Genomic DNA, 57,464 nt, shown 5'->3' on the forward strand with positions numbered 1-57,464 from the left:
CCGAACGGCTGCGCGCCGCGCCCGCCGTCGCGTGCGCCGTGCTGGCGTCGGTCGGACGGAGAAGCCCCGGACGCAGGATCGCGGTCACCGGCGAGCTGCTCCGGATCGACGGCGACGACTTCGGCGCCGCCGGCGTCGACGCGGCGCTGCGCGAGGTCTGGGGGACGCCTCCGTCCGCCGGCGAATGCGCCGATCTGCTGGACGCGCACGGGAAGGCGGTGGCGGAGCGTCCCGCGCTGGCCGGGCTGCCGTCCCGGACGTTCACGCGGCTCGCGTTCCCCGGCGGCGAGCGCCTCGCCGACCCGGCGGCGCTGCGGCTCGCGGAACGGGTCCGCGAGCTGATGCCGGACGGGCGGTCCGGGCGCGACGCGGCGCTCGTCCAGGCGTACGGGAAGGCGATCACCGCGGGCCCGTCCCGCGCCGCGCAGGCGCTGGGCGAGATCACGGCCGCGGAGGGAGCGACGTCGCAGCTCGCCGGGGAGGCGTTCGTCGGGGCCGCGCGGCGGCTGACCCGCCGCCCACCCGCGTTCCGGGCGGAGCTGCTGGCCGAGCTGCCCGACGCCGCCCGCGCCCGGCTCGGCGCGCAGTGGACCGCCGAGCTGCCCGCACGCGCCCGCGCCGGCCGCGCCCCGCTGCGCGGCGCCGAGATCGAGCAGCGCAACGAGCTGGTCGAGGTCGTGCTGCGGCTGAAGGCGCGCGGACGCGCCGAACCGGCCCTGGAGGCGTGGGCGCGGGCCGCCGCCGGACGCTGGCTCGCGGCGAAGCAGCTCGACTCGCACCTGGCGCGCAGCCCCGAGCTCCGCGCCGTCCTGCGGGACCTCCTCGCCGAGGACGAATCCGTCCGCAGAGGGAGGTGAACCCGTGCATCCCATTCTCGTGCTGCTGCTGATCGCCGTGTGGGGCGCCGCGATGTGGCTCGGGTTCATGTACGTGTTCCCCGTGCTGTTCGCCGGGACGCTCGTCGTCGCCGGGGTCGCCGCGCTGGGCCTGTACTACCTGCACGCGTGCCGGACGCTCGCGCCGTCCACCCTCGAAGGGCCGTCGCCGGTCGCCGAGCCGAAAATCTCCTACCGGCACTACCTGCTCGGCCAGGTGTGGCGCGACTGGTGGACGATCAGCCGCACCGTCGTCCCGCAGGTGTATCGGACGGCCAGGGGCGTCATCGTCCAGCTCACCCGGGTCCTGCTCGGCGGGCTCTGGGGGTTCTTCGTCTTCCCGATCTGGCTGGCGCTGTGCGCGGGCATCGTCGCCGCGGCCGTTCCGGCGTCCGGGTTCGTGCTCGCGCTGACCGTCCTGTACGGGGTCGTCGCCGCGGCCGGGCTCGCGGTGTGGCTGGTGTGCGTGCTCGTCCTCGCCGTCGTGGAGCGCGTGTTCATGACGTACGGGCGGATCCTGCAGACCTGCCCGCACCCGTTCTGCTACGAGCGGATCGGCCTGCCGGAGTACGAATGCCCGGGATGCGGCGCGCGGCACCGGCATCTCGCGCCGGGCTCGGGCGGAGCGTTCCGGCACGTGTGCCGCTGCGGGGCGCGGCTGCCCACGACCGTGCCGCTCGGACGGTTCCGCCTGGCCGCGTACTGCCCGCACTGCGGCGGACGGCTGCCCGAGCGGATCGGGCGCGTCCGCGTCGAACCGCTGCCGTTCGTCGGCGGCCCGGCCGCGGGCAAGACGACGTTCATGGTCCTCGGCATCCGGGCCCTGCACGCACGAGCGCGCGCCGTCCACGGGCGGCTCGCGTTCGTCGAGCAGAGGCACGCGCAGGCGTACGCGGGCGCGATCCACGAATTCCAGCGCGGCGGACGTCTCGCCAAGACCGGCCCGGAGCTGCCCCTGGCCACCATGGTCGACATCGAGCTGCCGGGACGCGCGCGCCGCATCCTCTACCTGTTCGACCCCGCCGGCGAGCACTACACGGGCGCCACCGAAGTCGAGTCGCTGCGCTACCTCGACCACAGCGAGGCGCTGCTGTTCGTGGTAGACCCGTTCGCCCTCCCCCAGCTCCGCAGGGCCCTGACCGGGGACGAGCGGGAGTTCGTCGACGACGCCGCCGTGTCGTCGGAGGAGGATCCCGCCGACACCCTGCAGCGGGTGCTGAACGAGCTGCGCTCGCGTCCCGACCAGGGGCGGCAGAAGCGCGTCGCCGTCATCGTCACCAAGACCGACCTGCTGGCCCGCACGGAGATCGGCCGCTGCCTCGCCGGGGACGCCGACCTGCGCGAATGGCTCGGACGCGTCGGGCTCGGCAACACCGTCCGGACGCTCGACCAGGTCGCCGGGCAGGTGCGGTACTTCGCGTCGGGCCTGGCGACCGAGCCCGCGGATGTCGCCGACCTGCTCGGCTGGGTGACCGGGCTGGCCGCCTCGCCGAACGGCGACCACCCGCCCGCCGACGCCGCACCCGGCGACCCGTCGCCGGAGCTTCCCGGGACGGCCCCGCTGCGCGCCCCGTGGCCCGTGCGCGGGCGCGGCTCGGCCCGCGTCCCCGTCGGCTACACGGTCGGACGCTGGGCGGTCCTGTGCGGCCTGTCCGTCCTCACCGCGGGCACCCTGACGGGCGCGGTCGTGGCCGCCGCCGAACGCCTCCCGTTCTAGGCCGCCTCCAGGCCGCCCCGGCCGAATGTGACATACCCCACTCCCTGACGCGGAAGATAACGGACCGTCATCTGATTTAAAGGGATCGGTACCCCCACGTACGGAGCCCCCATGACCCAGACGGCCGGATCGGCAGCCGAGACCTCGCAGGCCCGTCCGGCCGACCGGCGGCTCTGGCTGATCATGGTGCTCGGGGCGCTGACCGCCCTCGCGCCGCTGTCGATCGACATGTACCTGCCGGCCCTGCCGACGCTCGCCGAGGACCTGTCGACGGAGGCGATGCAGACGCAGCTCACGCTGACGGCCTGCATCGTCGGGCTCGCCGTGGGGCAGGCCGTCGCGGGGCCGCTCAGCGACGCGTTCGGACGCCGCCGCCCGCTCCTGATCGGGCTCGCCGCGTACGCCGTCGCGTCGCTGCTCTGCGCGGCCGCGCCGACCGTGGAGGCGCTCATCGCGCTGCGGCTGGTGCAGGGCGCCGCCGGGGCCGCCGGGATCGTGATCGCGCGCGCGATCGTCCAGGACCTGTACGACGGCGTCGCCGCCGCCAAGTTCTTCGCGCTGCTGATGCTGGTGAACGGGGCGGCGCCGATCCTCGCGCCCGTCTTCGGCGGGCAGCTGCTGCGGATCGTGCCGTGGCCGGGCGTGTTCGCCGTCCTCGCGGGGATCGGCGTGGCGCTGTTCCTCGGCTCGCTGCTCGGGCTCAAGGAGACGCTCCCGCCGGGAAGCCGCGAGACGGGCGGGCTGCGGGCCACGGCGGCGACGTTCCGCACGCTCGCGGCCGACCGGTCGTTCGTCGGATACGGGCTGGCGAGCGGCCTGGGGTTCGCCGCCCTGTTCACCTACATCTCCGGGTCGCCGTTCGTGCTGCAGGGCGTCTACGACCTGTCGCCGCAGGCGTTCAGCCTCGTGTTCGGCGTGAACTCCATCGGGATCGTGGCCGCGGGCCAGGTCAGCGGCATGCTCGCCGGACGGGTCGCGCTGCGGAGGCTGCTCGCCGCCGGGCTCGCCATCGTCGTCGCCGGCGGGATCGTGCTGGTCGTCGCGGTGCTCGCCGGCGGCGGCCTGCCCGGGGTGCTGGCGGGGCTGTTCCTGCTCGCCTGCGGGGAGGGCCTCATCGGGCCGAACGCGACCGCGCTGGCCCTGTCGGGACGCGCGCCGCACGTCGCCGGGAGCGCCTCGGCGCTGCTCGGCGTGTCGCAGTTCGCGCTGGGCGGCGCCGCCGCGCCGCTGGCCGGCATCGCCGGGACGGACACCGCCGTCCCGATGGCCGTGTCGATCGCGGCGCTGGGCCTGCTCGCCGCGGCCGTCACCGCGGCCGTCACCCGCCCGTCCCCCGCCCCTCCGACCGCCTCCGCCCCGGCCGTCCCCGACTAATCCCCAGGAATCGGGAATTATTAGGGGAAAGCTCAGGAGGGCCGAAGGCCGCAGCGAAGCGAGGATCTTCGGGCCGAGACCCGGGGGTCTGGGGGTCGCCCCCCAGGAAGGCAGGGCCGAGGTGAGCGATACCGTGCGGCGCGGCGCCCGTACCGCGATCCCGATACTCCTGGTCATGCTGCTGTCCCTGGTCCTGCCCGGCTGCCGGGCGATGGAGGGCGTGGGGTCCGGGGACGTCCCGCCGGCCGCGACCGAGACCGCCGCCACCGAGCACGCCAAGCCAAGCGGGCGGCGGCCGGGCGTCGTCAACATCGAGACCGAGCAGTCGCTGAACGGCACCCGCGCCGCCGGGACGGGCATCGTGCTCGACCCGTCCGGGCTCGTCCTGACCAACAACCACGTGATCCAGGGCGCCACCGAGATCAAGGGCACCGACACCGACAACCGCCGCGCCTACGCCGCGCGGGTCGTCGGGTACGACCGGACGGGCGACATCGCGGTGATCCGGCTGACCGGCGCGTCCCGGCTCAAGGCCGCGGTGTTCGCGTCCGCGGCGGACGTGGCGGTCGGCGACACGGTCACCGCCGTCGGGAACGCGGGCGGCAAGGGCGGCACGCCCACCGTCGTCACCGGGAAGGTCACCGCGCTGGAGCAGTCGGTCACCGCGCGTGACGACACCAACGGCACGTCCGAGCGGCTGAGCGGGCTGATCGAGACCAGCGCCCCGATCAAGCCGGGCGACTCGGGCGGGCCGCTGCTGAACACCGCCGGGAAGGTCATCGGGATCAACACCGCCGCGTCCGCCGGGTTCACGATGGACGGGTCCCAGCCGCGGAAGAACCACCGCGGGTACGCGATCCCGACCGACCGGGCCCTGGAGGTCGCCGGGCAGATCCGGCGCGGCGAGTCGTCGTCCACCGTGCACATCGGCCCGACGGCCATGCTCGGCGTGAAGGTCCGCTCCAACGGCAACTCCCCCGGCGCCCTCGTCGCGGAGGTCGTCCCGGGCGCGCCCGCCGAGGCCGCGGGGGTCCCGGTCGGCGCGGCCATCGTGCGGCTGGGCGGCCAGGCCGTCGACACGTCCACGACGCTGACGGCGCTGGTTCTCGCGCATCGTCCCGGCGACGTCGTCCGGGTGGAGTGGACCACCCCGCAGGGGGCGCTCATGGCCGCCACGATCCGGCTGGCGGAGGGCCCGCCGCAGTGACCTCCGCGCACGTGCGACAGTTGGGGGTGTCCAGCCGAGCAGGAGGATGAGTGCGATGAGCCGCAGGGCGCCCGCCGACGACTTCGACGACGCGAGTCTCGACGTTTCACAGCCGAAGGAATGGGCGGCCGGCGTGCCCGGGGTCACGGCCGCGCTGCGCCAGTCGTACGAGCAGATGGGCGTGCGGCGCACCGCGCTGACGCTGCTGCGCGTCAACCAGAAGCAGGGGTTCGACTGCCCGGGCTGCGCGTGGCCCGAGGGCGACCACCGGCACGTCGCCGAGTTCTGCGAGAACGGGGCGAAGGCCGTCGCGGAGGAGGCCACGACGCGGCGGATCACGCGGGAGTTCTTCGCCGGGCACAGCGTGTCGGAGCTGGCGGAGCGGTCCGACCACTGGCTCGGGCAGCAGGGGCGGCTGACCGAGCCGATGCTGAAGCGCGCCGGGTCCGAGCACTACGAGCCGGTGTCGTGGGACGAGGCGTTCCGGCTGCTGGCGTCCGAGCTGACCGCGCTCGACTCGCCGGACGAGGCCGTCTTCTACACCTCCGGCCGGACGAGCAACGAGGCCGCGTTCGCCTACCAGCTGTTCGTCCGCGCCTTCGGGACGAACAACCTCCCCGACTGCAGCAACATGTGCCACGAGTCGTCCGGGTCGGCGCTGAGCGAGACGATCGGCATCGGGAAGGGCTCGGTGCTGCTGGACGACCTCTACCAGGCCGATCTGATCTTCGTCGTCGGGCAGAACCCGGGCACGAACCACCCGCGGATGCTGTCCGCGCTGGAACGGGCCAAAAAGGAGGGCGCGCGGATCGTCGCGGTGAACCCGCTGCCCGAGGCGGGGCTGATGCGGTTCAAGAACCCGCAGCGCGCGTCCGGCCTCGCCGGGCGGGGCACGATGCTGGCCGACCGGTTCCTGCAGATCCGGCTGAACGGCGACCTCGCGCTGTTCCAGGCCCTGAACCGGATGCTCCTCGAATCGGACGCGCCCGACGCCGTCGACCGCGACTTCCTCGCCGCGCACTCCCACGGGTTCGAGGAGTTCGAGAAGCACGTCCTCGGCCTGGACTGGGACGACGTGCTGGAGGCCACCGGCCTGACGCGGGAGGAGATCGCGGCGGCGCTGGACGACGTGCTCGGCGCGAAGAAGATCATCGTGTGCTGGGCGATGGGCCTCACCCAGCACCGCAACTCGGTCCCGACGATCCGCGAGATCGTCAACTTCCTGCTGCTGCGCGGCAACATCGGCCGTCCGGGCGCGGGCGTCTGCCCGGTGCGCGGCCATTCCAACGTCCAGGGCGACCGGACGATGGGCATCTGGGAGAAGCCGAAGCCCGAGTTCCTGGACGCGCTCGCCACAGAATTCGGGTTCGAGCCGCCGCGCGAGCACGGCCTCGACACCGTGGACGCGATCCGCGCCATGCGCGACGGCCGCGCGAAGGTGTTCCTCGGGATGGGCGGCAACTTCGTCCGGGCGACGCCCGACTCCGCCGTCACCGAGGCGGCGCTGCGGAGCTGCCGGCTGACCGCGCAGGTGTCCACCAAGCTCAACCGCTCCCACGCGGTGGCGGGCGAGACGGCGCTGATCCTGCCGACGCTGGGCCGCACCGAACGCGACGTCCAGGAGTCGGGGCCGCAGTTCGTCTCCGTCGAGGACTCGATGGGCATGGTGCACGCGTCCCGGGGCCGGCTGGCCCCGGCGTCCCCGCACCTGCTGTCGGAGGTGTCGATCGTCTGCCGCCTCGCGCGGGCGGTGCTGCCCGGCTCGGGCATCGGCTGGGACGCGATGGAGCGCGACTACGACGTCGTCCGCGACCACGTCTCCCGGGTCGTCCCCGGCTTCGAGCGCTACAACGCCCGCGTCCGGGAGCCGGGCGGGTTCACGCTCCCGCACGCGCCGCGCGACGAGCGCAGGTTCCCGACCGCGACGGGCAAGGCCAACCTGACGGTGAACGAGCTGGACGTCCTGCGGGTCCCGGAGGGGCGGCTGCTGCTGCAGACCGTCCGGAGCCACGACCAGTACAACACCACGATCTACGGCCTGGACGACCGCTACAGGGGCATCAAGGCCGGACGCCGCGTCGTGTTCGTCAACCCGTCCGACCTGGCCGCCCTCGGCCTGGACGACGGCGCGATGGTCGACCTCGTCTCGGAATGGGCCGATCCTTCCGCGGGCACGGTGGAGCGGCGGGCGCCGTCGTTCCGCCTCGTGTCCTATCCGACCGCGCGGGGCTGCGCCGCGGCGTACTTCCCGGAGACGAACGTCCTCGTCCCGCTCGACAGCACCGCCGAGATCAGCAACACCCCGACGTCCAAGTCGATCGTCGTGCGGCTGGAGCCGGCGGACTGAGAACGCGGCCGGGCGCCCCGTCCGGCCGCCGGTCCCCGGGTATGTCTGTTGATACTGTTATGGATCACTGCCCGGTGGACCAATGGGGACGTCGATGTCACTGCGCCACGCGCTGCTCGCCACGCTGACCGCCCAGCCCATGACCGGGTACGAGCTGGTCAAGTACTTCGACGGCAGCGTCGCGTACGTGTGGAGCGCGCCGCACAGCCAGATCTATCCGGAGCTGCGCCGGATGGAGCGCGACGGCCTGGTCGGCGTCGAGGTCGTGCCGCGGGGCGAGCGCGCCGAGAAGCGGGTCTACTCGATCAACGAGGCGGGCACCGCCGAGCTGCAGCGGTGGGAGCGGGAGCCCACCCCGTACCAGTCCGAGCGCGACCCGTACCGGCTGAAGGCGGCGCACTTCGAGCAGGCCACCTACGAGGCGGCCCGCCACCAGCTCCAGGAGCACCTGCGCCACTTCACCCGCGCGCTCCGGGACTGGGAGCAGATGCTGGCCGACCTGGACGCGCGCCGGGTGTCGCTGCTGCGCCGCCGCCTGGAGCAGCGGCCCGAGGAGGAGCACGAGGCGATCGTCGCGTTCCGCAAGCTCGCCTTCCGGGGCGAGGTCCTCAAGGCCCGGGCCGAGATCGCGTGGGCGGAGGAGGGCCTCGCCCTGCTCGACGAGCTGGAGGGCAAGGGCGTTCCGCTGCGCGGCGAGCGCTGACGCGGCCGGAACGCGGACGCGCCGGGACGCCAGGGCGCCGGCGCGGTCAGCGCAGGAGTGAGCGGACGCGGTCGGGGGTGAGCGGCAGCCGGGTGACCGGCGCGTCCGGGCCGAGCGCGTCGGCGACCGCGTTGGCGATCGCGGCGGGCGTGGCGACCATCCCCGCCTCCCCCGCGCCCTTCGCGCCCAGCGGGTTGGACGCGGGCGGGCGGTGCTCGACCACCACGGTCTCGATCTCGGGCAGCTCCGCCGCGGTCGGCATCCGGTAGTCGCCGAAGGTCGTGGACAGCGGCTGCCCCTGCGCGTCGTAGAGGAGCTCCTCCAGCAGCGCGCCGCCGATCCCCTGCGAGGCGGCGCCCGCGAGCTGCCCGCGGACCAGGGCCGGGTTGATCGCCCGTCCCACGTCGTGCATGACGATGTGGCGCAGCACCCGGACGCGCCCGGTCGGACGGTCCACGCCGACGAGCGACAGCGCGCCGCCGAACGAGAACGTCGGGCTGGGCTTGTCGAACCGGCCGCGTCCCTCCCCCAGCTTGCCGACCGGCAGCAGCGCCCCGCCCGCGCGGACGGAGCCCGCCGCGAACTCGACGTCGCCGGGGTCCGCGCCGAGCGCCTCGGCGGCCCTGGCGCGCAGGTCCCGCGCGGCGAGCAGGACGGCGTTCCCCGCGACCGGCGTGGAGCGGCTCGCGAACGCGCCGAAGCCCATGGGGATCTCGTCGGTGCCGGAGACGTCGACCGTGACGTCCCGGACGGGGACGCGCAGGACGTCCGCGGCGATCTGCGCGATCACCGTCTCGACGCCCTGCCCGAGCGAGCTGGACCCGATGTGCACGGTGAACCCGCCGGCGGCGTCCGGGACGACGCGGGCCTCCTCGAACGGCCCGATCGCGCCGATCTCGATGTAGGCGGCGAGGCCGACGCCGACGCATTCGCCTCCGGCGCGGCGCCGGGCGGCCTCGCGCTTGAGGCCGTCGTATCCGGCGGCGTCCAGCAGCTCGTCCAGGGCGGACGGGTAGTCGCCGCTCTCGTAGGTGATCGCGGGGACGGCCGAGCCCTCGGCCATCGCGAACGTGAACGGCATCGCGTCGGCCGTGATCAGGTTGCGCCGCCGCAGCTCGGCCGGGTCGGCGCCGAGACGCGCGGCCAGCATGTCCAGCAAGCGCTCGCGGGCGAACGTCGCCTCGGTCATGCCCGGCCCGCGGTAGGTGCCGACCGGGGTGCGGTTGGTGATGACGCCGGCCGACTCGACGGAGAACGCCGCCCAGCGGTACGGGCCCGCGATCTGCTGCGCGGGCAGCAGCTCCGGCAGGATGCCCTGGGAGCGGACGTAGGCGCCGTGGTCGGCGACGGCCCGGTCGCGGAAGGCGAGCAGCCGCCCGCCGGCCGTGGCCGCGATCTCCAGCTCGTGCTCCTGCTCGCGGGCGTGGTTGGTGGCGACGAAGTGCTCGGCGCGGTCCTCTACCCACTTCACCGGGCGGCGCAGCCGCAGCGCGAGGAACGCGACCAGGAAGTCCTCCGGGTAGGTCTCGCCGCGCACGCCGAAGCCGCCGCCGACGTTCACCTCCGCGACCCGGATCCGGTCGGCGGGGATGCCGAGCATCCCGGCGAGCGCCTGCCGCACCGAGTGCTTGACCTTGGCGCCGCCCCACAGCGTCAGCCGCCCGGTGACCTCGTCGACCTCCGCGAGGAGGCCGCGGGTCTCCATCGGGACGGCGGTGTGCCGGTGCATGCGGAACCGCTCCCGGACGACGACGTCCGCGGCGGCGAACGCGGCGTCCACGTCGCCGTGGGTGAGCGGGACGGTGTTGACGACGTTCGTGCCCACCTCCGGGTGGACGGGCTCGGCGTCCGCCGCGTCGGCGAGGACGGTGACCGGGGGCAGCTCGTCCAGGTCGACGTCGACGAGTTCGGCCGCGTCCTCGGCGACGTAGGGGTCGGCCGCGACGACGACGGCGATCGGCTCGCCCACGTACCGGACGACGTCGCGCGCGAGCGGCGGCTGCAGGAACCGGTTCGCCTCCGGGGTCTCGAACATCGGCAGCCGGATGGGGATGCGGACGTCCGGCAGGTCGGCGGCGGTGAGCACGGCCACCACCCCCGGATGCGCCGCGGCCTCGGTCACGTCGATCGAGGCGATCCGCGCGTGCGCGATCGGGCTGCGCACGACGCGGACGTGGACCTCGCCGTCGCGGCGCAGGTCGGCCACGTAGCGCGCGGTGCCCGCGAGGAGCGCGGCGTTGGCGTCCCGCCGCACGTCGTCGCCGATGATCTGGGTCACGGCCTGCCTCCCTCGTCCGTTTCGTCGATGAGCCGGGTCAGCGCCCGTTCGACCAGCGCCGCGACGAGGTCGCGGCGGAACGCCGCCCCGGCGAAGGCGTCCTCGCCCGGCTCGGCCTCGGCGGCCGCGATCCGCGCGGCGGCAGCGGCGGCGTCCGGGGTGAGCGCGGCGCCGTCCAGCGACGCCTCCGCCTCCCGCGCCCGGACGGGGACGGGCCCGACGGACCCGAGCGCGATCCGGACGTGCCGTGCGGCGCCGTCCTCCCCCGGCGCGAGCGCGACCGCCGCCGAGACGAGCGCGAAGTCGCCGGAGCGGGCGGTGAACTCCTCGAACGCGCTGCGGAGTCCGGGCGGCGGCGCGGGGAACTCGGCCCGCACGAGCACCTCCGCCGGGTCAATGACCGTCATGAACGGGCCCGTGAAGAACTCCGCCGCCGGGACGGTCCGCATCCCGGCCGCCGACCGCAGCACGAACGCCGCGTCGAGCGCGAGGGCCACGACGGGCAGCTCGGCGGACGGGTCGGCGTGCGCGATGCTGCCGCCGAACGTCCCGCGCTCCCTGATCGGCAGGTGCCCGATCAGCGCGGCCGCCTCCCGGACCGCCCGCCACGGCCCGGCGAGCCCGGCGGAGCGTTCCACTGCGGCGTGCCGGGCGAGCCCGCCGATCGCGAGGCCGCCGCCGGACGGGTCGATGCCGTCCAGGCCGGGCAGGCGGCCGATGTCGACCAGGTGCGTCGGCCTGGCGAGCCGGTAGGACAGCAGCGGCAGGAGGCTCTGCCCGCCCGCGAGGAGCTTGGCCTCGTCCCCGGCCTCGGCGACCAGCGCGAGCGCCTCGCCGAGGGTCGCGGCCCGCGCGTAGGCGAACGGCGGCGGCTTCACCTCGGGCTCCCGGCCAGCTCCCGCTGCGCGGCGAGGACGGCGTTCAGGATCGGCACGCCCCCGGTGCAGCGGCACAGGTTGGAGCTGATCACCTCGCGGACCCGGTCAGGGGACGCGTCCGGCTCGGCGCGGAGCAGCCCGGCGGCGAGCATCAGGAACCCGGGCGTGCAGAACCCGCACTGGAGCGCGCCGCCCTCGTCGAACGCGCGCCGCAGCGCCGGCAGCTCGGGCGCGCCGCCCTCGATCGTCTCGATCCGCGAGCCCTCCGCCTGGACCGCCAGCGCCAGGCACGACCGGGCGGGACGGCCGTCCATCAGCACCGTGCAGGCCCCGCAGACCCCGTGCTCGCAGCCGAGGCGCGTCCCGGTGAGCCCGTGGTCGCGCAGCGCGTCGGCCAGGGTCCGCCGCGGCGGGACGCGGACCGTCTCCGCGCGGTCGTTGACGTCCAGCGCGCACGCCACCGTGTCGTCCTCGGCCGTCCATCGCCCCACGTCGCCCGCCTCCTCCATAGGTCTCGATATATGTATCAAATTACATAAGTGCCGGGAGCGTCGCAATCCCCTCAGGCGGACAGGCGCTCGATCGCGTCCGAGATCCGGCGGGCGTCCCAGCCCGCGGCGAGGGCGAGCGACAGCAGGACGCGCGCCTTGTACGGGTCGAGCGCGCCACCGCAGATCAGCCCCCGTCCCAGCAGGTCGCTCTCGGAGCCGGGGAACGCGTAGGTGTCGCGGAACCCCTCCCCCGCGCCCGTCCGGGACGCCAGGACGACCGGCAGCGACTCCGCGAGCCGGGCCGCCTCGTCCGCCATCCGGTGCGGCAGGTGACCCGCGCCGAACGCGGCCACCACCGCCCCCGCGTAGCCCAGTCCGGGAAGGCGGGACAGGACGCGGCCGTCGTCCCCGAGCGCGGCCGTGACGAGCGCGACCGGCGGCGGCTCCGCGCCCGGCGGCGGGGCGACCCGCACGCGCCGCGCGGGACGCAGCGGGATCCGGACGCGGTCCTCGGCGACCCAGCCGATCGGCCCGATCCCCGCGCCGCCGAACGCCGACGGCCGCGAGGTGTGGCCCTTGCGCACGAACCGCGCCGCGTGGATCTCGTCGTTCATGACCACGACGGTCCCGGCGCCGGCGGCGGCCCCGCTCGCGGCGACCCGCACGGCGGCCAGCAGGTTCGCCGCGCCGTCCGCGCCCGGCATGTCCGGGTTGCGCATGGCGCCGGTCACCACGACCGGACGGTCCGACCCGCACAGCAGGTCGAGCGCGAACGCGGTCTCTTCGAGAGTGTCGGTGCCCTGGGTGACGACCACGCCGTCCGCGCCGTCCCGGCCGCCTTCGAGCAGTTCCCCGGCCCGCGCGGCGACCGCCGTGACGTCGCCGAGCCGCAGCTCCGCCCCCGGCACGGGGCGCACGGCGTCGAAGCCGATCTCGGCGACGGACGCAAGCGCGGGCACCCCGGCCACCAGCGCGCGGGCGTCGAGCTCCGGCCGGACGCCCTGCCCCCGCCCCCGGCCGGTCATCGCGATCGTGCCCCCGAGCGCGAGCACATGGATCCTGCTTCTCGTCCTGACGGGCGTCATGGCGGGCACCTCCTGCGGGCCGCGTCCGGGCCGCCCCTTGACGGCCGCCGCGCACCTGGTTAGCTTTTAAGTATCACGATACATAAATCTGTACATGAATGGAGGCGAAGGTGGTCTGCTGGCCGTTGCCCGTGATCCACGAGATGAGCGAACGACAGGAGGACTTCGTCCCGCCGAACCTCAGCCCGCGCGGCCTCGAACTACGCCCCGAGGAGCTGGCCGACGGCGTGTACGCGCTGATGGCCAACCGGATCCCCAAGGACAACAACGGCCTGATCGTCGGCGATCGCGCCGCGATGGTGATCGACTCGGGCATCACCCCGGGCGTCGGCCGCTACCTCCAGGAGGTCGTCGCAGAGCTCACCGACAAGCCCGTCCGGTACCTGGCCAACACCACCTTCCACGGCGACCACACGTTCGGGAACTCCGCCTTCGGCGACGACGTCACGCTCGTCTCGTCCCGGCTCAACAAGGCGTCCATGGCGTCGATCTCGCTGGAGCACGAGAAGGAGCTGCGGCTCAGCAGCATGTACGGCGACGACGGCCTGGACGACGTCGTCACCTGGCGCGAGCCGGACCTCGTGTTCGACCGGTTCTGCGAGATCGACCTCGGCGGGCGCGTCGTCCACCTGTGGCACTTCGGGCCCGGCAACGGATCGGGCGACACCGTCGTGCACGTCCCGGACGCGAAGGTGGCGTGGGTCGGCAACTTCCTCCGCCACCACGGCATCCCGCCGATGCTGCTGGCGGGCGACCCGGTCGGCTACGGCCGCTCGATCCAGTCGCTGAAGGCCGCCATCAGGGTGGACACGCTCGTCCCCGGGCACGGGCCGCTCGCCGCCGCCGAGCCGGGCATCAGCTGGCACCTGCACTACCTGCAGCACGTGGCGTCCTCGGTCGCGCGGCTGTGCGACGCGGGCGCGAGCGTGGAGAAGGCGCTCGACGAGGTCGCGCTGGACGACCCGCTGCCGCTGTCGGACGTCGTCCCCGGCGCGGGCCCCGAGGAGGCGGACCGGTTCGCCGCGCTCGTCCGGTCCAACCACCGGCTGAACGTCCTGCTCACCTACCGCTGGCTCGCGGGCACGTCCGCCATAGGCCAGGGGGGCTGAGATGCGGATCGAGAACACCTTCACCGTGCCCGTCCCGGTGGACGAGGCGTGGACCGTCCTGCTCGACGTCGAGCGGGTCGCGCCCTGCATGCCCGGCGCGACGCTCGAATCGGTGGACGGCGACGTCTTCACCGGCCGGGTCAAGGCGAAGGTCGGGCCGGTCACCCTGACCTACAAGGGGCGGGCCGAGTTCACGTCCCGCGACCCCGCGACACGCACGGCGACGCTCACCGCCAGGGGCAAGGACGCCCGCGGCGCGGGCACCGCCGCCGCCACGGTCACCATGCGGCTCGCCGCCGAGGGCGGGGCGACCCGGGTCGAGGTGCTCACCGACCTCGACATCACCGGCAAGCCCGCGCAGCTGGGCCGCGGCGTCATCGCCGACGTCGGCAACAAGATCATCGGCCAGTTCGCGGACGCGCTGGCCGCACAGCTCACCGCCGAATCCCCCAAGAGCCCCGAGACCGCCGGGCCCGTGGAGAGCCCCAGGCCCGTGGAGCGGGCGCGGGCGGACGACCCGATCGACGTGCTCGGGCTCGCGGGCGGGTCGCTGCTGCGGCGCGTCCTCGCGGCGCTCGCACGCCCGTTCCGCCGCCGCCGCACCGCAGAGGAGAGGACCACACCATGACCTCCGGAACTACCGTCACCGAGGTCCGGACGGACTTCCTGTCCATCCCGCTCGACCGGCCGCTCGTCACCGCCGCCTTCCCCATCCCCGCGATCGACACGGCGCTGGTGCGGGTGCGGACGCGGGACGGGCACGAGGGCGTCGCATGGAGCTTCGCGTTCGGGCGGGGCCGCGTCGCGTCCCTCGTCCGGTTCGTCGAGGACCTCGGCGAGACGCTGGTCGGCGAGGACGCCCTCGCCCGCGAGGCGCACTGGGGGCGGATGGCGGGCGCGTCCGGGTTCATCGGCCGCCGCGGCGTCGCCGCCCTCGCGATGTCCGCGCTGGACACCGCTTGCTGGGACGTCGCGGGCCAGGCCGCCGGACTGCCCGTGCACCGGCTCCTCGGCGGGTTCCGGACCAGGATCGAGACCTACGCCAGCCAGGGCCTGTGGCTCGACCGGACGGTCGACGAGCTGGCGGCGGAGGCCCGCGACCTGGTCGACCAGGGCTTCCGCGCCGTCAAGATGCGGGCCGGGCTCCCCGACCCGGACGAGGACGTCCGGCGCGTCCGGGCCGTCCGCGAGGCCGTCGGCCCGGACGTGAAGCTGATGGTGGACGCCAACCAGGCGTGGGACCTCAAGCGGACGCTCCGCATGGCCCGGCTGTTCGCCGAGCACGACGTCTTCTGGCTGGAGGAGCCCATCCCCCACGGCCGCGTGGACGACTACGCGGCCGCCGCCGCGCGGACGCCGATGCCGCTGTGCACGGGCGAGTCCAACTACTTCAAGGACGAGCTGCTTGCGCTCGCCCGCGCCAGGGCGGCCGACTACGTCATGCCCGACCTGATGCGCATGGGCGGCGTCACCGAGTGGATGAAGGCCGCGCACGTCTGCGAGGCGTTCGGGCTGCCCGTCACGCCGCACCTGTTCATGGAGCACTCGGCGCACCTCGCCTGCGCGGCGCCGAACGCGGTGTGGCAGGAGTACCAGCCCTGGTGGCAGCCGATCATGGAGGAGCCGATCACGGTGCGCGACGGGCACATCGAGCTGCCTGACGTGCCGGGATTCGGGATCCGGCTGTCGGAGCCCGCCGTCGCGAAGTACCGGATCTGAGGGACGTCCCGTGGCCTTCCTCGACCTCGTGATCTCCGGCGGCACCGTCGTCACCGGCTCGGGACGCCGCCGCGCCGACGTCGCCGTCCGCGACGGCCGCGTCGTCGCCCTCAGCGGCGGCGGCCTGCCGGCGCGGCGGCGGGTGGACGCCGCCGGGCTGCTCGTGCTGCCCGGCGGCGTCGACACCCACGTCCACCTCATGGACCCCGGCGCCACCGACCGGGAGGACTTCCCGCACGGCACCCGCGCCGCGGCCGCCGCCGGGACGACGACGATCATCGAGCACGCGCACGGCGAGCCGGTCCGGACCGCAGGCGACCTCGCGGCGAAGACCGCCCACCTGGACGGCCGTGCCAACGTCGACTTCGCGCTCGCCGCGCACGCCTGGCCGGGCGCCGAGCGGGAGGTCCGGCCGCTGTGGGAGGCGGGCGCCGCCTTCTTCAAGGTGTTCACGTGCACCACGCACGGCGTGCCGGGGCATGACGCCGCCGCGCTGCGGCGGCACCTGCGCGCGACCGCCGAGGCGGGCGCGGTCAGCCTGCTGCACTGCGAGGACGAGTCGCTGACCGAGTCCGCGGGCGAGGTGCTGCGCGCGGAGGGCCGCGACGACGGCGGGCTCATCCCGCAGTGGCGCAGCCGCGAGGCGGAGGTCGTCGCGGCGATGGTGGCGGGCGTGCTCGTCCGCAAGGCGGGGGCGCGCGCGGCCGTCGCCCACGTCAGCCATCCCGAGGTCGCCGCGTACCTGGCGCGGGAGCGCGCGGGCGGCGCCCGCCTGTTCGCCGAGACCTGCCCCCAGTACCTGCTGCTCCGCGAGGACGAGGTCCTGGACCACGGCCCGTTCCGCAAGTTCACGCCGCCGGCCCGCGCCCGCTGCGACGCCGACGAGGAGGAGATGTGGCGGCTGCTGCGCGACGGGCCGCTCACGCACGTCTCGTCCGACCACGCGCCGTCGACGCGGGAGCAGAAGACGTCCGGCGGGATCTGGGACGTCCACTTCGGGCTGCCGGGCCTGGACACGACCATGCCCGCGCTCCTCGACGCCGCCGCCCGCCGGCTGATCTCCTACGAGGACGTGGCGCGCCTGTACGCGGAGGTCCCGGCCCGGCTGTACGGGCTCTGGCCCCGCAAGGGCCGCGTCGCGCCGGGCTCCGACGCCGACCTCGTGCTCGTGGACCCGGCGCGGGCGTGGACGGCCCGCGACGCCGCCGTCCACTCCAAGGCGGGCTGGACGCCCTACGACGGGCGCGCCTTCACCGGCCGGGTGGTGCGCACCTACCTGCGCGGCGACCTCGTCGCCGAGGACGGCGAACCCGCCGACGCGCGTACCGGGCGCTTCCTCCCCGGCCCCGGCCTGCGGCCCGGATGACGCGCGGGTCGCCGCCCGGCGCGGCCGCGGTCTAGGCTCTGGGCATGACGAACCTCCCCGAGCCCGCCGGAACCCCCGGCACGCCGGAGATGCGCGCCGGCGACGCGGACCGCGAGCGGGTCGCGCAGGTGCTGCGCGAGGCGGCCGGCGACGGGCGGCTGACCCTCGCGGAGCTCGACGAGCGGCTCGACGCGGTCTACGCGGCCAAGACCTACGGGGACCTGGAGCCGATCACCCGCGACCTGCCGTCGCCCGGGACGGCGGCGCCCCCGATGCCGGCCGGGGCGGCCGGGGCGGACTGGCGTCCGCTGGAGGGCGCGCCGACCTGGAAGACCGGGATCGGCATCATGAGCGGGTTCAACCGGACGGGCGTCTGGAACGTCCCCCGCAGGTTCCGGGCGTTCGCGTTCTGGGGCGGCGGCAAGATCGACCTGCGCGAGGCGCGGTTCGACGAGCCGGTGACGACGATCCGCGCGTTCGCGATCATGGGCGGGTTCGAGGTGATCGTCCCGGACGACATCACCGTGCACGTCAAGGGCCTCGGGATCATGGGCGGGTTCGACAACCGGGCCAGCGGACCGGGCGCGCCCGGCGCGCCGACGGTCGTCGTCAAGGGCCTGGCGTTCTGGGGCGGCGTCGGCGTGAAGCGCCGCAGGTCGAGCAGGCAGAAGCGGCGCGAGAAGGAACTGAAGCGCTCCCAGGACGACTGACGGCCGCGCTCAGCGCGCCCCCGTGAACCGCTTCCACGGACGCGCCTGCTCGTAGGCGGCGCACGCGGCCATGACCAGCGCGTCGGCGTGGCGGGCTCCGACGACCTGGAGCCCGATGGGCAGCCCGCCGGACGTGAAGCCGCACGGCACGCTCGCCGCGGGCTGCTGGGTCATGTTGAACGGGTAGGTGAACGGCGTCCAGCTCGTCCAGCGGCGGGACGCCGACCCCGGCGGCACCTCGACGCCCGCCTCGAACGCGGCGATCGGCATCGTCGGGGTGATCAGCAGGTCGTACCGCTCGTGGAACAGACCCATGAGGCGGCCCAGGTCCATGCGGCGGGCGGTGGCGGTGAGGTACTCGACGGCCGAGTACCGGGCGCCCTGCTCGCAGATCTCCCGCAGGCCGGGGTCGAGCCGCGCGCGGGCCTCCGGCGAGAGCTTCTCCACGACCTTGGCGGCGCCCGCGAACCACAGCACCTCGAACTCCTCGACCGGGTCGGCGAAGCCGGGGTCGGCCTGCTCGACCTTCGCGCCGAGCTCGGCGAACGCCTCGGCCGCGGCCGCGACGGACGCCGCGATCTCCGGATCGACCTCCGCGAACCCGAGGTCGGGGCTGAACGCGACGCGCAGGCCGGTCAGGTCGTCCGGGCCGGGCTCGCTGAACACGACGTCCGGCGGCGGCAGCGCCGACCAGTCGCGGCCGTCGGCGCCGCAGACCGCGTCGAGCAGCAGCGCCGCGTCCGCGACGGTGTTGGTCATCGGGCCGGTGTGCGCGAGCGTCCCGAACGCGCTCGCCGGGTAGTGCGGGATGCGGCCGTAAGTCGGCTTGATGGTGAAGGTCCCGGTGAACGCGGCGGGGATGCGGACCGAGCCGCCGCCGTCGGTGCCGAGCGCGAGCGGGGCCATGCCCGCCGCGACGGCCGCCGCCGCGCCGCCGGACGACCCGCCGGGCGTGCGGGACGGGTCCCACGGGTTGCGGGTGACGCCGTCGACCGGGTTGTCGGTCACGCCCTTCCACGCGAACTCCGGCGTGGTCGTCTTGCCGACGAACACCGCGCCCTGCTCGCGGAGGCGGGCGACGGCCGGGGAGTCCTCGTCCCAGGGGCCTGCCGGGTCGGCGGTCGCTGAGCCGCGCAGCGTCGGCCAACCGCGGGTGAGCAGGATGTCCTTGATCGAGACGGGCACGCCGTCCAGCGGGCCCAGCGTCGCGCCGCGCCGCCTGCGGTCGGCGGCGGATTTGGCCATGTCGAGCGTGGTCTCCGCGTCGACGAGGCAGAACGCGTTGAGCTCCGGGTCGTCCCGCTCGATCCGGGCGAGGACGGCCTCGGCCGCCTCGACCGGCGAGAGCGTCCCGGCCTCGTACGCCTCGATCAGTTCGGTCGCGGTCAGGTCGGCCGCGTCGGTCATGACTGCCCCCTCTGCTCTGACCCGGACCCGGATGAGGTTCCGACGTAGCCGAGCCGCTTGTCCACGACGTTGCGGAGCGGGCGGCCCGCCGCGTAGCGGCCGAGGTTGTCGGCGAACAGCCGGACCAGCTCGTCGCGCCAGCCGACCACGTCGCCCGACATGTGCGGCGAGACGATCACGTTCGGCATGGCCCAGAGCGGCGACGACGGCGGGAGCGGCTCGTCCTCGAACACGTCCAGCGCCGCGCCCGCGATGCGCCCGTCGCGCAGCGCCTTGACGAGGTCGGCCTCGGCCACCAGCGCGCCGCGCCCCACGTTGACCAGCCGCGCTGACGGGCGCATCCGGTCCAGCGCCGCGGCGTCGATCATGCCGCGGGTCTGCGGCGTGAGCGGCGCGGCCAGCACGACGTAGTCGGCGGCGGCGAGCGCCTCGTCCAGCCGCTCCATCGGGTGGACGGCGCCGAGGTCGGGATCGGCGTCGCGGGCGGTGCGGCCGACCCCGGAGACCGCCAGGCCCGCGGCGGACAGGCGGCGGCCGATCGCGCGGCCGATCGGCCCGGTGCCGACGACCAGCGCGCGGGCGCCGGTGATCCCCTCGGTCTCGCGGTGCCGCCAGCGCCGCTCCCCCTGCAGCCTGACGGTCGTGTGCAGGTCCTTCGCGAACGCGAGCACCAGCCCGAGGACGTACTCTGCAATCGGCTCGTCGAAAATGCCGCGCGAGTTGGTGATGACGGCGTCGCCCTCGATCAGGCCGGGGAACATCAGGCGTTCGACGCCCGCGCTGGCTATGTGCACCCAACCCGGCCCGCCGTCGGACGGCCAGGCGCCCGCGACGGCGTCCGAGAGGAAGTCCCACATGAAGAAGACGTCCGCGCCGGGAAGGGCCTCGGCCAGCTCCGGCTCGCGGACGTACCGGACGCGCGCGAGGCGCTCCACGGCGTCCATGCCGCGGGGCGGGACGTCGCCCGTCAGCACCACCACGTCGGGCGGCCCGGCGGGTGCGGGCGGAACATGCTCCATCGGCGCCACATCCAGGGAGAGCAGGGTTTACGCGAAGGCAACACGGGGAGGCATTGACACGCTAGGAACAGTTCGTAGGATTGTCAACAATCAGCGTGGTGCACCGCGGCCCCGGTCACCGCACTGAGACGTGTGCTGCAAGACCGTCGCAACCCGCTGCCCATGCAAGGCCAGGACGGATCCCAGAGCGCTCTAACAGCTCCCCCGGGAGCCAAACACGGAGAGTCCTTTCGGGTGGCGACGCCTTCGCCCACCCCTGTGCACGGGGAGGTCCAGCATGCCGAAGCTCATGACCATCACACTGGAGCGCCGCGGCGTCTCGTGCGTCGCGGAACTGCTGGAGAAGGACGCGCCGCGGACCTGCGAGGCGGTCTGGCGCGCCCTGCCCCTCGGCGGCGACGCGTACCACGCCAAGTACGCCCGCAACGAGGTGTACACGATGGTCGAGCGGTTCTCCGAGGAAGAGGTCGGCCTGGAGAACCCCACCGTCACCCCCATCCCGGGCGACGTCGTCTACTTCTCGTTCGCCGGCGGCATGCTCGACCGGCGGTTCAAGGAGGAGAAGAACATCCACGCCCTGCCCGGCGTCATCGACCTCGCGATCTTCTACGGCCGCAACAACCTGCTGCTGAACGGGGACGTCGGCTGGGTCCCCGGCAACGTGTACGCGACGATCGTCGACGGCCTGGATCGGATGGCGGAGGCGTGCAACGACGTCTGGCGATCCGGTGGAGCCGGCGAGCGCCTGGTCTACAGCCGTGCCGAAGCTTAGAGCGGTGGCCGCGCAGATGACATTCGACCCCACGCTGGTCGTCGGCCCCGAGTTGCTGGCCCAGCACGGCATCGGCGTCGTCGCGCCCTTCGACTTCGCCCTCGACCGTGAGCTGTGGCGGTGGACGCCCGACGACGTGTCGCTCTACATGACCCGGCTGCCGTACGTGCCCGTGCCGGTCACGGTCGAGATGGCGTCCGCGCTGTCAGACCAGTCGATCGTCCGGCAGGCCACGCGGGACGTGCTGGCGCCCGAGCCGCTCGCCGTCGCCTACGCCTGCGCCTCGGGCAGCTTCATCCGCGGCAAGGCGGGCGAGATCCAGCTGCACCAGTCGATGCTGTCGGCCGGGGCGCCGGTCTCGACGACGACGTCCGGCGCGCTGGTGGAGTCGCTGGCGCTGCTCAACGTCCGCCGGATCGCGGTCGTGACGCCGTACATCGACGCGGTCACCGAACGGCTGGTGTCGTTCCTCAACGAGTACGGCATCGAGGTCGTGTCGTCCGTCGGGATGGGGCTGCTCAGCCACATCTGGAAGGTCGGGTACGGCGAGATCGTGTCGGCGGTGTCGACGGTCGACGGCCCGGAGGCCGACGCCGTCTACATCAGCTGCACGAACGTGCCGACCTACGACATCATCGCGCCGCTGGAACAGATGATCGGCAAGCCGGTCCTCACGGCCAACCAGGTCACGATGTGCACCGCGCTGCGCGCGATGGGCCGCTCGGCGGCCGGTCCTGGGCAGTCGCTGGTGCAGCTGGCACCGTCCACGGCGGCGTGATCGCCATGAGCGTTAGGATTGCTGACTCCATGCACCAGAACGGGTTGAGCGCCGGATTCCTGTACCCCGGCTACAGCGCCGAGGACGACTACCCCGCCATCGAGCGCGCCCTGGGCGGCGTGCGCCTGCCGGTCGTGCACACGCTGATGCGCGAGGACGCCCACCGCGTCGACGCGCTGCTGGACATCGGCGGCGCCGACGTCCTCGGCGACGGCGCCCGCGCGCTGCGCGAGCTGGGCGTCCAGGCGGCGGTGTGGGCCTGCACCAGCGGGAGCTTCGTGTTCGGCTGGGACGGCGCCGAGCAGCAGGTCCGGGGCGTCGCCGAGGCGGCGGGGGTGCCGGCGTCCAGCACGTCGTTCGCGTTCGTGAACGCGGCGCGCGCGCTCGGCCTGACCAGGGTCGCGGTCGCCGCGACGTACCCGTCCGACGTGGCCGAGCGGTTCGTCGCGTTCCTCGGCCACGCCGGCGTCGAGGTGGTGGCGCTGTCCTGCCGGGGCATCATCACCGCCGCCGAGGTCGGCACCCTCGGCCGCGACGAGGTGCTCGCGTTCGTGGCGGCCAACGACCATCCGGACGCCGAGGCGGTGCTGGTGCCCGACACCGCGCTGCACACCGTGTCCTGGCTCGACGAGCTCGAGGCGCGGATCGGCAAGCCGGTGCTGACCGCCAACCAGGTGAGCGTGTGGGAGGGGCTGCGGCTCGCGTCCGGCCCCGGGGGGATCCCGCCGCGCACCGGGCTGGGCCGGCTGTTCGCCGCGCCCGCGGCCCTCTCCAGCGTCCCCGCCGGCGCCGCGGGCCCGGCCTCCGAGCGGGGACGAGACACCTGGCAGCTATGACGAAAGGGGCCCGCGGCATGGGCCGTTTGGGTGAGCTGGAACCTGTCCCCCGCAAATCGACCGTCGAGATCGTCTCGGACGAGCTGCGCGCGGCGATCATGTACGGGTCGCTGGAGCCCGGCGCGCAGCTCGGCGAGGCCGAGCTGGCCGGGCGGCTCGGCATCAGCCGCGGCCCGCTGCGCGAGGCGATGCAGCGGCTCGTCCAGGAGGGCCTGCTGGTCAGCGAGCCGCACCGCGGGCTGTTCGTGATCACGCTGGACGAGGGCGACGTGGAGGACGTCTACCTCGCCCGGCTCGCGATCGAGCGCGAGGCCTGCCAGCTGATCATGGAGCGGAACCGGGGGGAGGCGGTGGCCCGGCTCACCGACGCGCTGGACGCGCTGGTCGACGCGGCGAGCGAACGCGACCGGATCGCGATGAGCGACGCCGACCAGGCGTTCCACGAGGTGCTCGTCAGCTCGTCGGGCAGCCCCCGGCTGGAGCGGATGGCGCACACCCTGCTGGTGGAGACCCGGATGTGCCTGAACGCGCTGCAGGACACCTATCCGGAGCCGTCCGAGCTGGTGGAGGAGCACCGGCGGCTGGTCGACGCGATCGGCGACGGCGAGGAGGAGCGGCTGCTGACCCTCATCGAGGAGCACATGACCGACTCCATCGACCGGCTCCGCGTGTCCTAGGCGCCCGCGCTTTACATCGTGGCCGAAGGCCGCCTACATTGCAGATTGTCGACAATCTACCGGACGGACCGGAGGACGCATGGCAACGCTGTCACCCCTGCTCAAGCAGGCCACCCCCGTCCTGGCCGAGCGCGGCGAGGGCGTCTACCTCTACGACACCGAAGGCCGCCGCCATCTGGACTTCACCGCGGGCATCGGCGTCACCAACACCGGCCACTGCCACCCGCGCGTGGTCGAGGCCGCGCAGGAGCAGGTCGGGAAGCTGATCCACGGCCAGTACACGACCGTCATGCACGAGCCGCTGCTGCGGCTCACCGAGGCGCTCGGCGAGGTGCTGCCCGAGGGCCTCGACTCGCTCTTCTACCTCAACAGCGGCAGCGAGGCCGTCGAGGCGTCCATCCGGCTGGCCAGGCACGCCACCGGGCGGCAGAACATCGTCGTCTTCCACGGCTCGTTCCACGGCCGGACGATGGGCGCCGCCGCGCTCACCACGGCGGGCACCAAGTTCCGCGCCGGGATCGGCCCGCTGATGCCGGGCGCCGCGATCGCGCCGTTCCCGCAGGCCTACCGGTACGGGTGGTCCGAGGACGAGGCGACCAGGTTCGCGCTCCGCGAACTCGACTACCTGCTCGTCACCGCCAGCCCCGCCTCCGATACGGCCGCCTTCGTCGTGGAACCCGTGCTCGGCGAGGGCGGCTACATCCCGGCGCCGCCCGCGTTCCTGGAGGGCCTGCGCGAGCGCGCCGACCGGCACGGCATCCTGCTGATCATGGACGAGGTGCAGACCGGGTTCGGCCGGACGGGCCGGTTCTGGGGCCACCAGCACGCCGCCGCGGCGCGTCCCGACATCCTGGTCACGGCCAAGGGCCTGGCCAGCGGGTTCCCGCTGTCGGCCATCGCCGCGCCGACCGCGCTGATGGAGAAGGCGCGGCCCGGCTCGCAGGGCGGCACCTACGGCGGCAACGCGGTCGCCTGCGCCGCCGCGCTCGCGACGCTGCGGGTCGTCCAGGACGAGGACCTCCCCGGCAACGCGGCCCGGCAGGGCGCCCGGCTGGCCGACGGCCTGCGCAAGGTCGCCGCCGACCATCCGGCGATCGGGGACGTCCGCGGGCTCGGGCTGATGCAGGCCAGCGAGTTCACCACCCCGGACGGCGAGCCCGACGCCGGGACGGCGCAGCGGGCGCACAAGGCCGCCGCCGACCGCGGGCTGCTGCTGCTGACCTGCGGCGCGTACGGCAACGTCGTCCGGATGATCCCGGCGCTGGTCGTCACCGAGGCGCAGATCGACGACGGGCTCGCCCTCTGGTCGGCCGCGGTGGCGGACGCCGTCGGCTGACCCGCCCGCTCCTCGCCCGCGGCTGGACGGACGCCTCAGCCGCGGGTGAGGCCCAAGGCGGGCCGCCCGAGGGTGGGGTCAGGCCTGGGCGACGGCGCCTTCCTTGAGGAGGGTCTCGGCGTCGTCGAAGCCGAGGTCGTCCAGGACGGCGCGCGTCTGCCCGCCGGGCAGGACGGGAACGCCGTCGGTCCCGGGCCGGGTGCGGGAGAAGCGCGGGGCCGGTGCGGGCTGGCGCCGGCCCCCCAGGGCGGGGAACACGTCGCGGGACGTGTTCCACGGGTGCTCGGCCGCCTCGGTCATCGACAGGACGGGCGCCACGCAGGCGTCGCTCGGGACGAAGATCTCCGTCCACTCGTCGCGGGTCCTCGTCCGGAACACGGCGGCGAAGCGGTCGCGGAGGACGGGCCAGCCCGCGCGGTCGTGCTGGGCGGGGAGGTCCTCGCCGTCGAGGCCGGCGAGGCGGAGGAACTCGGCGTAGAACTGGGGCTCGATGGCGCCGACGGCCATGTGCCGCCCGTCGGACGTCTCGTACACGTCGTACCAGGGGGCGCCGGTGTCGAGCATGTTGACGCCGCGGCGGTCCTCCCAGAGGCCGCCGGCGAGGAAGCCGTGGATGAACGTGGACAGGTGCGCGGCGCCGTCCACGATGGCCGCGTCGACGACCTGCCCGCGCCCGCTGGTCTTCGACTCCAGGAGCGCCGACAGGACGCCCACGACGAGGTACATGCTGCCGCCCGCGAAGTCGCCGAGCAGGTTGATCGGGACCTGCGGCGGGCCGTCCGCGCGGCCGATGGCGTGCAGGGCGCCGGTGATGGCGATGTAGGCGACGTCGTGCCCGGCGGTCGGCGCGAGCGGGCCCTCCTGGCCCCAGCCGGTCATGCGCCCGTAGACGAGCCGCGGGTTGCGGGCGAGGCAGTCGTCCGGGCCGATGCCGAGCCGTTCGGTGACGCCGGGACGGAACCCTTCGAGCAGGACGTCGGACTTCTCGACCAGGCGGAGCACGACCTCTTGGCCGCGTTCGCTCTTGAGGTCGATCGCGATGGAGCGCTTGCCGCGGTTGGTGAAGTCGGCGCCGCCGGCGGTCTCGCCGTCCCGGACGGCGGACGCGCGGTCCACCCGGATGACGTCGGCGCCGAGGTCGGCCAGCAGCATCGCGGCGAACGGCCCGGGACCGATCCCGGCCAGCTCGATCACCCGCACTCCGGAGAGGGGCCCGTTGCCCATCAGCGACTCCCTGAATCTCGTTCGGCCTCCCAGTGTGCCCGATCCGGGTAAGTGCGTCCTGACCCGGGTCGCGGTTCAGCAGGCCGGGATCAGCGGGCCGGGATCAGCGGGCCGGGATCAGCGGGCGGTGAGGGTGACCGGGGCTGGCCGGGCGCCGGGCGCGACGAGGAGGCGGTTCTTGGTCGTCGACCGGTCGACGCCTTCGGCGTGCGGGACGAGCCCGCGCCCGGCGGCGGCCAGGTAGTACCAGCGGCCGGACGGCGACCGCCACCAGGTCCCGCTGACCGGACGGCGGGCGTCGCACGATCCCGTGGCCTTGTCCTTCTCGCCGAGCAGCGTGGCGCGGGCGGTGGCGGCGCCGCCGATGGGGGTCCAGCGGGTGCACACCCAGTCGGCGTGCTTCCCGCCGTGCGGCACGGTCCCCGACCAGAAGTTCCACGCCATCGCCTCGGAGACCGGCTGGGACGGCTCCGTCTGGCAGGCCAGGCGGTTCCAGAACTTCTGGCCTTCCGCGCCGAGCCTGGCGGGACGCTCCGTCCGGGCCGGGCGGTAGTCGGGCGAGTGGTAGCCGAGGACGGTGGCGCGCGGGCCGCCGAGGTCGCCGACCGTCCGCTCGCCGACGTGGAAGAGCGGGCCCCGGCCGCAGCCGGTGCTCGCACGGGCGGGGGCGGTCACGCCTGAGAACGTCGCGAGCCGCTCCCCCGCGAGCGTCTCGGGGCCCGGGTCCCAGGGGGCGAGGAGGTAGCGGCCGCCGCCGAGCGCGATCGGGGCGGACGGGTCGGCCCCGGCGGTCGCGACGTCGAGCCCGCCGTGCGTGTACCGGGCGATCTGGCCTCCGAGCCGCAGCACGGCGAGGGGCGCGCCGTCGACGCGGCCCGCGTAGAGCAGCTGCGCCGCGCCGCCGGGGCGGCGGGCCGCGCGCTCACCGGGCGCGGCCTCCCACGCGGCGGCGGCGCGCCCGGTGAACGCGCGGTCGCGGACGAGGTCGCCGCGGGGCGGCCAGGCGTCGAGGGTTCGGCCGCGCGTCCAGGCGTCCGGCGCGGCGGAGATCAGGCGCGGCGCGCGGGGCGCCGGCGCGTCGCCGTCGTCGGTCATCACCAGCGCGGCGACCAGCGCGGCCGTGAGGAGGGCGGCGGTGACGAGCGGCGCCGCCGAGCGGGTCCGGACGGGACGGAGCGCGGACTCGAAGCGCCCGGAGCGCCGTGCGGACGGCGGCGGGACGGCGTCCGCGGCCCGGATCACTGGCCACGGGTCGCGGACGCGCAGCTCGATCAGCTGGTCCCGGACGGCGTACCGGGGCAGCCCCTCCATGTGGCGCAGCACGTAGGCGACCCGGACGTGCGGGTCGAGCCTGGCCAGCATCGCGGTGAGCGCGGGGTCGGGCAGCTGCGCGGGCAGCGCGCGGAGCCAGGGCCCGAGGCCGATCCGGAGCCGCCGGGACGGGCGCAGCGCCCGGCGCAGCACGCGGGTGCGGCGGCGGGCCAGCCCGGCTGGCGAGCGGTCCCGGGCGCCGCGCGCGGTGCCGTCCACGATCCGGCACGCGATCGCCAGCCGGTAGACGCGCTTCCCCTTCCCCGGAAGAACGAAATACGCCATCCGGACAAGGTCGCCATATGCCGATTTAGTCGTCGGCGTTTCCGTGCGCGGATTCGCCAGCACATCTTCAGTCACGGCAGGCCGCTCCTTCTGGGCCGTTCCTTCGTAGCGGAGCTAGAGGTTAAGCCGGGCGGCAACGCGCCTGAACCGGAATTGGGAAAATGATTAATCGGCCCATTGAAATGGCGTTCGATTTTCCCGGAAGGCGCGGCGGGGGCCGCGGCGGGCGGCGGACCGTTCACGCGAGAGGCACCGCGCCCGTTTCGTCCCCGTACTACGCTGTCAGCCTCCGGGGAACCTCCCCGGGCCCCGGCACATCGAAAGATCGCGCCCCCGCCGCGCCCCGGACGAGCACAACGGAGAAGGACGTCCCGACCCATGACCCCCCACCCATGACCCCCCACCCATGAGCGAGGACGTTCCGGGCTACCGGGTGCTGGAGCAGGTCGGCGAGGGCGGCTTCAGCGTCGTGTACCGCGCGCACCAGGAGCACCTCGACCGGATGGTCGCGCTGAAGGTCCTGTCGATCGGGTCCGTCGACGACGCGGCGATGCGGCGCTTCCAGCGGGAGAGCAAGATCACCGGCCGGCTGTCCGGCCATCCCAACATCGTGACCGTGCTGGACACCGGCACCACCCGCTCCGGCCGCCCCTACATCGCGATGGAGTACTTCGAGCACGGCGCGCTCACCGACCGGCTCGCGCGGGAGGGGCCCCTGCCGGTCGCGGACGTGCTGCGCGTCGGGGTGAAGATGGCGGGCGCGCTCGCCGCCACCCACGAGACCGACGTCCTGCACCGCGACGTCAAGCCGCAGAACGTGCTGCTGTCGCGGTACGGGGAGCCGGCGCTCGCCGACTTCGGCATCGCACGACTGGTCGACAGCTTCGACGCCACCCACACGCAGGCGTTCACGCCGCACCACGCCGCGCCGGAGGTGCTGGAGGGGCGGCCGCCGGGCGTCGGCGCCGACATCTACTCGCTCGGCTCGACCCTGTACCAGCTCCTCGCCGACCGGCCCGCGTTCAAGGGCCCGCCCGGCGAGGGCATCGCGCTGCTGATGCTGCGGATCCTGAACGACGCGCCGCCGCCGATCCCGCGTCCGGACGTCCCGCCGCAGGTCGCGGACGTCATCGCCCGCGCGATGGCGAAGACGCCCGAGCAGCGGTTCGCGACCGCCGTCGAGTTCGCGCAGGCGCTCCAGCGGGTGCAGGGCGAGCTGGGGCTGCCGGTCACCGACGTCGCGCACAGCAGCGGATCGGTGCTGCCCGCGCCGCGTCCGGACGCCGGCGGCGGTACCGGGTCGCCGTCGTCGGGGTTCTCGTCGTCGGGTTCCCGGTCGGGGCCGCGGCTGTCGTTCCCGGACGCGTCCGGGCCGCCGCTCGTCCCCGAGTGGGCGCCGACCGCGCTGGGGCCGTCCACCCCGCCCACCGCGCCGCGGCGCCCGGAACCGTCCGCGCCCGCGCCGCCCTCGCCGTGGCATCCCGACGCGACCCCGCCGCACACGCCGGACGCGCTCCTCCCGCAGAACGCTCCCCCGCAGCAGGGCGGCGACCCGTGGGCGACCGGCGGCCGCACGACCCCGCACACCACGCCGCACGCGAACCCGCAGCAGCTCACCCACGACCAGCCGGGCGACGGGCCCCGCCGCGGCCTCATGGTGGCGGCGGGCGTCGCGCTCGTCGGCGGGCTCGCCCTCGGCGTCGGGGCGCTCGCCCTGACCGGCGGCGGCCCGGAGGAGCGGGACTCGGCCGCGAGCTCGCCGGAGCCGTCCGCGCCGGGCCCGCAGGGTCAGGCCACGGGCGTCCCGGCGGCGCCGATCACGCGCGCGCAGCTCGCGGCGGCCCGCCCCCGCAAGCTGATCGCCAGGCCCGTCGGGCGGACGGCCGCGCTGCTCTGGACGCTGCCCCCGGCGGCGCGGGAGCTGCCGCTGCTCGTCCAGCAGCAGCCCGCAGGCACCAGCCCGATCGTGGCGGTCAAGGCCGGGTCCCGGTCGGCGACCGTGCCTGGCCTGCGGCCGAAGACCGCCTACTGCTTCAAGGTCGGCGCGGTGCTGCGCCTCAACGACGGCAAGGCGCCGGACGTGGCCTGGTCCGCCCCCGCGTGCGTCAACAAGGCGAAGAAGCGGGCCTAGCGGCACTTCCACACGGGCAGCCCGGCGAAGCTCTTCCAGTCGCCCGGCGTGTTGACCAGGTAGCCGATGACGTACCCGGTCTTGCCCTTGTAAGTGATCTTCGCGTACATGTCCCCGGCGAGGTCGGCGTTCCGCTCGTAGTACACGCCCCTCTCCTGGCAGTTCACGGTGACCGTCTCGCCGTTGTTGTCATTCATGGTGGCGACCGTCGTGCCGCCGTTGGCGTCCGCGACATTCCTGACATAGCCGTTGGAGTTCTCGTTGCGCTCGACCGGGTACCGGGTCGTGGGGCCGGTCAGCTTCGCCGTCCGGGTCGCGCCCGGTCCCGTTCCGGCTCCGTTCACGGCGGCGACGTTGAAGGTGTAGGAGCCGTTCGTCCAGATCTCGCCGAGGGTCGCGGACGTCGCCGAGACCGTCCGGCTGCCCTTGACGGGGCCGTCCCAGGTGAGCCTGTACGTGGTGCCGGCCGCGCCGGGCGGGGCCGTCCACGAGAGCCTCGCCCCGGACGCGGTGGCCTGCGCCGCGAGGCCGGTCGGCGCGCCCGGCGTCACGCACGGCCGGACGGGATCGCTGGGCGCGGAGACCGCTTCGCGCGTCCGGCCTCGGGCGTCCTTGTAGCGGACGGCGACGCGGAACCGGTACTCGCGGCCGCATTCGCCGCCCGCCACCGTGAACGTGAACGGGCCCGCGCCCGACGTGATCGCCTCCGGGGCGGCCGACAGCCCGGACGGGACGTCCTTCAGCAGGTACCCGATGATCCCCTCGCCCTGCGAGGGCTGGAAGTCGACGCGCATCGTCCCCGAGCCGGGCGTGACCGACACGTTGGACGGCGCGCTCGGCGGCTCCCCTGGGCGCGGCGGCGGCGGTGACGTGGGCGGATTCCGGCGGGGCGGCGGGGCGTCCCCGTCGCCGGGCAGCGGGATCGTGCGGCGCTTCGGCCCGCCCGCGACCCGGTCCTTGTACTTGTCGATGCCCTTGTGCGCGCCCTGCCGGTCGATGACGACGGCGTGGGGCCCGGACGGGTCGTTCGCCCACAGCAGCCCGTCGCGGACGAACACGTCCAGCGTGGACGGACGTCCCGTCACCGGGATCGGAGGCTGGAACCGGTTGGCGGCCGAGTCGTACACGATCAGCGCCCCGGCCGTCTCGTCCGGGATGTAGACCTTCGCGCCGAGCATCTGCGGGGCCCGGTACCGGTGCTTCGGCATCGCGAGCCGCGTGCTGGAGTACCGCCCGGTGTCGGTGTCGACGGTCACCAGCGACCCGGTCCCGGGCACCAGCAGCGGGACGGTCTTGCCCTCGGTGTGCGCGGGGGCGAGCACGCCGCCGCGCCCGGCCTGCCGGACGGTCGTCGGCAGGCTCACCGTGAGCCGCGCCCCGGACGACTTCACGACGGTCGCGGTCGCGGCGGTGGAGTCGGTGACGACGGGGTCGCCGGCGGCGATGGTCAGCGCGAGGCTGTCGCCGGGCGCGCCGACCTTCACGGGCGGCTGGAGCGTTCCGTCCTTGAACGCCGACACCTCGCCCTTCTGCGACACCGGCACCCACAGCGTGCCCTGCGCGTCGATCCCGGCCTGCCCGAGGATCGGCGGCAGCGCGGCGGACGCGCCGACCGGGGCCAGCCCGACCGGGTCGATCTGCTGCACGGCACCCTTGACGGAGTCGACCGTGTACGCCCTGCCCGAGCCCGCGAGGACCTGGATGCCCCTGCCGAGCGGGCGGCTCTGGGAGATGTTCAGCTGGGACGGGTCGAGCCGGCTGACCACGCCCGTGTCCAGGTCGATGAGCAGCACGGTGGCGCCGTCCTGGACGATCTTGATGTTGTGGCCGCGCATCTGCGGGATCACGCCGGTCTTGCCGTCCACCTTGCCCGCCGGGCCGTTGACGTGGACGACGAGGCCCTTGCTCCGCGCGCTCAGCCAGGCGCCGACGTCCGCGATGCGGTATTTGGCGCTCGCGACGCCGACCCCGTACACGGCGGCGGCGATGCCGAGCACGCCGACCAGCCCTACCGCGACCTGCCCCGTCAGCCGGTCCCGCCGGAACAGCACCCCCACGCCCGCCACCCGCACGTTTCCGATCACCCTCCCCGTCGACGGGACAAGGTAGCGGATCATGAACGCGAATATCCGCGTTTCCGCAGATAAGGGGCATGTGTCAGGTGTCGCGGAGCGTGGCGGCGTAGGTCTCCACGGTGATGTTCCGCCCCGACAGGATGACCACGAGACGCCCGGTGACCTGGGCTTTTCCGGCGAGGACGGCGGCGACCCCGGCCGCGCCCCCGCCCTCGGCGACCAGGCCGTGCTCGCGGAAGAGCCAGCGCGTCGCCGTCCGGATCTGGTCATCGGTGACGGACGTCAGCTCGGCGTCCCGGCCGATGACCTGCGGCGTCACGCAGCCGGGTTCGAGGTTGCCGGGCAGGGCGTCGGCGAACGACTCGCCGACCTCCACCTCGACGACCCGTCCGGCCGCCACCGAGGCGGACACGCCGCGCGACACGGCCGACTCCACGCCGACGAGCCGCACGTCCCCGCGCTCGCGCGCCCACAGGCTGAGCCCGGCGAGGAAGCCGCCGCCGCCGACCGGCACGACGACCGTGAGCGGCCCGTCCGCCTGCCGGTCGAGCTCCCGCCCGACCGTGCCCTGCCCCGCGATGACCGCCGGATCGTTGTAGGGCGAGACGTAGTGGCCGGGCAGGGAGAGCGCGTGCGCCTCGGCCTCGTCGTACGTCGTCCCGTGCTGGACGAGCCGCACCGGATACGCGCCGATCTTGTCGACCTTCGCCTGCGACGCCCGCGTCGACACGACCACGGTGACGTCCGCGCCGGACCTGGCCGCCGCGTAGCCCATGCCGAGGCCGTGGTTGCCCGCGCTCGCCGTGACGGCCGGGACGCCGTCCGGCAGCGCCGCCAGGGCCGCGAGCGCGCCCCGGACCTTGAACGCGCCGGTCGGCTGGAACGTCTCCAGCTTCAGCGCCGCTCCGGACCCCAGGCCGGAGGACGGCACCAGCGGCGTCGGCGCGAGCTCGGCGGAGACGACACGCCAGGCGCGGTCGAGATCGTCCGGTCCGGGCGGCCGGACGGCGCGCACGCTCAAGCTCGCTCCCCCGGACGCTCCCCCGGCGGCGTCTCGCCGAGCCGCTCGTGCAGCCGCAGCCGGACCTCCTCCGGCGTGTAGCCGCGGCGTCGCCGCTCCGCCCGGACGATCACCGCCCCGGTCGCCGCGACGCCCAGAACCCCGGCCAGCCCCAGCGCCTTCCACAACCCCAGCGTTTTCACCCATCGCATCCGGCTACGGTATCGATCATGCCTGGTACGAGCATCTCCCTCGACGAGGCCGCCGACCTGACCCGCACCGGGGACGTGTGGCTGTTCCGCGGCCGGACGGTCGCCGACCGCGCCATCCAGATGACGACGAACAGCCCCGTGAACCATGTCGGGATGTCGCTGGTCATCGACGACCTGCCGCCGCTGATGTGGCACGCCGAGCTGGGCCGGTCCCTGCGGGACATGTGGACGGGCGGGCACCACCGCGGCGCGCAGCTGCACGACCTGCGCGACGCCGTCCTGGCCTGGGGGAACCGGTACGGGCAGCGGGCGTGGCTGCGGCAGCTCGACCCGCCGCCGGCACGGGAGACGGAGGACGCGGCACTGCGGGCCGTGGCGCGGCTGGACGGCACCCCGTTCCCGTCGACGTCCAGGCTCGCGACGCGGTGGCTAAGGGGGCGGGTGCCGATCCGGCGTCCGGCCGAGCGCGAGGCGAATCTGGAGACGGCGTTCTGCGCGGAGATCGTCGCGGTGACGTACCAGTCGATGGGGCTGCTGCCGAAGGGCCGCCGCCCGAACTGGTTCGATCCCGGCCGGTTCTGGAGTGGCGACGACCTGGAGCTGGAGACGGGCGCCGTCCTCAGCGGCGAGATCGCCGTCAGCGTCCCCTTGTCGTAACGTCCCGGCGGTCTTTCAGGGATCGCGGGTGGAGGCGGCGGCGGAACCGGCGGAGGCGTCCGGCCCTGGCGGTGACGAGGCGTCCGAGCTCGTCGGTGTGCCGCCAGGCCCGGTCGGCGGCGTCCGGCCCGGGGTGGGACCCGGCGAAGCGGCTGCGGTTGACGAGGTCGGCGAGCGGGCCCAGATGCCCGTGGGCGTCGTCGCCGACGCTGGACGCGCCGAACCGCGCGACCTCGTGCGCCGTGAGCGTGCGGGCCGTGGACAGGCCGACGTCCGCGAGGTGGTCGAGGGCCTGGTGCCAGGCTCCGGTGATGCGGGCGGCGGGCGCTCCCGTCCGGCGGCGCCGCTTGCGCAAGGCGGGCGCGAGCAGCACTGCCAACACGTAGCCGATGAGCAGGACGACCCCCGCGATCGACGCGAACACCCACCACGGCGTGGGCTCGCTATCGGCGGCCACCGGTTTCACAGGAGCCTTCTGCGTCGTGTTGCCCGGCCCTGGGCCGCGCTGCTGCGACGCGGCGTTCTTCTGCGCCTGCTCCAGCTTCTGCTCCGTCTCCCCCGCAGCGACCGCGTCGTTCTTGTTGGAGCGGCGCGCGTTGTCGGGGAGCGGGTTGAAGCGGATCCAGCCGAGACCGTCGAACTTGACCTCGGGCCAAGCCATCACGTCCCCGGAACGGACCTGGACGGTGTCGCCCACACGATTCCCACCGTCGAAGCCCACCACGACACGGGACGGCAGGCCGAGCGTCCTGGCGAGCAGCGCGTAGGCGGTCGCGAAATGCTCCGGCGTGCCGCGCCTGCCTTCGCCTAGGAAGTAGTCGAGCTGCCGGTAGCTGTGGCCTGGCGGCGCCGTCACGTCGTACCTGGCATACCGCTTGAGGTACTCCGCGAGCATCGCGGCCTTCTGGATCGGTGACACCGCGCCTTGCGTCGCCCCTTCCGCGAACTTGCGGAACTCGGCGATCTGGACGGGCGGCTCCTTCGCGCCGGGCCCCCACGCCAGTTCCCGCGCGGCCCTCGCCTCGGCGTCGGTGGCGACGGCGGCGTCCGCGAGGTCGTCGGCCGTCCATTCGGGCACGACCGACTCGACCCGGTACGTCTGGCCGGGGCGCAGCGGCTGCGCGGCGGCGAGCGCGCCGCTGTCCGGGTCGACGACGACCGGGAGCCCGTCCACCTGCCGGGGACGGTCCGCGGCGGGCACCCACACGCCGGGCAGGTCGCGGATCGTGATCCGCTGCGCGACCTCGTGCGTCTTGCGCGGCCGCGGCCCTTCCGGCACGCGCCGCCCGGTCGGGACGAACCGTGCGGTGGACGACCACGTCACGCCGTCGAACCTGTCCAGGACGGCCAGCCGCGCGATCTCGTTCCGCTGCGCCTGGACGGTGAACATGGCCTGGTCGGGGCTCAGCAGCCAGCCGCCGACGCGGTCGAGCGGGCTGACGCTGTCGCGCTGCTGCGGCGGCGGGGCCTGCACCTGCTCGCGCGGGTTGTACGGTTCGGCGCTCACCGGGACGACCGGCCCGGCGCCGAACGCCAGCCCGCCGAGCACGGCGGCCGCGGGAACCCCGACGACGAGCGGCCGCCAAGCGACCCGCGAACCGGCCATGTCAGCTCGTACGAGGGTAAGCACCGCGATCAGGACGACGGTCGCGGCGGCGAGCGGCGAGTTGGAGCCGGGGCCGTCCACGCCGAGCAACAGCGCGACCGCCCACACGGCGAGGGCGGGGAGGCACGGGGCGGCGCGCAGCGAGGTCCGCAGCGCGAGTTCGGCGGACGCGAACGCCGCCAGCCACACCACAACGTTCACCAGGACGAGCAGCTCAGGCTTCGCCGGGGCGGGAAGCAGCGTGGTCAGGATCGACTTCCACGAGCTGAGGACGCCTTCGCGGAGCGCTTGCGGGAGCGTCCCGCCGCTGAGCGCCGGGCGCAGGACGGTGACCGCGACCGTGCCCGCCCACGCGACCACGGTCAGCACCAGCGAGATCCACAGCGGCCAAGGGCCCTTGTCCTTGCGCGGGCCCGAGAGCAGCGCGCACAGCACAGTCGGGACGGACGCCGCGACGGCCACGACCGGCAGCACCGGACCGAACCCGAAGACCCGCTGGAACGACAGGCCCGCGACGGTGACCAGGCACGCCGTCACGACGAGCGAGACGTACCGCGTCACCGGACGCTCCCCAGCCTCCGCCACGCCTCCGCCAGCCCGTCCAGGTCACCGAAGTCGATCAGATGGACGCCGGGCGGCGCGGACGCGGGCTCCGGCGGCCTGACCCGCAGCACCACGATCCGGTCGAACCGGCTCCGGACGGCCGCGATCCGCCCCAGCTCCGCCGCCCCGGACGTGACGACGACGAGCGAGCCGCCCGCGCGCACACGGCGAACCGCGTCCACGATCGACTGCGGCCCGTCCCGCGTCGCGACGGCGGTGAGCCGGTCGAGGACGACCTCCATGTCGTCGGGTCCGCCTCGCGTGTCGGCGATCGGCCCGTTGCCGGTCAGGATGCGGACCGGGAAGTTCGCCGCCGCCGCGCCCGCCGCGACCGAGGCCGCCGCGTCCACGGCCAGCTCGAAGTCGTCGGGCTCCGGCCACGACTCCGGCCGCGCCTCCAGCACGATCGTCGTCGTGGGCAGGCTCGCGTCCACGAGCTGGCGGACCATGAGCGTGCCCGTCCGCGCCGACGACTTCCAGTGGATGTGGCGCATCTCGTCGCCGATCACGTACTCGCGCAGCGCGTGGAACGTCGCCGTCCCGGCCGGGGACCTGTCGCTCGTCGGGCCCTCCAGGTGGTACGCGCGGCCGGACGGCAGCAGCGGCAGCCGAACCGTCCTCGGCCGGACGAGCAGCACCTGCGGCGCGCCGTACTCGCGGACCCGGCGGGCCAGCCGCAGCGGATCGGCCCGCACCAGCCGCAGCGGCCCCACGGGGATCTCCCCGCGCCGCTCCGTCGGCAGCCGGTACGTCACCGACCGCGTCCCGCCGGACCGCAGGCGCGGGACGTCCACCGCGACCGACGTCGCCCCGGCCGCGTCATGCGCGCTGAGCCCTCGCGCGCCGCGCCCCTTGTTCGTCACGTGCAGGACGCCCACGGCCGGTTCGCCGCGCTCCACCTTCGTCGGCGCGATCTCCCGGCGGACGTCCAGCTTCGGCTGCGGCAGCGTCCACAGCGCCGCGGCCGCCACCGCGACGAGCCCCGCCACCGCGAGCATCGCGGGCTCCGGGTAACCGAGCCACCAGCCCGCCGCGTACAGCAGCGCCGACACGGCCGCCGTCCCCCATCCGAGCGGCGTCAGCACGTCACACCCCAGCCGCCTGCGGCGTCGGCACGTTCTGCAGCGCCTCGCCGACGATGTCGGCGCCGGTGCGGCCGCGCAGCTCCGCCTCCGGCGTCACGATCAGCCGGTGCGCGATCACCGGGACGGCGAGCGCCTTCACGTCCTCCGGGACGATGTAGGACCGGCCGGCGGCCGCCGCCCGCACCCGCGCCGCGCGCAGCAGCGCGATGCTGGCCCGCGGGCTCGCGCCGAGCCGCAGGTCGGGATGCTCGCGCGTCGTCGCGACGACCCGCACCAGGTAGTCGTAGAGCGGCGGCGCGACATGCAGCCGCTGCGCGAAGTCGATCATCCGGGCGAGGTCCTCGCGGGCCATCACCGGCGGCATCTGGTCGAGCGTCGCGCCGGTCGGCGCTCCCGCGAGCAGCGCCACCTCCGCCTGGTGGTCGGGATAGCCCATCGAGATCCGCATCAGGAACCGGTCGAGCTGCGCCTCCGGCAGCGGGTACGTGCCGTCCATGTCGACCGGGTTCTGCGTCGCGATCACCATGAACGGGCGCGGCACCGGATGCGGCGTCCCCTCCACCGTCACCCGGCGCTCCTCCATGACCTCCAGCAGCGCCGACTGCGTCTTCGGCGAGCCGCGGTTGATCTCGTCCGCGACGGCGAGGTTCGCGAAGATCGGCCCGGCGTGGAACTCGAACGCGTTCGTCCCCTGGTTGAAGATCGACACGCCGGTGATGTCGCTGGGGAGCAGGTCGGGCGTGAACTGGATCCGCGCCCACTTCGCCTCCACCGACGCCGACATCGCCCGCGCGAGCGTCGTCTTGCCGACGCCCGGGACGTCCTCGACCAGCAGGTGCCCCTCGGAGAGCAGGCAGATCAGCGCCAGCTCCACCTTCTCCCGCTTGCCGCGCACCACCCGCTCGATGTTGCCCGCCAGCCCCGCGAACATCTGCGCGAACCGCCCGGCCAGCGCATCCGCGTCCATCCCCGCGATCTCAGTCATTTCAGACGCACCCCCAGAGCGTCGAAGAGAAGGTCCCCGAGTTCGAGCCGGGGGTGGCCACGTACAGGTCGCTGACCCAGCGCACCCTGCCGTCGTACTCGATCTTGTCCCAGATGGCGCTCTTCCGGCTGGAGTCGTCCGTGTCGGTGACCCCCTCGCCCTGCTGCTGGCAGATCACCTTCACCGAACCGGTGAAGCCCTGCGGGAACGTGCCGTCCTGCGCGTACTGCGTGCCCGGGCCGGAGCGCAGCCGGGTCGTGGTGCTGTTGTTGTGGTGTCCGTTGTAGGACCGCGCGTGCGGGGCGGGGTCGAGGTTCGCGGTCCCGCTCACCGCCGTGGACGAGCCGGCGCCGTTGCGGGCGGTCACGCTGATCGTGTAGGTCCGTCCGTTGGTCAGGCCCCTGACCTGGTGCGAGGTGCTCTTGCCGGTGGCCGTCCCGGCTCCCCAGGCGATGTCGTAGGTGACGTCGTAGCCGGACGACTTTCCCCAGGTCAGGTCGGTGCCGTGGTTGACGGGCGTGGCCGTCAGCGACCGTGGCGGGCCCGGGGCGGTGCAGGCGGTGGCGCCGACTTCGCCGGACTCGCTGTAGGCGGGCCTGCCGTCCTTGCCCTTGTACTCGGCGGCCACCTTGTAGATGTGGGTCGTGGTGTCGCAGGTCAGGCCGCTGACCTTGAACGTCCCGCCGGGGCTGTTCGCCGGGAACTGGGCCGGGCCGGCGCCGGCAACGGGACGGCCCGACCGGTCGAGGAGGACGAACCTCGTCACCGGGTAGACGCCCTGCGGCTGCGCGGCCGGGGTGAAGCGGACGTTGACGGAGCCGTTGTCGCCGGACGCGGCGGGCGTCGGCGGGTCAGGCGCGCTCGGGTCCTTCTTCACCGGCGGCCGGTTCTGGGGAGGCTGGGCGTTGGAGCCGCCGCGGCCGCCGCCGGAGCCGTTGCGGTTGCCCCGGCCGTTGCCGGGGTTCTCCTGGACGGGCAGCGGCCGCCGCGCGCCGCCCGGGATCTTGTCCTCGTACTTCTTGATGCGCTTGACGCCGCCGTTGGAGTCGAACGCGAACGCGAACGCGCCGTTCGGGTCGTTCACCCAGAGCATGTGGTCGCGGACGAGCATCTCGATCGCGCCGCCGGGACGGGTCGCCGCGAGCGGCCGCTCCCAGGCGTTGCGGTCGGTGTTGAAGACCAGCAGCCGCCCGGACGTGCGGTCGGGCAGGTAGACGCGCGGGCCGAGCACGTGCGGGGGCTCGAAGGCGTGGTTCGGCATGCGCAGCGCGACCGATTCGACGCGTCCGACGCCGGTGTCCAGGAGGTACAGCGCGCCGCCCGCGCCGAGCATGGGGACGACCTGCCCGTCGGCGACGGCGGGGACCTTGACGCCGTGGCGCGCCTTCGCCACTGGCGCGGGCAGGGTGATCCGCTGCGTGCCCTCGGGCCGGACGATCAGCGCCGTCGCCGAGGTGCTGTCGACGATCACGGGCCGTCCGGCGGCGATGGTCAGCGCGAGGCGGTCGCCGGGCTTCCCGGCGGCGACGGGCGTGCCCTTGCCGCCGTTCTGGAACGGGACGACCTCGCCGGTCTGCGGGACGGGCACCCACAGCGCCCCGTCGGCGTCGATGCCCGCCTGCCCGAGCGGCGCGGTGAGGGTGGTGGCGGCGCCGACCGGGGTGAGGTGCAGCGGGTCGATCCGCTGGACGGCGCCCTTGACCGCGTCGATCGTGTACGCGGTCCCGGCGCCCGCGACGACCTGGAGGCCGGGCCCGCCGACCGGGCGGCTGCCGGTGATCTTGAGCTGGGACGGGTCGATCCGGCTGACGACGCCGGTGTCCTCGTCCACCAGCAGCACGGTCGTGCCGTCCTGGACGACCTTGATGTCGTGGCCGCGCATCTGCGGCACCACGGTCGCCTTGCCGTCGACCTTGCCCGCGAGGCCGTTGGCGTGCACGACCATGCCCTTGGCGCTCGCGCTCAGCCAGGCGCCGACGTCCGCGAGCTCGTACCGCGCGCTGGCCGTGCCCACCCCGTACACGAGCGCGCTCACGCACAGCACCCCGACGAGCCCGGCCGTGATCTGGCCGGTCAGGCGGTCTCGCTGGAAAAGTTGGATAAGTCCGCGCCGACGCGTGGCCGGTGCGGAGGATCGGTCCCCGTTCAATCCCCGTCACCCTCTCGTCGCGCCGTGCGTGTGAACCACGAACCTCGGCGCGAAGGGCACCATAACGGTAATGCGGGTCATGCCGGAGCGGGATTCACGAAGATCTCGCCTGGTGGTCGGCTGTAACACCGCGGGTTACGGGCGGATCCGCATGAGATTGATCACATTCGTCCGGGACGGCGGACTCCGCCGTATCCGGACCGCGGTGATCCGAACGCGAACGTTATCCCCGACGTCCTATGGTTGGGCATCGCGACGACGACTTCCGGGGTGGACGTGGACGACATCAGCATCGGCGACCTGTGGGACCGCGTGACGGGCACTCAGCCCGACCCCCCGTTGTGGCTGGTCGCCCTCGTCGGCCTCGTGGCGCTCGGGTCGGTCGTGCACGGGCCCACATGGCGGGTCGCGCGGAACACGGTGACGATCGCGCACGAGGGCGGGCACGCGCTCGTCGCCCTCCTCACCGGCCGGAAGCTGGACGGCATCAAGCTGCACTCCGACACCTCGGGCGTGACCGTCTCGCGCGGCAAGCCGCACGGCCCCGGGATGATCTTCACGGCGATGGCGGGGTACCTCACGCCGCCGCTGCTCGGCCTGTTCTTCGCGCTGCTCCTCGCCGACGGCCGCATCACGCTGATGCTGTGGTTCTCGCTGGCGCTGCTGGCGGGGATGCTCGTCATGATCCGCAACGCCTACGGCGTGCTGTCGGTGGTCGCCACCGGCGCGATCATCTTCGCGGTGTCGTGGCTGGGCAGCGCCGAGGTCCAGGCCGGGTTCGCGTATCTGGCGGCCTGGTTCCTGCTGCTGGCGGCGACCCGTCCGGTGATCGAGCTGCAGCGGATGCGCACCCAGCGGATGGCGCCGAGCTCGGACGCCGACCAGCTCGCGAACCTCACCGGCGTCCCGGGCCTGGCGTGGGTGAGCCTGTTCGGCGCGACCGCGCTGCTCGCGCTGCTGGCCGGAGGGGCCCTCCTCGTCCCGGACGGGCTGTCCCTGCCCGACTTCTCCCTCCCGTCCGCGCCCTGACCGGAGACCAGCGCGGTTTGCGGCGCGGAGTGTCCTAGGGCGCCGATAGTTTCGATGGTGTGAGCGATCGATGGGACCGGGAGCAGGTGCTCGGCCTCGCGCCCGACGCGCCGTCCGCGAAGGCGGCGGGCGGCGTCGCCAAGCCCGGCAAGTGGGCCGGGACGGGCTGTGACGGCGAGGCGGTGTGGGGCGAGTGCCAGGGCAGCGGCAAGTCCGCGTACCGGGCGTGCGCCGACCTGACCGAGCCCGCGTTCCGGTGCTCGTGCCCGAGCCGGAAGTTCCCGTGCAAGCACGCCCTCGGGCTGCTGCTGCTCTGGGCCGACGGGGCGGTCGGCACCGGGCCCCGTCCGGGCTGGGCGGCCGAGTGGATCGAGGAGCGGCGCGAACGCGCGGGCAGGGCGGCGCAGCGGCAGGCGACGACGGCCGCCAAGACCCGCGACCCGAAGACGGTGGAGCGGCGGGAGCGGCGCGTCGACGACGGGCTCGCCGAGCTCGACCAGTGGCTCCGCGACCAGGTCGCGCACGGCCTCGCGCAGGCGGACAAGTCCTCCTACCGGCTCTGGGACGACGCGGCGCGGCGGCTCGTCGACGCGCAGGCCGGGTCGCTCGCCGGGCACGTGCGGGGCCTCGCGGCGATTCCCCGGCAGCCCGGCTGGCCCGACCGGCTCCTGGAGGAGTACGCGCTGCTGCGGCTGCTGGTGCGGGCGTACGCGCGGCGCGACGAGCTGCCGGAGGGGCTGCGCGACACCGTCCGGTCGCGGGTGGGGTTCACCGTCCCGCAGGAGGAGGTGCTGGCCGGCGGGGAGCGCGTCCGGGACAACTGGTGGGTGACCGGCTCGCGCGACACCGCGCAGGATCTCCTGACGACGCGGCGGGTGTGGCTGCTGGGGAGGCGGACGCGGCGTCCCGCGCTCGTGTTGTCCTTCGCCGCGCCGGGCACGTCTCTGGACGCGTCGCTCATCGTGGGCACGGAGATCGACGCGGAGGTGGCCTTCTATCCGGGTGCGCCGCCGCTGCGGGCCCTGGTCGCCGAGCGGCATGGAGCGGTGGCGCCGGGCAGGCCGGACGGGACGTCCGTCCAGAGTTTCCTGGACGAGCACGCCGCGGCGCTGGCGCGAGATCCATGGCTCGACCGCTGGCCCGCGACACTGGAGAACGTGCGCCTGGCCCGCGCGGCGGGGGGCCACCTGGCCGTGGTCGACGGCGCCGGGGACGCGCTGCCGCTCCGGCTCGGCGACCCGTGGCGGCTGCTCGCGCTGTCGGGCGGCGGGCCGGTGACGATGGCGGGCGAGTGGAGCCCGCGCGGCCTGCGCCCGCTGGCCGCGTGGCACGACGACGAGGGGACGGTGGTCCTGTGACCGCGTGGAACGAGCACGTCACGGCCGCGCTGCTCGGCACGGAGCGCCGTGATCCGCCCGTCCTGCCGGAGGCGTCCGGCCTGCCGGAAGGGTCCGCCGAAGGCGGCGACAAGCCGGGGCGGCTGCTCGACCAGGCGGCGGTGCTGGCCGTCCGGCGCCGGGCGGGCCGGGTCCCGTCGGTCGAGGCGCCCGAGCCGGTGGCGCTCGCCCCGGTGGAGGACCTCCCGGTCGTGCCGGGCCCGGCGGCGGCGCGGCTGCGGCGGATCCTGAGCGGCGAGCAGATCCGGGTGCTGCCCGAATGGCTGGACGCGGCGGCCGACCGCGGCTTCCGGGTCCCCGCCCAATCGCTGCCCGACCTGCTGGAACGCGGGCGCGGCGACCGGGTGCTGCGGCCGTCGATCACGCGGGCGGCCGGGCGGCGCGGCGTGTGGCTGGCCTTGCAGAACACCGATTGGGCGTATCTGGTCGGGTCCGGGGACGACCCCGGCGGCGGCCCCGAGGTGTGGGAGACGGGGACGCGCAACCGTCGCGTGGCCTACCTGACGATGCTCCGCGGCACCGACCCCGCGAAGGCGCGGAAGCTGCTGCACGAGACGTGGGCCACGGAGCCCGCCCCCGACCGCGCGGCCTTCCTCGCCACCTTCGGGCACGGGCTGTCCCTGGACGACGAGGAGTTCCTCGAATCTGCGCTGGAAGATCGCGGCAAGGACGTCCGGCAGTTCGCGTCCGACCTGCTGGCCCGCATGCCCGGGTCCGCCTACGGGGAGCGCATGGCCGCCCGCGCCCGCGCGTGCCTCACCGCCGAGTCGCGCGTCACGCACGGGCGGAAGCAGACCTGGATCCGCGTCGAGCCACCGCAAGCCCACGGCGACGACCTGGCGCGCGACGGCGTCCCGTTCCATCCGAGCGGGTCGTTCGCGCCGAGGAGCGGCGGCGCGCCGGTGGGCACCCGGGCGGCGTGGCTGCGCGAGATCCTCGCCCGCACACCCCTGTCGACCTGGACGGAGCTGTTCGCGCTCCCGCCGATGGAGATCGTCTGTCTTCCGGTCTCGGAGTCGGACGGGCGGGACGTCCACATCGGGTGGGCCCGCGCAGCGCTCGGCCAGCGCGACGCCGACTGGGCGCGGGCGCTGCTCAAGGGCGGCGTCATGGTGGACGAGCCGGAGGCGCTCGCCGACCTGCTGGCCGTCCTGCCGGAGGCGGAACGCGACACGGCGGCGGCCGACCTGATCAAGTGGGTGGAGGGGCAGCCCGACCTGCTGCGGGTGCTGGAGCGCGTCCCCGGGCCGTGGACGGGCGCGCTCGCGTCGGCGGTCGTCGCGACGCTCACCGCGTCCCCGCCCGACCGGCCCGACCGGCCTGAGCGGCACACCCGGCGCGACGAGCACCTGGTCACGCAGCTGTGCAGGCTCGCCGACCAGCGGCTCGACCCCGCCGCCGCGTCCCGGCTCGACGTCCTGGAACCGGCGGCCCCGCGGGCCGTCACCGAACTGATCGCCACCCTGCGATTCCGCGACGAGATGTTGAAGGAGCTGGATTCGTGACCGAAGAGAACGTGCCGGGGGGTCTGGGGGGTCGTCCCCCCAGGGAGGCGGGCGCCGTTCTGCGGCCGCACGCCGAGCAGGAGTACGCCGGGGAGCTGGCGCGGCTGGCCGAGCACGACGACCGGCCCCGCCCGCCCGGCTGGCGGCTTTCGCCGTGGGCCGTCACCACGTACCTGCTGGGCGGCGAGCTGCCCGACGGCACCGCGATCAGCCCGAAGTACGTGGGGCCGCGCCGGCTGATGGAGGTCGCGGTCGCGACGCTCGCGACCGACCGGGCGCTGCTGTTGCTCGGCGTGCCCGGGACGGCGAAGACGTGGGTGTCGGAGCATCTCGCGGCCGCCGTCAGCGGCGACTCGACGCTGCTCGTCCAGGGGACGGCGGGCACGGCGGAGGAGGCCGTCCGGTACGGGTGGAACTACGCGCGGCTGCTCGCGGAGGGGCCGTCCGAGAAGGCGCTGGTGGAGAGCCCGATGATGCGGGCGATGCGGCGCGGCATGGTCGCCCGCGTCGAGGAGCTGACCCGGATGCCGTCGGACGTCCAGGACAGCCTGATCACCGTCCTGTCGGAGAAGACGCTGCCCGTCCCGGAGCTGAACACCGAGGTGCAGGCGCGCAAGGGCTTCACGGTGATCGCGACGGCGAACGACCGCGACCGGGGCGTGAACGAGCTGTCCAGCGCCCTGCGCCGCCGGTTCAACACGGTTGTGCTGCCGCTGCCCGAGTCCGTCGAGGACGAGGTCGGCATCGTGGCCCGGCGCGTCGACCAGATCGGGGCCGGGCTTGAGCTGCCCGAGTCCCCGGCGGGTCTGGAGGAGATCCGCCGGGTCGTGACCGTGTTCCGCGAGCTGCGCTCCGGGATCACGGGCGACGGGCGGACCAAGCTCAAGTCGCCCAGCGGGACGCTCAGCACCGCCGAGGCCATCTCGGTGATCACCAGCGGGCTGGCGCTGGCCGCGCACTTCGGCGACGGGGTGCTGCGCGCCGCGGACGTGGCGGGCGGGATCGTCGGCGCCGTCGTCCAGGACCCGGTGTCCGACCGGGTGGTGTGGCAGGAGTACCTGGAGGCCGTCGTGCGGGACCGGCCGGAGTGGCGGGACTTCTACCGCGCCTGCCGGGAGGTGTCTTGAGCCACGTCGAGGTCTACGGGGTCCGGCACCACGGGCCCGGCTCGGCGCGGGCGCTGCGCGGCGCCCTGGAGGAGTTCAAGCCGGACGCGGTGCTGATCGAGGGCCCGCCCGAGGCCGACCCGATCGTGGAGCTGGCCGGCGACGAGGGCATGGTGCCGCCGGTCGCGCTGCTCGCCTACTCCCCCGCCGGGCCGTCCGGCTCCGGGGAGGGAAAGGACGGCGACCGGAAGGCGGCGTTCTGGCCGTTCGCCGAGTTCAGCCCGGAATGGCAGGCGATCCGGTACGGGCTCGGCGCGGGCGTCCCCGTCCGCTTCTGCGACCTTCCGGCCGCGCACCAGCTCGTCCCCCTCCAGGAGGAGGAAGCGGAGAAGGACGAGAAAGAAGAGGGCGAGGAGGGCGAGGAGGCGGCGGAGGGGATCCGGCTCGACCCGCTCGGCTGGCTGGCCAAGGCCGCCGGATACGACGACGCCGAACGCTGGTGGGACGACGTCGTCGAGCACCGAGGGGGCGGCCCGTCGCCGTTCCCCGCCATCGGCGAGGCCATGACGGAGCTGCGCGAGCAGCTGGCCGCGCTGCCGGAGGAGCAGGCGTCCGCCGGGCTCCCGCCGGGGCATCTGCGGCGCGAGGAGCAGCGCGAGGCCCACATGCGGCGGACGCTGCGCCGCGCCCTGAAGGAGGGGCACGAGCGGGTCGCGGTGGTCTGCGGCGCGTGGCACGTCCCGGCCCTCCAGGCGAAGATCCCGGCGGCGCACGACGACCGGACGCTCCGCGGCCTGCCCAAGACCAAGATCGCGATGACGTGGGTGCCGTGGACGCACGGGCGGCTCGCCGGGCGCTCCGGCTACGGCGCGGGCGTCCGGTCCCCCGGCTGGTACCACCATCTGTTCACGGCGCGGGACCGTCCGATCGAGCGGTGGCTGACCGCGGCCGCCCGCGTCCTGCGCGAGGAGGACCTGCACGTCTCGTCCGCGCACGTGATCGAGGCCGTCCGGCTCGCCGAGGCGCTCGCCGCGCTGCGCGGCCGTCCCCTCGCCGGGCTGGACGAGGTGACCGAGGCGACGCGGGCGGTGCTGTGCGAGGGCGCCGACCTGCCGGTCGAGCTGATCCAGAAGCGGATGGTCGTCGGGGAGCGGCTCGGGGCCGTCCCGGAGCGGACGCCGATGGTCCCGCTGCAGCGCGATCTTCAGGCCGAGCAGCGGCGGCTGCGGCTCAAGCCGTCCGCGCTCGGCAAGGAGCAGGACCTCGACCTCCGCAAGCCCACCGATCTCGAACGCAGCCGGCTGCTGCACCGGCTCCGCCTGCTGGACGTCGAGTGGGGCGTCCCGGCCGACACCGGCCGCTCCAAGGGCACGTTCCGGGAGACGTGGACGCTCGCGTGGCGCCCCGAGTTCGAGGTCGAGCTGATCGAGGCGAGCGCGTGGGGCACCACCGTCCGCGGCGCGACGACGGCGCGGGCCAAGGCCCTGGCCGCCCACGCGACCGCGCTCGCCGACCTCACGTCCGTGGCCGAGCGCTGCCTGCTCGCCGACCTCGGCGACGCGCTGCCCGCCGTCATGCAGGCGCTCGCCGACCGCGCCGCGGTCGACACCGACGTCGCGCGGCTGATGTCCGCGATGCCCGCGCTGGTCCGGGCGCTGCGGTACGGGGACGTGCGCGGGACGTCCACCGGGCCGCTCCGCACGGTCGTGGACGGGCTCGTCGTCCGCGTCTGCGTCGGCCTGCCGCCCGCGATCACCGGCCTGGACGACGACGCCGCCCGCGAGTTCCTCGGCCATGTCGACGCGGTGCACGGCGCCCTGTCGCTCCTCGCCGACGACGACCACATCGAACGCTGGCGCCGCACGCTGGAGGGCCTCGTCGGCCGCCCCGACACCCTGCATGGCCTGATCGAGGGGCGCCTCACCCGCCTCCTCCTCGACGCGGGCCGCCTGCACGACGTCCCCGACCGGATGGCGCGGGCCGTGTCCGCGGGCTCGCCGCCCGCCCGCGCCGCCGCCTGGGTCGAGGGGTTCCTGTCCGGCGGGGCGCTGCTGCTCATGCACGACGAGACCCTCCTTCATCTCGTCGACGACTGGGTGTCCAGGCTTCCCGGCGACTCGTTCACCGACGTCCTGCCGCTCCTGCGCCGCACCTTCGGCGCCTACGCGTCCGCCGAACGCCGCGCCATCGGCGAGCAGTTGCGGCGCCTCGACCACGCCCCCGCCGCGCCGTCCCGTCCGGCCGAGGACGACGTGGACGAGACCCGCGCCGCCCCCGCGATGACCACGACGCTGCAGATCCTTGGATGGGACCGATGAGCGAGAACGATGGCGAGAGCGGCGAGGAGCGGCTGCGGCGGTGGCGGCTGGTGCTCGGCGGCGACAAGTCCGACGGGACGGGCGTCTCGCTCGCGGGCGACGACGTCCGGATCGACGGCGCGCTGGAGAAGCTCTACGGGGCCGGCGACGACGACGGACGGCCCCGGCCGGGGCGGCGCAGCGCCGGGCTCGGGGACTCCGCGCCGTCGGTGGCGCGGTGGCTCGGCGACATCCGCACGTACTTCCCGTCCAGCGTCGTGCAGGTCATGCAGAAGGACGCGATCGAGCGCCTCGACCTGACCCGGCTGCTGCTCGAGCCGGAGATGCTGGACGCCGTCGAACCGGACGTCCACCTGGTCGGGACGCTGCTGTCGCTGAACAAGGTGCTGCCCGACCGGGCCCGCGAGTCGGCGCGCGCGGTGGTGCGGAAGGTCGTCCACGATCTGGAGCGGCGGCTGGCGCAGAAGACGCGGTCGGCGATCGGCGGCGCGCTGGACCGGTCGGCGCGGGTGCTGCGGCCGAGGCGGCTCGCCGACGTCGACTGGGAGCGGACGATCCGCGCGAACCTGCGGAACTACCTGCCCGACCACGGGACGCTCGTCCCGGAGCGGCTGATCGGGTACGGGCGGCGGCAGCAGGCCGTCAAGCGGGACGTCGTCCTCGCGATCGACCAGAGCGGGTCGATGGCGGCGTCGGTGGTGTACGCGAGCGTGTTCGGCGCGGTCCTGGCGTCGATGCGGTCGCTGCGGACGTCGCTGGTCGTGTTCGACACGAACGTCGTCGACCTCACCGACCAGCTGCACGACCCGGTCGAGGTGCTGTTCGGCACCCAGCTCGGCGGCGGGACCGACATCAACCGTGCCGTCGCGTACTGCCAGACCCTCGTGACGCGTCCGAACGACACGATCCTCGTGCTGATCAGCGACCTGTACGAGGGCGGGATCCGGGACGAGCTGCTGCGGCGGGCGGCGGCGCTGACGGCCGCGGGCGTGCAGGTCGTCGTGCTGCTCGCGCTGTCGGACGAGGGCGCGCCCGCCTACGACCACGAGAACGCGGCGGCGCTGGCCGCGCTCGGCGTCCCCGCGTTCGCGTGCACGCCGGACGCGTTCCCCGACCTGATGGCCGCCGCGATCGAGCGCCGCGACCTGAAGGAGTGGTCGGAGCGACAGCCCACGTCCTCGTAGCCGGCCCCGGTCGGGGGCCGGTCAGCGGGGTGAATGTGAGAGGGCGCGGGCCAGCAGGACCACGACGACGGCGGTCAGGGCGGCGTGTCCGGCCAGCGCGGACGGCTGGATCTGCACGAGCGCGCCCCACGCGCCCCACATCGCGACCCGGGCGACGCGCGCGGCCATGACCGTCCACGCGGCGGGACGGCTGCCGCGCCAGGCGAGGATCACCGCGACCAGCGTGACCACGGCCAGCACCGCGAACGACGACGCGACCACGGGCAGCAGCGCGCCCCGGCCGCCCTCGCTGAGGGACGGCCGGGCGATCAGGATGGCGAGCGCGGCGACGTCCAGCGCGGCGAGCAGGCCGGCCAGGACCAGCCCGGTGGCCAGCGCCGGACCGCGCCGCAGCGGCCGGTACGGCTCGGGCCGGGCCTCCGGGACCGGCTCCGGCCACCCCGGCTGTGGATCATGGACGAACGGCGCCGTGCCCGGCTGCGGGGCGTCCGGCCGGGGCTGGCGGATCGTGGCCGGTTCGGCGTCACGGAACGTCTCGGCGCCCGGCCCACGCTGGGACGGGGGCGGGAGCGGCGGCTGGGCGGCGGTCGGGCCGGGCAGGCCCTCGCGGGCGGTCCCCGGGCGGGCGTGCCGCTCGCGTTCGCCGAGGAGCCACAGCAGGACGTCCTCGGACGCCGGGCGGGCCTTCGGGTCCTTGGCGAGGCAGGCGGCGGCGACGTCGGCGAGCGGCTCCGGCAGGGCGCTCAGGTCGGGCGTCTCGTTCATGATCCGGTACATGACGGCGGGCAGCGGGCCGCCGGCGAAGGGGTCGCGGCCGGTGGCGGCGAACAGCAGCGTGCCCGCCCAGGCGAACAGGTCGGTCGCCGGGACGACCCGTCCGGTGAACTGCTCGGGCGCCATGTACGCGGGCGTCCCGACGACCTGGCTGACCTGGGTGGCGTTCGTGTCGAAGGCGCGGGCGATGCCGAAGTCGATCACGCGCGGGCCGTCCGGGCCCATCAGGACGTTCTGCGGCTTGAGGTCGCGGTGCACCACGTTCGCACGGTGGATCGCGGTCAGCGCCGTGACCGAGCTGATCGCGAGCCGGTCGAGGTCGGCGCCGGTGCGCGGGCCCTCCTCCTGGACGAGCCGCCGCAGCGACCGTCCAGGCACGTACTCGCTGACGATGTAGGGCCGGTCGCCCGCCGTGTCGGCGTCGAGCATCTGCGCGGTGCAGAACCCGGCGACGCGCTGGAGGAGGGCCAGCTCGCGGACGAACCGCTCCCGCGCGCCGGCGTTGCCGAGCAGCTGCGCGTGCAGCAGCTTGACCGCGACGCGACTCGGCCCGCCGGCGATTTCGGCGGGGCGGCCGAGGTACACCACGCCCTGGCCGCCGGCCCCGATCCGGCCGAGCAGCTCCCAGCCGCCGAGCCGGGTCGGGTCGGCGGTGGTGAGGGGAATCGGGCTCGCCATTCACAACCCCCGTCGGGTCCGCCGATACCGCCACGGGCGGCCGGTGGAAAATTTGAGCATTTACCGGGCACAAATCCGCTCCGCCCGGCATCAAAGAGTATAGATTCGGCTGGCCCGAAGCGGGAGAGGAAGCATGCTAGTGATCCATTCGCTAATTGCCCGGCACAGGGTTTCCGCCGTGCCGGTCGCGGGGGCGGCCGCCGCCCTCGCGCTCGCGGCGGGCACGCTGTCCGGCTGCGGGGACGCGGGCGCGACCATCACCCGGCTGACCGTGGGAACGCCGGGCCCGGATCCGTACACGCTGGCGTCCGACACCGACCGGACGGACGTGAAGGAGCGGCCGCGCGCGGGCGGGACGAAGGACGGCGACTCGCCCGGCCTGTACGGCGGGACGCGGCAGGCGTCGACCTGCGACCAGCAGAAGCTCGTGGCGTTCTTGCAGGCCAACCCGGACAAGGCGCGCGCCTGGGCGGACGTGCAGGGTATCCCCGCCGACGACATCCCGCGGTATGTGTCGCGGCTGACGCCGGTGCTGCTGCGCACCGACACGCTCGTGACGAACCACGGCTACCGCGGCGGGAAGGCGACGAGCGGGCCCGCCGTCCTCCAGGCCGGAATGGGCGTTTTGATCAATGGTTACGGTGTGCCCACGGTTAAGTGCAATTGTGGCAATCCCTTGACCCGCCCGAAGGAAAAGATCTCCACGCGGAACGCGTCCTACACTGGCCGGTCCTGGCCGGGTTTCGAGAAGCGGAATGTGACCGACATCCGGCCGCGGGATTCCCGGAAGGGCACGATCGTCACCTTCGTCCTCGTCGATCCCGAGGGCACGATGGGGTTCCAGCGTCCCCGCGCCACCGAGGGCGAGTCGGACGGGCCGCCGATCGCGCTGCCGTCCACGGAGACCGAGGGTCCGGCGAGCGACTCCCCGGCGCCGTCCGACTCCGGGCTGGACTCGCCGGACGTCGTGTCGCCGGGCACGGAGACCCCGGGCACCGAGCCGACCGGCACGGAGTCGCCCGGCACCGGGGAGACCCCGTCGCCGGGCGTGCCGCCGGACGACCCGGGCACCGGCGGCGGCGAGCCAGACCCCGGCACGCCGCCGGACGGGGGCACGGGCGGGATGGCGCCGCCCGCCGGGCCGCGGGACCCGATCTCCCTCCCGCCGTCCCGCGGGCCCGAGCCGACGGTCTCCTGACGGCGGCCCGGCGCTCTCCTGACGGCGGTCCGGCGGTCTCCTGGCGGCGGTATAGTCTGCTCATATGAGCAGTCAGTCAGACGTCGCCCCGCCCCTCGCCGAGGCCGAGGCCTGCGTCGTCCGCGTGGTCGACCCCGCGAAGGTCGCCGACGTCACCGCCGCCCTGCCGGGCGCGGAGACGATCACCGAGCTGGCGCAGGTCTTCGGGCTGCTGTCCGACCCCGGCCGGCTGCGAGTGATCACCGCGCTGCTGGAGGGGGGCGAGATGTGCGTGTGCGACATCGCCGCGTCCTGCGGGCACTCGGAGTCGGCGGTCTCGCACGCGCTGCGGCTGCTGCGCGCCAACCGCGTCGTCCGGGTCCGCCGGGCCGGGCGGATGGCCTACTACCGGCTGGACGACTCGCACGTCCGGATGCTGCTCGATCTCGCCCTGGCCCATGTCGGCCACGGCAGGGAGGGCGAGCGCTCATGATCGGAGGCAGGCGGGCCGAGCCGGCGGAGCCGAAGCACGGGCACGGCCATGGGCACGGCCACGGGCACAACGTGTCGCCGACCGCCGACCGGCGGCTGCTCGGCGGCGCGCTGGCGCTGATCGTCGTCTACATGGCGGGCGAGGTCGCGATCGGCCTGATCGCCAGCTCGCTCGCGCTGATCACCGACGCCGCGCACATGATGACCGACGCGTTCGCGATCGCGCTGGCGCTGGTCGCGATGCGCATCGCCGCGCGCCCGCCGCGGGCCGGCTTCACCTACGGCCTGCGCCGCGCCGAGATCCTCTCCGCGCAGCTGAACGGGCTGACGCTGATCCTGCTCACCGTCTACTTCCTGTACGAGGGCGTCCGGCGGCTGATGGAGCCGCACGACGTCGAGGGCCAGTTCGTGTTCTGGACGGCCCTGGCCGGCATCGCCGTCAACGTCGCCGCGACCATGCTGATCAGCCGGGCCGACCGGCGCAGCCTGAACGTCGAGGGCGCGTTCCAGCACATCCTCAACGACCTGTTCGCGTTCATCGCCACCGCCGTCGCGGGCCTCGTCGTGTGGACGACCGGCTTCAACCGCGCGGACGCGATCGCCTCCCTCGTCGTCGCGGCGCTGATGCTCAAGGCCGGGTACGGGCTGCTGCGGGACGCGGGCCGCGTGCTCATGGAGGCCGCGCCCGCCGGGCTCGACCCGTCCGAGCTGGGCACCAGGCTCGCCGCGCGGCCGTGCGTCGAGGAGGTGCACGACCTGCACGTGTGGGAGGTCAGCTCCGGGTACCCGGCGCTGTCGGCGCACGTGCTCGTCGACACCAAGGGCGACTGCCACGCCGTCCGGCGCGACCTGCAGGAACTCCTCCGCGACGCGTACGGGATCACGCACACGACGCTGGAGGTCGACCATGTGGACGACCCGTCCGGCGGCGGGCACGGCCACTGCGACGACCCGCACGGCCCCCGGCACGTGGTGGAGTCCGAGGAGCCGCACGAGCACGCCGGCGGCGCGCCGTGCGACCACTGATCACCGCACGCCGAGGAGCGCGGCGGGGCCGTGCCAGCAGACGGCGCGCAGCCAGTCGTCGCCGAAGCCGAGCGCGGCCAGCGACTCCAGCTGGTGCGCGTACTCGTAGGGGATGTTCGGGAAGTCGGTGCCGAGCAGGACGCGTCCGGCGAGGCCGAGGTCGCGCAGGCGCGGCAGGAGCGCGTCCGGGAACGGGGCCAGCGCCGCGAACCGCGTGAAGATCATCGTCGTGTCCAGGCAGACGCGGTCGTGCCGGTCGGCGAGGGCGGCGAAGCCCTCGAACTCCGGCGCGCCCAGGTGCGCGACGACCGCCGTGAGCCGCGGGTGGCGGGCGAGGACCTCGCCGAACGGCCCCGGCCCGGTGTAGCCGTTGGCGACGGGCCCCGAACCGGCGTGGACGAGGGCGGGCACGCCCGCGTCGGCGAGCATCCCCCAGACCCGGTCGAGTTCCTTGGCGCGCGGGTCGAACCCGCCGACCTGGAGGTGGACCTTGAAGACGCGGGCGCCGTCGTCCAGGGCGCGGCGCACGTAGTCCTCGACGCCGGGCTCGGGGAAGAACGTCGCCGTCTGGACGCATTCGGGGACGCGGGCCGCGAACCCGGCGGCCCACTCGTTCAGCGACTCGGCCATGCCGGGACGGTGCGGGTACACCAGCGACGTGAACGCCCGGACGCCGAGCCCGCGCAGGAACGCCAGCCGCTCCTCCTCGGAGTCCCGGTACCGGATGGGCCATTCCGTGCCGATCAGCGGCCCGGCCTCGTCGAAGTAGCTCCAGACCGCGCTCATCAGCCGCGGCGGCATGAAATGGACGTGGACGTCGATGATGCCGGGCAGCCCGAGCGCCCGCCAGAACGCCGGGACGTCCGAATCAGAACGAGGTTCGGTCACGTCCCCGACCCTAGCCGGAGGCCGCGCCCCCCGCTTCCGGCCGGGGGTCAGGTGATCTCGGCCAGCAGGGCGGGCAGGGTCGCGCGCAGCTCGCGGCGCCAGTACGGCCAGGTGTGGGTGCCGCGGTAGAAGTGCGTCGAGACCGGGATGCCGAGCTTGCGGAGCTTGCCCGCGAACTCCTGCGAGACGGTGTGGGCGAGCGTCTCGACCACGTCCCGCCCGGTGCCCCGGCGGCGGTCGTAGGGGCCGGACGCGCCGTCGCCGGAGCTGACGTGCAGGCGGACGCCGGTGAGCCGGTCGGCCAGGTCGTACGGGTTGTGCTGCCGCCACACGACGCGCTGCTCCTCCGGGTCGCCCCACACGTCCGTCCAGTCGAGGGACGGCGCGCCGATCGCGACGCCCAGCTCGACGAGGTCGGCGACGTCCAGCCCGGCCGGGTCGCGGTACAGGGTGTGGACGGGGCCGCTGAACGAGGCCGCCGCGCGGAACAGCCCGCGGTGCCGGGCCGCGTACGACAGCGCGCCGAGGCCGCCCATCGCGTTTCCGGCGACGGCGCGGTCCGATCCGGCGCGGTATCCGCGTTCGAGGATCTGCCGCAGTTCCGCCAGATGGAACGTCTCCCACTTCGGCGTCCCGCCGTCGCCGCGATTCCACCAGTCGGTGTAATTGCCGCAAGGGCCGCCGTCGGGCATGACGACGATCACATCGGCGTCCTCGGTGAGTTCCTCGATATCGGTGTGGTCGGTCCAAGCCCGGTAACCCCCGGCGGTGGAGCCGTGCAGGAGCCACAGGACGGGCCAGCGCCGGGACGCGTCCCGGGACCAGTCCGGGGGCAGCAGCAGCCGGGCGCGGCCGACGCCGTCGAGGACCGGCGAGCGGACGGCCAGGTCAAGGACGCGGCGGCGTGGCCGGCGCTCGCCGACCACGGCCGCGCCGTCGTCGGCGGGCGCGGTGGGGCGGGCGGCGCGACCCGCCGGTCCGCCCGCGGATCCGCCCGCGGCGATGGACGCCGTCATCCCGGCGATCCCGACGATGAATCCCGCTCCCGCGAAGCCGCGCAGTCCCATGTTTCGTCCCGGTCATTCAGATGTGCCTCACCTGTAATGGTTCCCAGTCAGGGCCATGTTTCAACTGCGGATAATCGGTTTATAAAGCTTCGGCCCGGAGTTCGAGTCCGGATTTTCCCGCGTAGGGTGACGCCGAGGGGTGAGAGGGCCGCCGGGCGGAGCTCGCCGGCCGAATGGCGGCGGGCGGGGGCTGGAGGACGGTGGGGAGATGCGGAGCGTCGAGATGCGGAGCAAGGCGGAGCTCGAAGCCGACATCGGGGGCGGCGGGCGCGCCGCGCTGGTGATCAACTCCCGGTCGCGGCGGGGGCGCCGGCTCTACGGCCGGGCCAGGCGGATGCTGCGCGAGGCGGGCGTCGACCTCGTCCACGTGTTCCCGGTGACCGACCCGACGCGGCTGCGGGAGCTGTTCTCCGACGTCCTCGCGCTGGAGCCCGACCTCGTCGTGGTCGGCGGCGGGGACGGGACGATCGCCGAGGCGGTCGGGCATCTCGCGCACCGCGACATCGCGCTCGGCGTGTTGCCGCTCGGCACCACCAACAATTTCGCGCGCAGCCTGGAGCTGCCGATGGACCTGCCCGGCGCGGTCCGGACCCTCGCCGTCGGCCGCCCCGCCGGCGGGAAGGTCGCGGACGTCGACGTCGGCTGGTTCGAGAGCACCGGCGACCCGCAGGGCGAGGGCCCCGGCGCCGACCGCGAGCACATCTTCGCGAACATGGTGAGCCTCGGCATATCGGTCCAGGTGGCGGAGAGCGTCCCGCACGCGCTCAAGCGGTTCGTGGGCCGTCCCGCGTACGCGCTGACGGCGGCGCGGTTGCTGCCGCGGCACGAGGCGTTCACCGCCCGGGTCACCATCGACGGTGAGACCCGCGAGCTGGTCACCCACCAGCTGAACGTCGCGAACGGCGCGCACCAGAGCGGGCAGCGCATCGCCCGCGACGCCAGCCCGGACGACCGGCTGCTCGCCGTCTACCGGTGGGGCGACGAGCGGCGGCTGCGGCTGCTGTCGGCGACGGCGCGGCACGCCCTCACCGGGCGGTGGCGGACGCTGGACGAGGACGCGTTCCTCACCACCGCGCACGTGGAGATCGAGACCGATCCGCCGATGGCGGTGGACGTGGACGGCGAGATCCGCGGCCGCACCCCGGTGTCGATCCGGCTGCGCGGCAACGCGCTGCGCGTGATCGTCCCGCAGACGTTCCCCGACACGTGAGCCTGCCCGGCTACCGGACGCCGCGGGCGGTGAGCAGTTCCTTCAGGCGGTCGTGCGGGAGGGCCGGGGAGCGGTGGCCGTCCCGTCCGATCATGGTGCGGCCGGCGAGCAGGACGTTCAGCACCGCCTCCTCGACCGTCTCCACGACCGCCTCGTAGAACGGGTCGATCAGGTTCCACGGGACGAACCGCAGCGTGTCGTAGCCGGGTTCGCCGTCCGGGAAGCCGCCGCTGATCGCGCCCGGGTTGGCGGTGGAGAAGGCGAGGAAGATGTCGCCGGACCCGTGCGCCCCGTAGGCGCCCGTCCGGGCGAGCCCGAGCGGGACGCGGCGGGCGAGCGCCGTGCACTGGCCGGGGAGCAGCGGCGCGTCCGTCCCGACGACGACGATGACGGAGCCGGAGCCGGGCGGCGCGAGCCAGTCGTCGTCCTCGATCGGGTTGTCGGCGGCGAGGTCGGCGCCGACCGGGACCCCGCAGACGGTGAGCTGGCGCCGGCCGCCGAAGTTGGCCTGGACGAACGCGCCCACCGTGTAGGAGTCGGAGCCGTAGGACACGACCCGCGAGGACGTCCCGCTGCCGCCCTTGAACGAGTAGCAGTTCATGCCCGTCCCGCCGCCGACGGAGCCCTCCTCGACCGCGCCGCCGGACGCCGCGTCGATCGCGGCGACGGCGTGCTCGGGCCTGACGTGGTCGCCGCCGATGTCGTTGAGGTAGCCGTCCCAGGTCTCGGCGACGACGGGCAGCATCCACTCCTGGAACCCGGGCCGCTCGCGCAGCGCCCAGTCGATCGCGCCGCGGTGCGCGGCGCCGACCGCGTGCGTGTTGGTGATCATGACGGGCAGGGTCAGCGCGCCGGTCTCGGCGATCCAGTGCGAGCCGGTCATCTCGCCGTTGCCGTTCAGCGAGTAGATCCCGGCGGCGCACGGGTCGAGGAAGGCGTCCCGGCCGCGCGGCAGCAGCGCGGTCACGCCGGTGCGCACCGGGCCCTCCCCGCGCCGCAGCGGGCCTTCGCCGGAGACCAGCGTGGTGTAGCCGACCTCCACCCCGGGGACGTCGGTGATCGCGTTGTTCGGGCCCGGCGTGCCGGGCAGCGGCAGGCCGAACGGGCGGGCTCGGGTCATCGGTCTCCTTCCTGATCGCCGGCCCCGGGGTCGCCGAGGTCGCGGCCGATGGCGTCGGACGCGCAGGCCAGCAGGAGGCTCGCGGCCCGCGCGGCGTCGAGGGTCGGCACGGCCATCGTCATGTGCAGCCCGTAGCCGTCCTCCAGCGCGACGAGGTTGCGCGCGATCGCGCCGGCGTCGCGGGTCAGCGTGAACGCGCCGGTCGCGGCGCCCGCCTCCAGGATCCCGGCGTAGATGCCGACCTGCCGCTCGTACAGCCGGATGTGCTCGGCGGCGTACGAGGCGTCGCGGCGGGCCACGGCGCCGAGCTCGTACAGCAGCACGCACAGGTCGTCGTCCGGGCCGGACGGCAGGCCGCTGCGGATCATCGCGATGAGCCGCCGCCGCGGGTCCGGCTCGCCCCGGACGGCGTCCTCGCGGGCGGCGCAGAACCGCTCGACGGCCTCGCGCTGCACCTCCCGCAGCAGGTCGGTGAGCGTCGGGAAG

48 protein-coding genes (2 of these 48 only partly in view) are annotated in these 57,464 nt (G+C 74.4%); 28 read left to right on the forward strand and 20 right to left on the reverse strand.

All coding sequences use genetic code 11. The features are described from left to right. From ACH35V_RS31595 to ACH35V_RS31620, 6 genes are all read left to right on the forward strand, one after another. Nucleotides 1–857: the 3' portion of a hypothetical protein gene (locus ACH35V_RS31595; protein WP_395977983.1), read on the forward strand. The gene continues 1,396 nt to the left of window position 1, outside the view; 857 of the gene's 2,253 nt are visible here — the last part of the coding sequence; its start codon lies beyond the left edge, outside the window; its stop codon occupies nt 855–857. 4 nt (nt 858–861) lie between these two features. Continuing rightward, complete coding sequence (locus tag ACH35V_RS31600) at nt 862–2,592, forward strand: hypothetical protein (RefSeq protein ID WP_395977985.1); 1,731 nt, start codon at nt 862–864, stop codon at nt 2,590–2,592. A gap of 111 nt (nt 2,593–2,703) precedes the next feature. Then, nucleotides 2,704–3,966 carry a multidrug effflux MFS transporter gene (locus ACH35V_RS31605; protein ID WP_395977987.1) on the forward strand — a complete coding sequence of 421 codons (1,263 nt, stop codon included), beginning with the start codon at nt 2,704–2,706 and terminating at the stop codon, nt 3,964–3,966. Between the two features lie 121 nt (nt 3,967–4,087). Then, nucleotides 4,088–5,173: a S1C family serine protease gene (locus ACH35V_RS31610; protein WP_395977989.1), complete on the forward strand. Its 1,086-nt coding sequence runs from the start codon at nt 4,088–4,090 to the stop codon at nt 5,171–5,173. A gap of 55 nt (nt 5,174–5,228) precedes the next feature. Continuing rightward, the gene (locus ACH35V_RS31615) at nt 5,229–7,520 is read left to right on the forward strand and encodes an FdhF/YdeP family oxidoreductase (protein ID WP_395977991.1); all 2,292 of its coding nucleotides are present in this window, start codon (nt 5,229–5,231) and stop codon (nt 7,518–7,520) included. Nucleotides 7,521–7,614: 94 nt separating this feature from the next. Next, the gene (locus ACH35V_RS31620) at nt 7,615–8,223 is read left to right on the forward strand and encodes a PadR family transcriptional regulator (protein WP_395977993.1); all 609 of its coding nucleotides are present in this window, start codon (nt 7,615–7,617) and stop codon (nt 8,221–8,223) included. Between the two features lie 46 nt (nt 8,224–8,269). Here ACH35V_RS31620 and ACH35V_RS31625 read toward each other — a convergent pair whose 3' ends face one another. From ACH35V_RS31625 to ACH35V_RS31640, 4 genes are all read right to left on the reverse strand, one after another. Beyond that, entirely contained in the window at nt 8,270–10,501 is a 2,232-nt protein-coding gene (locus tag ACH35V_RS31625) for a xanthine dehydrogenase family protein molybdopterin-binding subunit (protein ID WP_395977995.1), read from the reverse strand. Then, nucleotides 10,498–11,379 (reverse strand): FAD binding domain-containing protein, encoded by an 882-nt coding sequence (locus ACH35V_RS31630; RefSeq protein ID WP_395977997.1) that lies wholly within the window; start codon nt 11,377–11,379, stop codon nt 10,498–10,500. The genes ACH35V_RS31625 and ACH35V_RS31630 overlap by 4 nt, the downstream gene beginning before the upstream one ends. Then, a complete protein-coding gene (locus tag ACH35V_RS31635) occupies nt 11,376–11,870 on the reverse strand; it encodes a (2Fe-2S)-binding protein (protein ID WP_395977999.1) in 495 nt (164 codons plus the stop codon). The genes ACH35V_RS31630 and ACH35V_RS31635 overlap by 4 nt, the downstream gene beginning before the upstream one ends. A gap of 71 nt (nt 11,871–11,941) precedes the next feature. Further along, the gene (locus ACH35V_RS31640; protein WP_395978001.1) at nt 11,942–12,955 is read right to left on the reverse strand and encodes an asparaginase; all 1,014 of its coding nucleotides are present in this window, start codon (nt 12,953–12,955) and stop codon (nt 11,942–11,944) included. A gap of 143 nt (nt 12,956–13,098) precedes the next feature. On the opposite strand from ACH35V_RS31640, the gene ACH35V_RS31645 reads away from it, so the two are divergent. The 5 genes from ACH35V_RS31645 to ACH35V_RS31665 are packed head-to-tail and all read left to right on the forward strand — an operon-like array spanning nt 13,099 to nt 17,859. Then, a complete protein-coding gene (locus tag ACH35V_RS31645) occupies nt 13,099–14,064 on the forward strand; it encodes an MBL fold metallo-hydrolase (RefSeq protein ID WP_395978003.1) in 966 nt (321 codons plus the stop codon). A 1-nt stretch (nt 14,065) separates the two neighbouring features. After that, nucleotides 14,066–14,692, forward strand: coding sequence for an SRPBCC family protein (locus ACH35V_RS31650; RefSeq protein ID WP_395978005.1), 627 nt, complete (start codon nt 14,066–14,068; stop codon nt 14,690–14,692). Beyond that, entirely contained in the window at nt 14,689–15,783 is a 1,095-nt protein-coding gene (locus tag ACH35V_RS31655; RefSeq protein ID WP_395978007.1) for a mandelate racemase/muconate lactonizing enzyme family protein, read from the forward strand. Before ACH35V_RS31650 ends, ACH35V_RS31655 begins: the two co-directional genes overlap by 4 nt. Nucleotides 15,784–15,793: 10 nt before the next feature. Beyond that, nucleotides 15,794–17,149, forward strand: coding sequence for a dihydroorotase family protein (locus ACH35V_RS31660; RefSeq protein ID WP_395978009.1), 1,356 nt, complete (start codon nt 15,794–15,796; stop codon nt 17,147–17,149). A gap of 44 nt (nt 17,150–17,193) precedes the next feature. After that, entirely contained in the window at nt 17,194–17,859 is a 666-nt protein-coding gene (locus ACH35V_RS31665) for a DUF1707 domain-containing protein (RefSeq protein WP_395978011.1), read from the forward strand. A gap of 9 nt (nt 17,860–17,868) precedes the next feature. Here the strand turns inward: ACH35V_RS31665 and ACH35V_RS31670 are convergent, their stop codons facing one another. Continuing rightward, complete coding sequence (locus ACH35V_RS31670; RefSeq protein ID WP_395978013.1) at nt 17,869–19,266, reverse strand: amidase; 1,398 nt, start codon at nt 19,264–19,266, stop codon at nt 17,869–17,871. Next, nucleotides 19,263–20,285, reverse strand: a complete 1,023-nt coding sequence (locus ACH35V_RS31675; RefSeq protein WP_395978015.1) for a D-2-hydroxyacid dehydrogenase — start codon at nt 20,283–20,285, stop codon at nt 19,263–19,265. Before ACH35V_RS31675 ends, ACH35V_RS31670 begins: the two co-directional genes overlap by 4 nt. A 289-nt stretch (nt 20,286–20,574) precedes the next feature. On the opposite strand from ACH35V_RS31675, the gene ACH35V_RS31680 reads away from it, so the two are divergent. The 5 genes from ACH35V_RS31680 (at nt 20,575) to ACH35V_RS31700 (ending at nt 24,684) form a co-directional block, all read left to right on the forward strand. After that, nucleotides 20,575–21,057, forward strand: coding sequence for a DUF3830 family protein (locus tag ACH35V_RS31680; protein WP_395978284.1), 483 nt, complete (start codon nt 20,575–20,577; stop codon nt 21,055–21,057). Nucleotides 21,058–21,073: 16 nt separating this feature from the next. Then, nucleotides 21,074–21,835 carry an Asp/Glu racemase gene (locus ACH35V_RS31685; protein WP_395978286.1) on the forward strand — a complete coding sequence of 254 codons (762 nt, stop codon included), beginning with the start codon at nt 21,074–21,076 and terminating at the stop codon, nt 21,833–21,835. A 29-nt stretch (nt 21,836–21,864) separates the two neighbouring features. Next, nucleotides 21,865–22,671, forward strand: a complete 807-nt coding sequence (locus ACH35V_RS31690) for a maleate cis-trans isomerase (protein WP_395978017.1) — start codon at nt 21,865–21,867, stop codon at nt 22,669–22,671. A gap of 17 nt (nt 22,672–22,688) precedes the next feature. Beyond that, nucleotides 22,689–23,348: a GntR family transcriptional regulator gene (locus tag ACH35V_RS31695; protein WP_395978019.1), complete on the forward strand. Its 660-nt coding sequence runs from the start codon at nt 22,689–22,691 to the stop codon at nt 23,346–23,348. Between the two features lie 79 nt (nt 23,349–23,427). After that, the gene (locus ACH35V_RS31700; protein WP_395978021.1) at nt 23,428–24,684 is read left to right on the forward strand and encodes an aspartate aminotransferase family protein; all 1,257 of its coding nucleotides are present in this window, start codon (nt 23,428–23,430) and stop codon (nt 24,682–24,684) included. 78 nt (nt 24,685–24,762) lie between these two features. Here the strand turns inward: ACH35V_RS31700 and ACH35V_RS31705 are convergent, their stop codons facing one another. Both ACH35V_RS31705 and ACH35V_RS31710 read right to left on the reverse strand, forming a co-directional pair. Beyond that, complete coding sequence (locus tag ACH35V_RS31705) at nt 24,763–25,908, reverse strand: CaiB/BaiF CoA transferase family protein (protein WP_395978023.1); 1,146 nt, start codon at nt 25,906–25,908, stop codon at nt 24,763–24,765. Between the two features lie 117 nt (nt 25,909–26,025). Next, nucleotides 26,026–27,504 (reverse strand): hypothetical protein, encoded by a 1,479-nt coding sequence (locus ACH35V_RS31710; RefSeq protein WP_395978025.1) that lies wholly within the window; start codon nt 27,502–27,504, stop codon nt 26,026–26,028. Between the two features lie 406 nt (nt 27,505–27,910). Here ACH35V_RS31710 and ACH35V_RS31715 point away from each other — a divergent pair, with 406 nt between their 5' ends. Continuing rightward, nucleotides 27,911–29,635: a protein kinase gene (locus ACH35V_RS31715; protein ID WP_395978027.1), complete on the forward strand. Its 1,725-nt coding sequence runs from the start codon at nt 27,911–27,913 to the stop codon at nt 29,633–29,635. Here the strand turns inward: ACH35V_RS31715 and ACH35V_RS31720 are convergent. Genes ACH35V_RS31720 through ACH35V_RS31730 form a run of 3 tightly spaced genes read right to left on the reverse strand, consistent with a single transcriptional unit; the run spans nt 29,632 to nt 32,922 of the window. After that, nucleotides 29,632–31,752, reverse strand: a complete 2,121-nt coding sequence (locus ACH35V_RS31720; protein ID WP_395978029.1) for a fibronectin type III domain-containing protein — start codon at nt 31,750–31,752, stop codon at nt 29,632–29,634. The two genes, ACH35V_RS31715 and ACH35V_RS31720, sit on opposite strands and share 4 nt — an antisense overlap. A gap of 40 nt (nt 31,753–31,792) precedes the next feature. Beyond that, entirely contained in the window at nt 31,793–32,725 is a 933-nt protein-coding gene (locus ACH35V_RS31725) for a threonine/serine dehydratase (protein ID WP_395978288.1), read from the reverse strand. Nucleotides 32,726–32,727: 2 nt separating this feature from the next. Then, nucleotides 32,728–32,922 carry a hypothetical protein gene (locus ACH35V_RS31730; RefSeq protein WP_395978031.1) on the reverse strand — a complete coding sequence of 65 codons (195 nt, stop codon included), beginning with the start codon at nt 32,920–32,922 and terminating at the stop codon, nt 32,728–32,730. 18 nt (nt 32,923–32,940) lie between these two features. On the opposite strand from ACH35V_RS31730, the gene ACH35V_RS31735 reads away from it, so the two are divergent. Next, nucleotides 32,941–33,579: a hypothetical protein gene (locus ACH35V_RS31735; RefSeq protein ID WP_395978033.1), complete on the forward strand. Its 639-nt coding sequence runs from the start codon at nt 32,941–32,943 to the stop codon at nt 33,577–33,579. On the opposite strand, the gene ACH35V_RS31740 is transcribed toward ACH35V_RS31735, so the two are convergent. The 4 genes from ACH35V_RS31740 to ACH35V_RS31755 are packed head-to-tail and all read right to left on the reverse strand — an operon-like array spanning nt 33,560 to nt 39,893. Beyond that, the gene (locus ACH35V_RS31740) at nt 33,560–35,746 is read right to left on the reverse strand and encodes a DUF3488 and transglutaminase-like domain-containing protein (protein WP_395978035.1); all 2,187 of its coding nucleotides are present in this window, start codon (nt 35,744–35,746) and stop codon (nt 33,560–33,562) included. The genes ACH35V_RS31735 and ACH35V_RS31740 overlap by 20 nt on opposite strands. Further along, nucleotides 35,743–36,873, reverse strand: coding sequence for a DUF58 domain-containing protein (locus ACH35V_RS31745; protein ID WP_395978037.1), 1,131 nt, complete (start codon nt 36,871–36,873; stop codon nt 35,743–35,745). The genes ACH35V_RS31740 and ACH35V_RS31745 overlap by 4 nt, the downstream gene beginning before the upstream one ends. A 1-nt stretch (nt 36,874) precedes the next feature. Then, on the reverse strand, nt 36,875–37,858 hold the full coding sequence (locus ACH35V_RS31750; protein ID WP_395978039.1) for an AAA family ATPase: 984 nt from the start codon (nt 37,856–37,858) through the stop codon (nt 36,875–36,877). A 1-nt stretch (nt 37,859) separates the two neighbouring features. Then, complete coding sequence (locus ACH35V_RS31755) at nt 37,860–39,893, reverse strand: fibronectin type III domain-containing protein (protein ID WP_395978041.1); 2,034 nt, start codon at nt 39,891–39,893, stop codon at nt 37,860–37,862. Between the two features lie 384 nt (nt 39,894–40,277). Here ACH35V_RS31755 and ACH35V_RS31760 point away from each other — a divergent pair, with 384 nt between their 5' ends. From ACH35V_RS31760 to ACH35V_RS31785, 6 genes are read left to right on the forward strand one after another with little or no spacing between them, the layout of a single operon-like run. Next, nucleotides 40,278–41,036 (forward strand): M50 family metallopeptidase, encoded by a 759-nt coding sequence (locus ACH35V_RS31760; protein ID WP_395978043.1) that lies wholly within the window; start codon nt 40,278–40,280, stop codon nt 41,034–41,036. A gap of 59 nt (nt 41,037–41,095) precedes the next feature. Next, nucleotides 41,096–42,394 carry an SWIM zinc finger family protein gene (locus tag ACH35V_RS31765; RefSeq protein ID WP_395978045.1) on the forward strand — a complete coding sequence of 433 codons (1,299 nt, stop codon included), beginning with the start codon at nt 41,096–41,098 and terminating at the stop codon, nt 42,392–42,394. Continuing rightward, on the forward strand, nt 42,391–43,938 hold the full coding sequence (locus ACH35V_RS31770) for a DUF5691 domain-containing protein (RefSeq protein WP_395978047.1): 1,548 nt from the start codon (nt 42,391–42,393) through the stop codon (nt 43,936–43,938). The genes ACH35V_RS31765 and ACH35V_RS31770 overlap by 4 nt, the downstream gene beginning before the upstream one ends. Next, nucleotides 43,935–45,065 (forward strand): AAA family ATPase, encoded by a 1,131-nt coding sequence (locus ACH35V_RS31775; protein ID WP_395978049.1) that lies wholly within the window; start codon nt 43,935–43,937, stop codon nt 45,063–45,065. Before ACH35V_RS31770 ends, ACH35V_RS31775 begins: the two co-directional genes overlap by 4 nt. Continuing rightward, nucleotides 45,062–47,362 (forward strand): DUF5682 family protein, encoded by a 2,301-nt coding sequence (locus tag ACH35V_RS31780; RefSeq protein ID WP_395978051.1) that lies wholly within the window; start codon nt 45,062–45,064, stop codon nt 47,360–47,362. Before ACH35V_RS31775 ends, ACH35V_RS31780 begins: the two co-directional genes overlap by 4 nt. Continuing rightward, nucleotides 47,359–48,546, forward strand: a complete 1,188-nt coding sequence (locus ACH35V_RS31785) for a VWA domain-containing protein (RefSeq protein WP_395978053.1) — start codon at nt 47,359–47,361, stop codon at nt 48,544–48,546. Before ACH35V_RS31780 ends, ACH35V_RS31785 begins: the two co-directional genes overlap by 4 nt. A 21-nt stretch (nt 48,547–48,567) precedes the next feature. On the opposite strand, the gene ACH35V_RS31790 is transcribed toward ACH35V_RS31785, so the two are convergent. Beyond that, nucleotides 48,568–49,998, reverse strand: coding sequence for a protein kinase (locus tag ACH35V_RS31790; RefSeq protein WP_395978055.1), 1,431 nt, complete (start codon nt 49,996–49,998; stop codon nt 48,568–48,570). Nucleotides 49,999–50,176: 178 nt separating this feature from the next. Between ACH35V_RS31790 and ACH35V_RS31795 the strand changes: the two genes are divergently transcribed. The 3 genes from ACH35V_RS31795 to ACH35V_RS31805 all read left to right on the forward strand — a co-directional run bounded on the left by ACH35V_RS31795 (nt 50,177) and on the right by ACH35V_RS31805 (nt 52,693). Next, nucleotides 50,177–51,196: a DUF6777 domain-containing protein gene (locus ACH35V_RS31795; protein ID WP_395978057.1), complete on the forward strand. Its 1,020-nt coding sequence runs from the start codon at nt 50,177–50,179 to the stop codon at nt 51,194–51,196. 64 nt (nt 51,197–51,260) lie between these two features. Next, nucleotides 51,261–51,668 (forward strand): ArsR/SmtB family transcription factor, encoded by a 408-nt coding sequence (locus ACH35V_RS31800; RefSeq protein ID WP_395978059.1) that lies wholly within the window; start codon nt 51,261–51,263, stop codon nt 51,666–51,668. Next, the gene (locus ACH35V_RS31805) at nt 51,665–52,693 is read left to right on the forward strand and encodes a cation diffusion facilitator family transporter (protein ID WP_395978061.1); all 1,029 of its coding nucleotides are present in this window, start codon (nt 51,665–51,667) and stop codon (nt 52,691–52,693) included. The genes ACH35V_RS31800 and ACH35V_RS31805 overlap by 4 nt, the downstream gene beginning before the upstream one ends. On the opposite strand, the gene ACH35V_RS31810 is transcribed toward ACH35V_RS31805, so the two are convergent. Then, nucleotides 52,694–53,581 carry an amidohydrolase family protein gene (locus tag ACH35V_RS31810; RefSeq protein WP_395978063.1) on the reverse strand — a complete coding sequence of 296 codons (888 nt, stop codon included), beginning with the start codon at nt 53,579–53,581 and terminating at the stop codon, nt 52,694–52,696. It abuts the gene before it with no gap. Nucleotides 53,582–53,628: 47 nt separating this feature from the next. Continuing rightward, nucleotides 53,629–54,648: an alpha/beta hydrolase gene (locus ACH35V_RS31815; RefSeq protein WP_395978065.1), complete on the reverse strand. Its 1,020-nt coding sequence runs from the start codon at nt 54,646–54,648 to the stop codon at nt 53,629–53,631. 208 nt (nt 54,649–54,856) lie between these two features. Here ACH35V_RS31815 and ACH35V_RS31820 point away from each other — a divergent pair, with 208 nt between their 5' ends. After that, on the forward strand, nt 54,857–55,858 hold the full coding sequence (locus tag ACH35V_RS31820) for a diacylglycerol/lipid kinase family protein (protein WP_395978067.1): 1,002 nt from the start codon (nt 54,857–54,859) through the stop codon (nt 55,856–55,858). Between the two features lie 10 nt (nt 55,859–55,868). On the opposite strand, the gene ACH35V_RS31825 is transcribed toward ACH35V_RS31820, so the two are convergent. Beyond that, complete coding sequence (locus tag ACH35V_RS31825; RefSeq protein ID WP_395978069.1) at nt 55,869–56,978, reverse strand: P1 family peptidase; 1,110 nt, start codon at nt 56,976–56,978, stop codon at nt 55,869–55,871. Then, a protein-coding gene (locus ACH35V_RS31830; protein WP_395978071.1) for a TetR/AcrR family transcriptional regulator crosses the window boundary here: on the reverse strand, nt 56,975–57,464 show its 3' portion. The gene runs 146 nt beyond the window's last position; only the last 490 of its 636 coding nucleotides appear in the window; the start codon falls outside the window, past its right edge; it ends in the stop codon at nt 56,975–56,977. Before ACH35V_RS31830 ends, ACH35V_RS31825 begins: the two co-directional genes overlap by 4 nt.

Origin of the sequence: Actinomadura sp. 1N219 (genome assembly GCF_044326405.1) — a bacterium.
Classification (GTDB): Bacteria; Actinomycetota; Actinomycetes; order Streptosporangiales; family Streptosporangiaceae; genus Spirillospora.

Bases quoted from the DNA above. Each gene is read 5' to 3' on its own strand.
- ACH35V_RS31675 (WP_395978015.1), bottom strand. From the start codon at position 20,285: ATGGAGCATGTTCCGCCCGCACCCGCCGGGCCGCCCGACGTGGTGGTG.
- ACH35V_RS31680 (WP_395978284.1), top strand. From the start codon at position 20,575: ATGACCATCACACTGGAGCGCCGCGGCGTCTCGTGCGTCGCGGAACTG.
- ACH35V_RS31715 (WP_395978027.1), top strand. From the start codon at position 27,911: ATGAGCGAGGACGTTCCGGGCTACCGGGTGCTGGAGCAGGTCGGCGAG.
- ACH35V_RS31735 (WP_395978033.1), top strand. From the start codon at position 32,941: ATGCCTGGTACGAGCATCTCCCTCGACGAGGCCGCCGACCTGACCCGC.
- ACH35V_RS31685 (WP_395978286.1), top strand. From the start codon at position 21,074: ATGACATTCGACCCCACGCTGGTCGTCGGCCCCGAGTTGCTGGCCCAG.
- ACH35V_RS31650 (WP_395978005.1), top strand. From the start codon at position 14,066: ATGCGGATCGAGAACACCTTCACCGTGCCCGTCCCGGTGGACGAGGCG.
- ACH35V_RS31655 (WP_395978007.1), top strand. From the start codon at position 14,689: ATGACCTCCGGAACTACCGTCACCGAGGTCCGGACGGACTTCCTGTCC.
- ACH35V_RS31695 (WP_395978019.1), top strand. From the start codon at position 22,689: ATGGGCCGTTTGGGTGAGCTGGAACCTGTCCCCCGCAAATCGACCGTC.
- ACH35V_RS31710 (WP_395978025.1), bottom strand. From the start codon at position 27,504: ATGGCGTATTTCGTTCTTCCGGGGAAGGGGAAGCGCGTCTACCGGCTG.
- ACH35V_RS31720 (WP_395978029.1), bottom strand. From the start codon at position 31,752: ATGATCCGCTACCTTGTCCCGTCGACGGGGAGGGTGATCGGAAACGTG.
- ACH35V_RS31730 (WP_395978031.1), bottom strand. From the start codon at position 32,922: ATGCGATGGGTGAAAACGCTGGGGTTGTGGAAGGCGCTGGGGCTGGCC.
- ACH35V_RS31620 (WP_395977993.1), top strand. From the start codon at position 7,615: ATGTCACTGCGCCACGCGCTGCTCGCCACGCTGACCGCCCAGCCCATG.
- ACH35V_RS31665 (WP_395978011.1), top strand. From the start codon at position 17,194: ATGACGAACCTCCCCGAGCCCGCCGGAACCCCCGGCACGCCGGAGATG.
- ACH35V_RS31790 (WP_395978055.1), bottom strand. From the start codon at position 49,998: ATGGCGAGCCCGATTCCCCTCACCACCGCCGACCCGACCCGGCTCGGC.
- ACH35V_RS31670 (WP_395978013.1), bottom strand. From the start codon at position 19,266: ATGACCGACGCGGCCGACCTGACCGCGACCGAACTGATCGAGGCGTAC.
- ACH35V_RS31825 (WP_395978069.1), bottom strand. From the start codon at position 56,978: ATGACCCGAGCCCGCCCGTTCGGCCTGCCGCTGCCCGGCACGCCGGGC.
- ACH35V_RS31690 (WP_395978017.1), top strand. From the start codon at position 21,865: ATGCACCAGAACGGGTTGAGCGCCGGATTCCTGTACCCCGGCTACAGC.
- ACH35V_RS31800 (WP_395978059.1), top strand. From the start codon at position 51,261: ATGAGCAGTCAGTCAGACGTCGCCCCGCCCCTCGCCGAGGCCGAGGCC.
- ACH35V_RS31815 (WP_395978065.1), bottom strand. From the start codon at position 54,648: ATGGGACTGCGCGGCTTCGCGGGAGCGGGATTCATCGTCGGGATCGCC.
- ACH35V_RS31615 (WP_395977991.1), top strand. From the start codon at position 5,229: ATGAGCCGCAGGGCGCCCGCCGACGACTTCGACGACGCGAGTCTCGAC.
- ACH35V_RS31645 (WP_395978003.1), top strand. From the start codon at position 13,099: ATGAGCGAACGACAGGAGGACTTCGTCCCGCCGAACCTCAGCCCGCGC.
- ACH35V_RS31700 (WP_395978021.1), top strand. From the start codon at position 23,428: ATGGCAACGCTGTCACCCCTGCTCAAGCAGGCCACCCCCGTCCTGGCC.
- ACH35V_RS31640 (WP_395978001.1), bottom strand. From the start codon at position 12,955: ATGACGCCCGTCAGGACGAGAAGCAGGATCCATGTGCTCGCGCTCGGG.
- ACH35V_RS31805 (WP_395978061.1), top strand. From the start codon at position 51,665: ATGATCGGAGGCAGGCGGGCCGAGCCGGCGGAGCCGAAGCACGGGCAC.
- ACH35V_RS31750 (WP_395978039.1), bottom strand. From the start codon at position 37,858: ATGACTGAGATCGCGGGGATGGACGCGGATGCGCTGGCCGGGCGGTTC.
- ACH35V_RS31785 (WP_395978053.1), top strand. From the start codon at position 47,359: ATGAGCGAGAACGATGGCGAGAGCGGCGAGGAGCGGCTGCGGCGGTGG.
- ACH35V_RS31605 (WP_395977987.1), top strand. From the start codon at position 2,704: ATGACCCAGACGGCCGGATCGGCAGCCGAGACCTCGCAGGCCCGTCCG.
- ACH35V_RS31820 (WP_395978067.1), top strand. From the start codon at position 54,857: ATGCGGAGCGTCGAGATGCGGAGCAAGGCGGAGCTCGAAGCCGACATC.
- ACH35V_RS31705 (WP_395978023.1), bottom strand. From the start codon at position 25,908: ATGGGCAACGGGCCCCTCTCCGGAGTGCGGGTGATCGAGCTGGCCGGG.